The organism is Pseudoalteromonas sp. MMG005, assembly GCF_018101015.1.
Classification (GTDB): domain Bacteria; phylum Pseudomonadota; class Gammaproteobacteria; order Enterobacterales; family Alteromonadaceae; genus Pseudoalteromonas; species Pseudoalteromonas aurantia.
This window is the reverse complement of record NZ_JAGJEK010000001.1, coordinates 288,358-346,028: the sequence shown is the minus strand read 5'-3', so window position 1 is coordinate 346,028 and position 57,671 is coordinate 288,358. Positions and strand designations below refer to the sequence as shown.

The window sequence follows — 57,671 nt, the reverse complement described above, 5'->3', positions numbered from 1 at the left end:
AAGAAAGTCGGCGCTCAGAAGCGCAACAAAAGATGTTGCAAGTGGCTGCATTATTAGAGCGTATATACTCTAGAAACGGTGGGTACCCTGATTCATCACAATTTAACATTACTTTGACGACGCAAGGTTACAACTTTAAATACCTTAACCAGGATAAACCGCAAGATGGAGGGAATTTTCGTAGCCGCGCATTTACTCTTTCTGCAGTCGCAATTGCGGGAGGACCGCAAATTACAGATAGGTGTGGCACTTTGACACTTAATCATCAAGGGGTGAAAGGAGCAGTATCAGATGACTGCTGGTAACAAGAGAGAAAACAATGGGTTCACATTGATTGAACTCATTATTGCTCTTGGGATCATTGCAATTTTATCGGTGTTGGCTGTGCCATCTTTCACGAAGCAAGTAAAACAAGATAGGTTGATTAACAGTGTTAATCAACTAAGTGCAGTCTATAAGTTTGCGCGAAGTGAAGCGGTTAAGAGCGTCGAAACAATTACTTTATCTAGAAGTGATAATAGCTGGTTGGTACAGGCGACACGAGATGGAAAAGCGGTCACATTAAAGCGCTTTGATCCACTGCATGCAACCATCGAAATCGATTTAGTCGATCGTATTGTGCGCTCTACAGGGGAACTTAATTTGGCGAGTAATATCTTAGTATCAGACAAAGATGACTCAACGGCTGATTTTCGTTTGTGTATTTTACAAAGTGGACAAAGCTGGGTTGGTAAGGCTGTTAATAATTGCGCATGAGAAAAAATGGTTTTTCACTTTTAGAAGTTATGGTGTCCATGCTTGTTGCTGGGCTTGCTTTGTTGGGACTGGCTGCAACACAGCTTAAATCTTTGCAATTTGCAAATAATAGTTTTGATTACACCATGTCTTTAGTGCAAGGGCAAAATGCCATTGAACGTTTATGGGTTAGGGCATGTCGATTACAGCTAGGCACTTTGCTATTAAGCGATGAAAATTTACAAACTTGGTTGGGCCCAGATCCTTCATTGACCTATCATTACTCAATCACTTTGCCTGATACATATGCCAATGAAATGCAAGTTACAGTAAGTTGGCAAGATAAACGTACTGACAATGAGTTTAAAGAAAATAATAATATACAAGATCAGATCACACTCAATGCAAGTTATATCACCCTTGATCCAGGGTGTACTCCTTTGTGATGAAAGTACATGGCTATACCTTACTTGAATTAATGGTCGCGATGGCTGCGGGTATGTTTTTATTAGCAGGGGTAAGTATGTCATACTCTGCTATTAAGAGTACCATCGTAGTGACCCAAGAGCTTTCGCATGCACAGGAGGTCGTCCGTTATACCAGTCAAGTGTTTACGAGAAGCATAAAGCAAACAAATATTCTCCCTCGCATTGAAAATAATGGTTCCGAGCTGCACATAGATCAAGATGCGCAAATCCTCTCATGCCAAGGCACTATTCCAGCTAGCGCGTATACTGAGCTATATACCTTGAATGAGGGTTATCTTGTGTGCTCGGTAACGTTAACTGGCAACCCTGCTTCAGTACCGGTTAACTTGTTACGAGGTGTACAAGCACTCAATTTTACGAGCTCAGATAGCGGGTTATTAATCAAAGTGACTGTAACACCAGATAATGTACCAACACAGTTTGCCAATGGCATTGATATTGATATCGCGGTGACGCGCATGATAATGGCGGATTTTTAGTGAGCTTCATAAATCATAAGCAGCACGGGTTTACACTCATCAAAGTGATGTTACTGAGTACTATGGCGAGTGTGGTGGTGTTTGGCGCTTTACAAGAAGCAATTGTTCAAGAGCGTCTCACTGGTAACTTTCAAAAAGATTTAAATGCACGGTTACTTGCAGAGAAAGGCGTTTTCGATAGTGCGACAGCGATTAAAGAGGCTATAAAAAAAGACTCTAGTCTGACAATGGAAGATTTGTTAACTCAGTTTGGCACCCAAACTGGAGTCGGTGGGCTCAAAGGGGGTGATGCACAATATAATGCACTCATTACTAACCCTGAAGACAGCATCGTTGAAATTAGCAGTCATGGCTTTCGCTATCATGAAGACGCAAACAGTTATTTAGTTGCACAGTTTGATTATATCCCCGCAGAAAATGAATCTCCATTTGCTAATGCAGTGACTGGGTGTAAAGGCGTTAATCTATCTGGTAGTGGGTCGGTAGATAGTTATGATTCATCACAAGGCACTTATGAGCAGACAAAAACAAATAATGGTGACGTTAATACGGTTATAGGGGATTCTGATGTTGTTATTAATGGTCACTCTCCCATTAAAGGAGATGTTAAAGCCTCAGGGATTGTATATTTAAAAGGTTCTTCACCTGTTATAGGGAATGTTCAGTCTAATACTGGCGTTGATATCTCATCTGGTGGGGGTCTACGAGTTGAGGGGAATGTACTTTCCCGTGGCTTTGTGACGCATCGAGGTGGCAGTATATCTGGATATGTTCGAGCACATGGTGATGTTACTATGAACTGGGGAAGTGATATTCTAAACTCGATAACGCCGACAGAACTTGATATTCGCTATGGCGGCACAGGCACCTTCCAAACGGGCAGCGCTTTTGAGCAAAATGGTGTCCATTACTCCGATGAAATTTATCAATTTGACCCAACTCAAGAAACCGTTGTCGAACCGGTTAAAGTATACGACCCAACGTCACCAGATTATGACCCTGACAATCCAGATAAAGAATGTGATCCGCTTGCCCTACCTTTAAATATGCCCAATGTTATGGGTGATACCAGTACGTATTTAGATTTTTCAGTGGGACCACAGGAAGAGTATACATTTACACCACAGCGTGGATATTTTACTAAAAGTGCAACTGATAAAGGGTTTTGGAGTTCAAAAGTACATGATATTTACATTTTTGACGTGACGAGACAAAGTCATGGTTATTCTGATGTAGATAATGAATATGTTTTTGGAATGAAAAACTTTAGCCTTGGAAGTAATGGTAAAATTGTTGTCGACGCGGGCAATAATGGAGGTGATGTAATTTGGTTAGTCGATGGTGATTTTACATTATCGGGGAATACCAGTATCACTATTACAAAAGATACAACCTTAACGGTATTTGTTACGGGTAAGGCAAAGTTTGGCGCCAGTGCAAAGGTCATTACTGAACAGGAAGGCGTGGCGAAGACAGGGCATATGGTGTTTAGTATGTACTCTTCATTTGTCGGAGCTGATGGAATTATCGTCAATGGTGCCGCAGATATGTATGCGTCTATTTATGCACCTCTTACTTCGATTAAGTTATCTGGTAGTGGTCAGTTGTATGGCTCGGTACGAGGTGCAGTGATCAACTCATCAGGAGGCAGTGGCGTGCATTTTGATGAAGCATTAAAGCACGTTAAAATTGGCGCAGGTCAAACAGGAGGAGAAGGAAAACTCGAGTTTAAAGGTTGGTTTTATCGACATCCGGCAGCATTACCAAATCAGTAGCTAAAACCTTAAAGTTAGAAGGCTTTAACCGTTTTATATTTCTATTTATTCAGTTTTTCTCAAAAAAATTCATTTCATTTAAACCTTTTCTAATCCATTTGGCCTCTTACTTTATAACTTGAAAGTTATATTGGTTTATATCAAGCTAGGCTTAATATAAAAAAGGAACACGAGAATGTTAATTGATGCCCATCAGGCATTTGCGAAAACATCGGATGAAAGTGCCTGCGAGGAGTTAATAGGCCGAGTGCAGCAAGGTGATCAAGCTGCATTTGCTCAGCTGTATGCCCAACACAACCGACGAGTATATGCATTGTGTCTGCGGTTATTAGCCGATCGACATTACGCCGAAGATGTAACGCAAGAAGTATTTGTGCAGCTTTGGTATAAAATATCGCAATTTAAAGGTCAGTCAAAATTTACAACTTGGTTGCACAGTGTAACCAGCAACATTGCTATTAGCTATTTGAGAAAACACAAACACTGGCTACAAAAAGTAGTGAGTATTGAAAAATCAGGTATGGATGAAACTAGTATCGCATTGTGTAAGGGGCTCAATGGGCTTGATAAGTTAGTGCTAAGGCTGCCAGAGCGAGCAAGGCTGGTATTTGTTTTACATGCAGTTGAAGGATATCGACATGAAGAGATTTCAACCATGTTAGGAATGGCGATAGGCTCTAGTAAATCACAATATCATCGGGCGAGAAAATTACTACAGGAGTGGTATGAGAATGAGTAAACCAGAATTTGATCATTTTGTTGAACGCTCCCTCGCACAACCAAGTGAGATTCAGCCTGAAAAAGATTTATGGCCAGGCATAGAGCATGCAATTGGTAAACCTGTTACAGATCAAAAGCCTCATAATATCTGGCCAAAAGTATCTGGCGTAGCGGCGTGTTTTATTGCGGCATTGGTTACTTGGCAGGCTGTTATGGTCCAACCAAAACATGATGCAATGGCATCAATGACGCACTTCTTTGATCAGCAAAAGCAAACTTTGCTTGTTCAATATGAACAACAACCAGCATTGGTAACCGGTTGGCAAACGCAGTTACAAGAGTTAGAAAATGCGGAATTGGCGATTAAACAAGCCTTGGAGAATGACCCGCAAAATGCCGCATTATTAAAAATGTTGGCCCAAGTATATCAGCAGCAATTAGATTTAATAAACAAGGTGCATACACCGCGTTGGCAACAAATTTAGGAGAATAATATGAAATATACATTAGTAAGTTTAGCAATGTTGCCGTTATCGGTATTTGCTGGAGATAAAATTAATGAGCAAATTAATATACCCAATGGCGGCAAGGTACTGATTGAAAATCAACGAGGTGACGTGACAATTAATGCATGGGACCAAGATGTATTTAAAGTAACGGGCACACTTGATGATAAGGCACTTGGGTTTTCACTTGAAACACAGGGTACGGTCACTGAGTTTATTGTCAAAATGCCAAAACTGAACCGAGGTTGGAACCATGGGAGTGGACAAGGTTCTAACTTAAAGATTTATATGCCAAAAAACAGTGAGTTGAGCTTTGAAGGCGTGAATGTTGATGTGTCTGCATCCAATTTGATCGCCGGTGCACAAATAAAGACTGTTAACGGCAGTGTCAAAGCGGATAAATTAACTGGCAAAGTTTCTTTGGAAACCGTCAATGGAGATGTCGATGCGACAGAGCTATCTGGAAATATTCGCTACGAAACAGTTAACGGAGAAATTGAAGATAGAAACTCGCAAGGCAAACTACGCTTTAATGCGGTTAATGGTGACATCGAAAGTACCACTAGCGCGACAGAGATTCGCTTAGAAAATGTGAATGGGGAAGTTGATTTAAATATCAAAGAGTTGAATGAATTACGTTTGAATACCGTCAATGGAGAAATAGATATTCGTGTTGCAAAAATGGGCGATAATGCCAGCATTAATATGGACACTGTGAGTGGAGATGTTCGGTTGTTTTTCCCACAAGATGTTTCTGCACGTTTCGACATAGATGCGCATTCAGGTGGGCATATCGTCAATGGATTAAGTTCTGACAAAGTTAAGAGAGCCAAATATGGCCCCTCTAGAGAACTCGAGTTTTCAATTAATGGTGGTCGTGCTGACGTAGAAGTTGATACTGTTAGCGGGCGAATTGAACTTAAGAAAAACTGATCAATGGTGCCGCTATGCGATGGATAGCGGCACATCACTTAAATCTTAATCACATCTGGTGATTATTCCTTTGCAGTTATCACGCTAAGAGATAAAATAGCCCTCTTATTTGTAAAAGATGTAGTGCTATGGCCAAACCAGATCTCCAAGTCGATTCGTTAAAAGTTCCTCCTCACTCTATTGAAGCTGAGCAGTCTGTGCTTGGGGGATTAATGCTCGACAATCAAGCATTTGATAGAGTTGCTGAACATGTGGTGGCACAAGACTTTTATACACGCACACACAAGCTGATTTTTGAAGCGATGGAAAAGCTGGTTGAATTAAGTGAGCCCATTGACTTAATTACGATTTCTGAGAATTTAGAGAAAAATAATCAGCTTGCTATGGTTGGCGGGTTTGCTTACTTGGCTGAGATTGCAAAAAATACCCCCAGCGCTGCAAATATCGATGCGTATGCCAATATTGTTCGTGAGCGTGCGGTAGTTAGAGAGATGATTGGTGTTGCAAATGAAATTGCTGAGGCGGGCTTTAATCCGGAAGGACGAGATAGTCACGAACTATTAGATCTGGCTGAAAGCAAAGTATTTAAAATAGCCGAGCAGAGAACAAAAAGCAGTGAAGGTCCACAAAGCCTACATAATATACTTGAAAAAACCGTTGATAAAATTGAAGAGCTTTACCAATCTCCGCAAGATGGTATTACAGGGGTGAGTTCCGGCTATACCGATTTAGATAAAATGACAACCGGCCTGCAGCCATCAGATTTAATTATAGTTGCAGCTCGTCCATCTATGGGTAAAACGACATTTGCCATGAACTTGGCTGAACATGCAGCAATGACACAAGATAAACCTGTGTTGATTTATTCACTCGAGATGCCCTCAGAACAGATCATGATGAGGATGCTGGCTTCGTTAGGACGAATTAATCAAACGAAAGTACGTACAGGTCAGCTTGATGATGATGATTGGGCAAGATTATCGTCTACCATGGGGTTACTTATGGAGAAAGGCAAAATGTATGTGGATGATGCGTCAGGTTTGACACCGACAGACGTACGTTCTCGAGCACGACGTATCGCCCGTGACCACGGTGGTATTAGTATGATTATGGTTGACTATTTGCAGTTGATGCGAGTGCCTTCTCTATCAGATAACCGTACTCTAGAAATTGCTGAAATCTCTCGCTCCTTAAAGGCGTTAGCCAAAGAGCTACAATGTCCGGTGGTGGCGTTATCACAGCTGAACCGTACACTAGAGCAACGGGCAGATAAACGACCGATTAACTCAGATTTACGTGAATCAGGGTCCATAGAGCAGGATGCGGATTTAATCATGTTCATTTATCGCGATGAAGTTTATAACGAGGACAGTATGGATAAAGGGGTGGCTGAAATCATTATTGGTAAGCAGCGTAATGGGCCTATTGGTAAGGTTAGGTTAACATTCCAAGGGCAATACTCTCGGTTCGATAACTACACAGGTCCTGCTGTTGATGATGAGTATTAAGTAGGCCCGACGCTATTGAGTGAGATGTAATGAGATTAGCGACTGCTGAAATAGATTTATCTGCGTTATCATATAATTTAAAGAGAACTAAAGCACTGGCGCCAAATAGTAAAGTTATGGCGGTACTGAAAGCCAATGCTTATGGTCATGGCTTAGTGACTATTGCACAGCACCTACATGAGGCAGACGCGTTTGCTGTAGCGAGAATTGATGAGGCATTGGCATTGCGCGCTGGCGGGGTTACCAAACCCATCGTGTTGCTAGAAGGGTTTTTCAACCAAAGTGATGTATCCATTTTATTGGCTAATAACTTTCAAACTATCATCCATGATGAGAACCAGCTAGTTATGCTAGAGCAAGCGCAGTTAGACTCCCCAATTGCAACGTGGCTAAAAGTAGACACAGGAATGCACCGTTTAGGGATTGCACCTGCGCAACTCAACGCATTTTATCAGCGTTTGAAAAAAACTGAAAATGCCAAACCAGCTGTTTATTTGATGACCCACTTCCCATGTGCTGATGATGTTAAAAATGATCGTACTGCGCAACAGATCCGTGAGTTTAAGCAGCTGACGCTAAATTATAATGAACCCTTGTGTTTGGCAAATTCGGCGGGAATATTAGGTTGGCGTGATAGCCACTGTGACTGGATAAGGCCCGGATTAATGATTTATGGCGTATCTCCGATGTTGCACTGCATTGGTAGAGATCATGGCTTGAAGGCGGTGATGCGCCTCACTACTAAAGTCATTGCAATTCGGAGTATCTTATCTGGAGAATACGTCGGTTATGGTGGTCGTTGGCAAAGCGAGAAAAATACCCAGCTTGCAATTGTGGCTATGGGGTATGGTGATGGCTATCCAAGGCATGCGAAGCACGGCACACCCGTTGTAATAAAGGGCGAACGATACGGCATAGTAGGCAGTGTTTCAATGGATATGATAACGGTCGATATTGGCGGTAATGATGGCATGATCCAAGTGGGTGATGAAGTTGAGATGTGGGGAAGGGCCCTACCAGTTGAAGAAGTTGCAGCATGTGCCGATACTATCCCTTATGAACTGCTATGCAATATCACACCAAGAGTCAGTTACGAATATATTAAATAAGCTATGAGCCCCTTGTTACGACAGGTTTTACAGTATTAGTCTATGTCATCTTGCAACGTCGTAATGCTCTGACGACTTGATACATAATCTCTCTGTTCAGCTAGGAAAATACACAACTGGTTATAATAACATAGTATTAATAAGTCATAAATATGGCTAACTTAAGCCATTACATTTAGGCAGGTTTTTATCATGTGGATTCAAAAAGAAATCACCCTACAATCGAAGTCACGCGGCTTCCACTTAATTACAGATGAGCTAATCCAGAAAATCCCAGAACTGCGAAAAATTAACGTAGGAATACTGCACCTATTCATAAGACACACATCAGCATCGCTGACGATAAATGAAAATGCAGACCCGACAGTTCGTACTGATTTAGAATCGCACTTTAATGTAATAGTCCCAGAGAACGCACAATATTATCAGCATACTTATGAAGGAAGCGATGATATGCCAGCACATATAAAGTCTACTATCATCGGAACAAGTCAGTCCATACCTGTATCAAATGGAAGTCTCAATTTAGGAACTTGGCAAGGGATTTATCTTTGCGAACATCGTAATCAAGGCGGAAAGCGGACGATAGTTGTCACTTTGAATGGCGAATATTAGGTTTAGTACTGATAGTTCAATTAATAAACCTCAGCTCTGGATAAGCGAACTTGCCCAATAAAGCTATTTTTCTCACTCTCGGCGTTGCTTTCATTTGTAATAGCCCGCTATTACTGTATAAAAGCGCCTTGATATTGAACAAAATACCATCATTGAATTGTACGTAAGTTTGTTTACAAAATATTTCCTATTCCAAAACCCTTATCCAAACCTGAGGTTAACTAGGTCGTTGAATCATAGGTTTACTGGAAGTAGGTATTGATGGTTTGCATTGTAGAAGGTTGGGAAACCACCTAACTCAATAGGTTTATTTAATGAAGGCTTAGGGTGTATATGTGAAACACTAATTGAAGATGAAATGGAAACGTACGCAATACAAACTCCCCTCATTAAAAAACAAGCTCTTTAATGAGGGGAGTTCCGTTTTCTAGAATTACGTACATGTGTAGGATGCTTTTCCTACGCTAACCCGTCATAGTAACAAATTCTTCGCTACCCGTTGGGTGTATGGCAACAACCGCATCGAAGTCTGCTTTCGTTGCGCCCATTTTCATGGCTACCGCGAAACCTTGGATCATTTCGTCTACCGCAAAACCAATACCGTGTAAGCCAACCACTTTTTGTTCAGGGCCGACACATACTAATTTCATTTTGCATGGCTGGCGGTGGGCTGTTACAGCTGTGTACATAGCAGCAAAAGAGGAGCTATATACGGTGACTTGCTCTTCACCATATTGGGCAATTGCATCTGGTTCAGTTAAGCCAATAGTGCCAATAGGCGGATGGCTGAATACCACAGTAGGAACTAGGCTGTAATCCATTTTAGCGTCTGGAAGCTCAGGGTTAAACAAACGCTCGGCCAGCATACGACCTGCTTTAACTGCAACTGGGGTGAGTTCAATCCCCCCTTCCATAATGTCGCCTAAGGCATAAATGCCAGAAACAGATGTGTTTTGATACTCATCGACTTTGATAAAACCACGTTGGTTGGTGTCAACATCGGTTGCTTGTAGATTAATCAAATCAGTAACAGGCTCTCGGCCGATGGCCCAAATAAGTTGCTCAACATTGTGACTTTCACCATTTTCTAAATGTAAAGTGACTGAGCCATCTGCTTCTTTGGTAATTTCTTTAGGTGTTGAATTGGTGTGGAGTGTTGGACCTTCTTTCTCCATCACTTCGGTCAGTGTCTCAACAATGAGCGGATCAAAACTACGTAGCGGCGCATGCTTACGTACAAATAAATGGGTGTCGGTTCCTAAACTGTGCAGTACACCGGCAAGCTCAACGGCAATATAACCAGCGCCAATCACCGCGACACTGCGCGGCTGTGTGTTGAGTTCAAAGAAACCATTAGAATCAATGCCGTGCTCGGCACCAGGGATATCTGGTACTGAAGGGCGACCACCTACAGCAATGCAAATATGGTCAGCGGTATATTGCTCGCCATCCACTTCTACCGTTTTATTATCGATAAATTTGGCAAAACCATTGATCACGGTCACGCCATTTTTTGCCAAGTAACCATTGTAACCTTGGTGAATACGGCCAATATAGGCTTGGCGACTTTCCACTAATTTCGCCCAGTCGAAATTTTTCAGTTCTACATCAAAGCCATAATCTGGTGCATAGAGCTTGATGGCTTCAGCCACCTGTGCACCATGCCACATTACTTTTTTAGGCACACAGCCAACATTGACGCAGGTTCCACCCATATGTTTGGCTTCAATGATGGCTACTTTTGCGCCACGCATTGCAGCACGGTTAGCAGAAGCGATACCACCACTTCCTCCGCCAATAGCAATATAATCAAAATGTTGAGCCATAATTTACCCTTAAAATTAAATAATATGTTCTACGCTTAAAGTAGTAAGACCATCAAGCTGATGAAAAAATAACAGTGTAATACCAAATTGCACAAATATCTGACATTTCTATGTAATGGCAGTGATTTAAACGCAATGATTGAATTGCACCTTGCTGTGATTGATATGTGTAGAGGGGCTGTGGGCGCGCGCTACAATTCATTATTACTTCTTGAAATAGCGATGTTTGCCCCAATTTCAACATCTATATGAAAAAATAATAGAGAGATGACATGAGCAATCCATTAATTGGGCTAGAAGGCCTACCTCCATTTTCGCAGATCCAGCCAGAACATGTAGTACCAGCCCTAAAAGAAGCGATTGCTCACTGTCGTCAAACGATAGATGATGTATTGAAAAATTCAGACTTCAATTGGGATAACTTGGTAATTCCAATGGAAGAAGCGGATGATAAATTATCACGTATGTGGTCACCGGTTTCTCACATGCATTCAGTGGTTAACTCCGATGCATTGCGCCAAGCGTATGACGAGTGTTTACCATTGATATCAGAGTATTCAACGTATTGTGGCCAACATCAAGGGCTATATAATGCGTACAAAGCTGTGAAAGATTCTGCTGATTTTGCCACTTTAACCATTGCACAACAAACGACGATAGATAATCAGTTACGCGACTTTGCACTATCGGGCATAGCCTTGAATGAAGCGCAGCAAGCACGTTATGGCGAAATTAGCGCGCGTTTATCAGAGCTTGGGGCTAAGTTTGGTAATAACGTGATGGATGCGACACAAGCATGGCAGAAACACATTACAGACGAAGCCCTATTATCAGGTTTACCTGAGTCAGCTTTGGCACTGGCTGCGCACACAGCGCAGAGTAAAGAGTTAGAAGGCTGGGTATTTACCTTAGATTTTCCTTCCTATTTACCGGTTATGACCTATGCCGATAACCGTGAGTTACGCGAAGAAGCCTATCGCGCATTTTCAACGCGCGCATCAGATCAAGGGCCACATGCCAATGAATTTGATAACTCTGAGATTATGGCTGAAACCTTAGCATTACGTCATGAAATAGCACAATTGCTTGGTTTTGACAGCTATGCAGATAAATCATTAGCGACAAAAATGGCAGACACGCCAGAGCAAGTATTTGAATTTTTAAATGACTTAGCCGGAAAATCACAATCTCAGGCCAAAGGTGAATTAACCGAATTGCTTGCGTTTGCTAAACAATCTCATGGTGTCAGCGAATTGCAAGCGTGGGATTATGGTTACTATGGCGAAAAACTGAAGCAAGAGAAATATGCAATTTCTGATGAGCAATTACGCCCATATTTTCCTGCTAACAGGGTTTTAGGAGGGTTATTTGAAACGGTAAATCGCTTATTTGGTATTAAAGTCACTGAAATTACTGACTTTGATACGTACCACTCAGATGTGCGCTTTTTTGCGATACATGACCAATCAGGTCAGTTGCGTGGTCATTTTTATTTGGATTTGTATGCTCGTGAGCACAAGCGTGGTGGTGCATGGATGGATGATTGCATGGGTCGAAAAGTGCGGGCCAATGGCGAACTGCAAACGCCTGTTGCATATTTAGTGTGTAATTTTAACAAAGCGGTGGGCGACAAGCCAGCGTTGTTTACACACAATGAAGTCACCACTTTATTTCATGAGTTTGGTCATGGTATTCATCATATGTTGACCAAAGTTGATGCTGCGCCTGTGGCAGGCATTAATGGCGTTGCATGGGATGCAGTGGAATTGCCCAGCCAATTCTTAGAGAACTGGTGCTACGATGAAGAAGCGCTGAGCTTTATTTCGGGGCATTATGAAACCAACGATGCTTTGCCTAAAGTACTCCTAGATAAGTTATTGGCGGCTAAAAATTATCAGTCTGCGATGCAAATGTTGCGTCAAATTGAGTTTAGTTTATTTGATTTTCATATTCATGCCGATTACCAACGTGATGAATCATGCCAAATTCAGCAAGTGCTCAATACCGTAAGGGCTAAGGTAGCCGTGGTTAAAGCGCCTGAATTTAATCGTTTCCAGCATGGCTTTAGTCATATTTTCGCCGGTGGTTACAGTGCGGGTTACTACTCTTACAAGTGGGCAGAAGTGCTATCAGCGGATGCATTTTCTAAATTTGAAGAAGACGGCATATTTAACAAACAAACCGGTCAGGCTTTTATGGAAAATATATTAGAGAAAGGTGGTTCGGAGTCACCGATGACATTGTTTACCCGTTTTCGTGGCAGAGCACCGCAAGTAGATGCATTGCTACGTCATTGTGGAATAGAGGTTGTTGGCGCATAACCGAGCGCCAATTTAACATGCGTTATAAAATAAAAGCACCTACGGGTGCTTTTATTTTATCTGAAACTAGCTCGCAAATTTACCAACTCGGTCTATGCTTTTTAAAGATATGATTTGATAGGGAAAGCACAATGACCAAATTGGTGTTGGCCATAGATGATGACAAGTTAGTACACCATATTATAGAAGAGGCGATATCGCACTTTTGTAAGTTAATACATGCTAAAAATGGTGATGAAGGTTTACGGCTGGCATTGAAATACCATCCTGATATCATTTTACTAGATGTAGAAATGCCGGGTATGTCGGGCTTTGAAGTCTGTGAAAAAATCAAAAAGTCTAAAAAACTGGCTGATATTCCAGTGATGTTCTTGTCATCAAAAGCCGATGTGGCTGAGCGCATGCGCGGTTATAACTCTGGCGCCTCTGATTATATTGTTAAACCATTCAACCGAGATGAATTAATTGCACGCATTAAAGTGCTTGATGCGTATCGTCAGCAGTCGCGTAAGTTAACTCAGGATATACGCCGAGCAGAAATGACCGCCGAGATAGCCATGACCGACTCTGGCGATATGGGCCGAATTATGCGCTATGTAGGTCAGTCGTATCATGCCCATGATTTGACGACTTTATCAGAATACTTTTTTGAATTTTTTGTGCCGCTTCAGTTAGATGTCGCGGTGGCGTTTTGGTATCACAATAGTGAAGTCTTTTTGTCAGGCAATGGGGCATTACAACCCATTGAGCAAGAGTTATTAAGTAAGCACCGTGATGGCAGTCGGTTTGTTGATTTTGGCCGTCGTACTATCATCAATTACCCAAAGGTGTCGTTGCTAATCAAAAATATGCCTGTTGATGATAATGCTATGTATGGTCGCTATAAAGATTTACTCCCGCATATTTTAGAGGCGACAAACGCCAAAATTAAAGATATGGAAGTCAGTGAAGATGCATTGAGTAAAGTGGATCAAATCGGTAGGGTCTTTGAAGAGCTATCTGATCAGCTAGGTGGAATCGGCGGACATCACTCAAATAAAGTAGCGGAGCTTGGTGAGCTAGTAAAGCAGGCTCAAGCGTTAGACGCTCAAGCCTTAACGATTGAACAAGTGAGCGAATTAGAAAAGCTACATCAGCACTTTTCATTTGTTGATGATGAGTTATCTATTATTAAGTTTAAATTGTCTGAAATTACAGAAGTGCGGCATCAGCTTATTGAAAGTTTAAATAAAATAGCCAAGCCCTGGGGCGAGGAAGAGGTTGCTGCGCAAACTGACATTGAACTGTTTTAGTCAATATCAGGTAATGAAAGGAGTTTTTAGGTATTGCGCTACAATTTAAAGTGAGTTTTCTATGTCGTGTAGATTACCGATTAGATATACTGTGTATGCTATGAACTTAGGAGCTTGCAGTTGGTTATTCACACCCCTTTTCCAGAGAATCGTCCGTATTTACAACAAATCGAACAACAGTTTGCATTGCCAGCATGGATGGAAAGTCATCAGCAGGGCAAAGAATTTAAACTGATTTATGATCAGCTCGGTTTACAGCTTTTTAAAAATGATGAGCCCAAGTTGGGTGCAATATATGTTGACTTTGTAACGGGTGCCAGTGCGCATCGAAGAAAGTTCGGTGGCGGAAAAGGTCAAGCGATTGCTAAAGCGGTTGGGTTAAACAAAGGAGCTACCCCACACGTATTAGACGCCACAGCAGGGTTAGGTCGAGATGCTTTCGTGTTGGCATCCTTGGGCTGCCAAGTAACGTTACATGAGCGTCACCCTGTGGTTGCTGCTTTACTATACGATGGTTTACAGCGAGCTTATCAAGATAATGATATTGGCAGTTGGATGCAAAGTAATATGGCTATGGCTTTTGGTTCGAGTCATGACTTGTTAGCCTCAACAGCATGCCAACCTGATGTGGTTTATTTAGACCCGATGTTTCCCCATCGAGAAAAATCTGCGTTAGTTAAAAAAGAAATGCGAGTGTTTCAAACATTGGTTGGAGACGATCATGATGCCGATGGATTACTAGATTTTGCCTATGAGCTGGCAAGTAAGCGCGTGGTTGTGAAGCGTCCGGACTATGCGCCTTTTTTGAACGATAAAAAGCCAAGCATGCAGATCACCACTAAGAAAAATCGTTTTGATGTTTATGTAAAGTCGGCTATGAAATAGCTTGTACCAAAAAAACATCGAAAAAAGGTACGCCAAAAGTATGCTTTTATTCACGCAAGCTCATAAAACAAGCAAGTTACATTAAACTGTCATAAAAGGTTAATAGTCTACCCGCGCTTTTCATTATTAGGGTGTGACCATGCGTGTATCTTCATTTACTCGATTATTAGCAATACTATTGGCTTTAGCGAGTGTATTTTTAGCGGGCGTACTGTTTTGGGCATCGCATATTTTGAGTACCTTAGATGCCCAAAATACTGCATATACCCAATTGAAAAATACCATCTTAATTGACTTAGAAGGCAGCATTGAAGATTACCTAAAAGCGGGAGATAGCCAATATTTAGGTCGCTCTTCTGAAATTATTACCACGATAAAGTCAGGCAGTTTAACAGCGTTACCCAATAGTTTAAGTGAACTGATGACACAACAGTTAAACCTATTAGACACTGATATAAATGGCAAGTATCGAGCGTTAGGTAAGTTGTCGGGTAATGAAATGGCATTGTTAGATAATGCGCTAAGGCAAATGTCGGGTTCGGCTTCTTCCTTAATTAGCTATACTTTAAAAGCCGATGCCAATGGTCTCAGTACGCAATACTATCAATTGGCGTCAGATTACTATGCGCAGGTGAGTAATTTAGGGATTTATACGTATCAGTTAGCAGCGCGGTTTGATAAAAGCACAGAAGCGAGTTTACAAAAAACCATAGCCAGTTTGAATGCCACTGCACGCAGGTTAGAAGGACTTGATAATTTAGGTGTGATGTCGGAAGTGGATGAGGATGAGTTGTTTTTTGGCGCAGAGGCCGAAGATTTAGCCGAAGAGATAAAAGCGGAGTTAGTCAGTTGGCCAAAACGCTATGACCGCGATTTACAAAGTACCCTGAGTCATGTGAAACAACGCCAACAAGGCATTGAAGCGCTGCGTGATGATATTAAACGGGTTGCTGGCATTATGCTTAGCGCAGAGCAACAATTAAAAGATGAACAAGAGCAACTCAAAGGGCAAGTACTGTTGATATTTGGCATTGCCATTGGTTTATTGGTGCTGCTGGCTGTGGGTGTTTATGTAATGCAGTTTAAACAAGTCCTCGCACCATTACGTCACTTGCGAGATGCATTTGCAGACTTAATTGAAAGTAACGAATTAAAAAACATTCACAGTAAAAATAATAATACTGAGCTTGGTGAAATCGCCATGTATTTCAATCAATTGATTGACAGACAGCGTGATGAAGCACAAGCGCGTTCGCATATGCTGGAAGTTATTAATGACTTTATGCAGCAAATGAGCAATAACCTTGCACAGATTAGTACACAATCAGACACTACCTATGATCAGGTTGAGCAAACCGAAGCCATGCTAGAGACAATAAAAACATTAGGTATTGAAGCGGATGAAATTAACACGCAAGTGTCTGATAACGCCAGTGACACGCATAAGGCAATGACCCAGAGTGTGCAATTTGCTGAAGCAATGTTAAGTGCCAGCTCTGATACTCAAGACCGTGTTGAGCAAGGCTTAGCCAGTTTAACCGAGTTACTGAACGGGGTGTCAGATGTGGGTAAAGTGATTGAAATGATCCGCACCATAGCTGAACAAACAAACTTGTTGGCACTCAATGCTGCCATTGAATCAGCTCGAGCTGGGGAGCACGGTCGTGGCTTTGCTGTGGTGGCTGATGAAGTGAGAAAGTTAGCACAGCAAACGCAAGATTCACTGTCGGACATTAATAAACAGCTTAGCGATTTGGGAGACAACTCTGAAAAGGTGTCGACGCAAATCTCAGCATTGGCAGAAGATGCACAGTTGCAAACTACCCATGCTCAGGAATTAAAACGTAACTCTGAAGGGGTTGCTGTGAGTGCACAAAGTGCCAATCAAGTGGCTGATCACGCAATGGAGTTAGCACAACAACAAAATGGCTTATTAGAAAACTTCAGTGTTGCTATGTTACAAATGAAAAAACAAGTGAATGGCTCTGGCCAACAGGTGAGCGATATTCAGGCTCAGTTACAAGAGCAGATGCAGCGTATTAGAGCGAGCTTAGGGCTAGCATAATTCATTCTCACATCCGTAATGTGGTTAAATAAAAAGGCCGAAGCATTACTGCGTCGGCCTGCCCCAGGGAATGGGAATTATTACTTAATGTGTTAGAAAACCGGAGTCTCTAGTTTAAATCACTTATACTCTGCATTCAGTGTTACACCTGAGAAGGTAGAGTAAGCCTTGATGCTGATGTGGTAAGTTCCAGCCGCTGGAGAGGTAAACGGGCATGATTCACTGTTACCATTGTTCCATGAACGACAATCGTAGCTGCTACCAGTAGGACGTGCGCCTTTTTTAACATACAAATCAGCGTCGCCAGTACCACCAGATGTTGTTACTTTAAAGCTGCTCATACCTGCTGGTACGTCAAGCGTATAATGTAACCATTGATTTTTCGCTGCACCTAGATTCGTTTCAGTACCGCCACCTGGCTGTGTAGTGCCGCCTGACGTTACATCACCTTTTAAGCTCACACCAGAGTATGCAGAGTAGGCACTTAGCAATACATGATATGTGCCTGCTGCAGGGTTAGTGAGTTCACATATTTCACTAGTAGATGACTGCTCAGATTTACACGCGTTGTCAGTTTTTGTTGGGTTACTGCCCGCTTTTACATATAAATCAACATCACCAGAACCACCAGATGTTGTGAAGCTTACTTTAGTTGCGCCAGCTGGTACTTCAAGCGTATAGAAAGTTTGGTTGTCTTTCGCAGCGCCGAGACCTGTTTTTGCAACACCGTCAGTTAGTACATTATCGTTATTACCATTACCAGCTGCTTCAGCAACGGCTGCTGCGGCATCTACAATACCAGTACCACAGTTATTACATGTTGCTGGGAAGCTACGTGTCGTGTTTCTTAAAATTGTTTCAATTTCATCAGGCGTTGCGTTTGGTTTTACTTGCTTGATGAGAGCCGCTACACCAGCAACATGCGGCGCAGCCATTGAAGTACCTTGAGAGTAATGGTAGCTGTCTGATACTGGGCCTGTGCTGCCTGAGTTATGTGTTGATAAAACGCCTTCTGAATCGTTAGCAAAACTTTGTGCGCCACCTGGTGCGGCTACATCAATAGATGTACCAAAGTTTGAGTAATAAGCACGACCACCGTTACGACCTACAGATGCAACGTTTACAACGCCATTACAGTTACCAGGATTGTAGTTATTTGCATTGTCGTTGTCGTTACCTGCTGCAATAACAACCACAGTACCGTTATTACGCGCTTGGTTGATGGCGTTTTGTGTTGTTGCGCTACATGCGCCACCGCCACCTAAACTCATATTGATAACATCTGCCGCATTGGCATTCGCTGGTACACCCGCAACTGAGCCACCAGATGCCCAAATGATGCCATCCGCAATATCAGACGTTAAACCACCACATTTACCAAGTACACGAACAGGAACAACATTTGCGTCATAAGCGACACCGGCAACACCTTCACCATTATTCGTCACTGCAGCAACAGTACCTGCTACGTGTGTACCGTGCCAGCTAGAATTGCTGTCAGCTTTTGGTGATGGTTGACCTTGTGCGTCAGTACCACATTCACCACGTTTTACAGCATCACCTGGGTCGCGAGCATCGTTGTCACGTAGACCGCCATCATTTGCGACGAGCAAGTTAGAGATCATGTCATAACCAGGTAAAATGTTTGCATTTAAGTCTGCATGCGGGCGGTAACCTGTATCAAGTACAGCGACAGTTACACCTTCACCTGTTGCACTATCCCATGCTGTTGGCAAGTTCAAACCACCATTTGCTTCAAAATAGTGCCACTGATCTGAATAACGTGGATCGTTCGGCGTTGCGAATGGTTTTAGCATTTGGTCAATTTCAATGTATTCAACATTGCCTGATGCTGCGATTTCTTGCATTAACGCATTTGCTTCAATGGCTGTAAGCTTTTTGTTAACACGCATAACATGGTGATTGGCCAATGCCATAGGTCTAACATACTGAGTAGCCACTGCTGATTTTGTACTTTTGAACGACTGTACAAAACTTTCTGCGCGTTGTTGAACATTCGCGTCAGACATATCTTCCATAGACATTGTCATCATTTGGCTGTTGTTTTCTTTATACTTAATGATGAACTGTGTGCCTAGAGTCGCTTGGTCTTGCATTTTTACTGCTGTTTGCGCAAAGTTAATATTGTTATTTATCTCTGTTGCTAAAGCTGTTTGAGCAGAAAAAGCCGCTGTCATAGCGATTGAAAGTGCACCTAATTTTAGATTTCTTGTTGTCATAAATTTCCCCTAACTTGTTTTTGTTTATGCTTCTTATTTGCAAGAAGGTTAATGAAGGTAAAATTAAAGTTATTTTTTTTAAAGTGTTGTTTTGTTATGTGCACTATTGTTTTTGTTATAAGCGGCCATCTAAAACGCTCAAAAAACACTCTAGTATTATGTTTTTATTACATTTTATTGAAATTAATTATTCCGTAAATTTGCTGATACAGGTCTGTAAACGAATGTAAACAAAGTGAATAAAATTCACATTTTAGTGAGAATATGCTTTTTTGACTGGAGTTTAAGCAAGTATTTTTGCTCAGAGTTCAGTTTTGTTACAATGCGTGCATAAATTTATTTTGACGAGTAAAAGTGTGCTGCAATTTGATGTTGTTGTGATAGGTGCTGGGGCTGCTGGACTAATGTGCGCCGCGCAGGCAGGTTACCGTGGTAGAAAAGTCGCCGTGGTTGATATGGGTAAAAAACCAGGGCGTAAAATATTGATAAGTGGCGGTGGGCGTTGCAATTTTACCAATGAAGGGGCGTCGTCAAGTCAATATTTATGTGGCAACCCTCACTTTGTGAAATCGTGTTTAAGCCGGTATACACAGCATGACTTTATTGAATTGGTTGACCGTCATGGCTTGGCCTATCACCATAAAACCCTAGGCCAGTTATTTTGTGACAACAGTGCACAAGACATTGTTGATATTTTAATGACGGAATGCGAATGGGCTGGGGTAGAACATTTTTTACGCAGTGAAGTATTAAGTGTAAAGGCACAGCCAGAAGGTGGCTATGTGGTGATAACCTCAGAGCAACACTTCAAGTGTGATTCGCTCGTCGTCGCTGCGGGTGGGTTAACCATGCCGAAGCTTGGTGCAACACCTATAGGATATAAAATTGCTGAGCAGTTTGGGTTAAATGTGTTACCAACGATGGCCGCATTGGTGCCATTTACGTTGCATGATCATGATAAAGCGCGATTTGAAGGGCTGTCAGGCGTAAGTATTGCGTGTGATGTGAGCAGTGAAGATGGTACGGTATTTAAAGAGAATATCTTATTTACCCATCGAGGCTTATCAGGCCCCGCGATTTTACAGATCTCATCATTTTGGCGAGCTGGGCAAGCGGTCACGATTAACTTGTTGCCAGACCTTAACTTGTCAGACACCATACACCAATGGCGCGCAGAGCAGGGGAGTAAATCGCTTAAAAACACCTTAAGCACCCTATTGCCAAAGCGTTTTATTGAAATTTTAATTACCGAACAAGCCATCCCAGACAAAGCGCTTAATCAATTAAGCCATACTGAAATTGATGCAGTGGCCAATTATATTCACAGCTGGACAATCAAACCCAATGGCACTGAGGGCTACCGCACCGCAGAAGTAACCTTAGGCGGCGTTGACACCGATGAGTTATCGTCAAAAACCTTCGAAGCTAAAAAAGCCAAAAACTTATACTTTATTGGCGAAGTGACCGATGTCACAGGTTGGTTGGGCGGCTACAACTTCCAATACGCATGGAGCTGTGGCTTTGCCGCAGGGCAAGTGTGTTAGTGTTAGTTCTCAAGAACATAAACAAAGACAATTGGAATTAAACAAAGACAAACATATCGTTTAATAGAGACAAATTGCGGCAGATTGCTTATATGCTGCCGCATAGAAGTGTGGGAAGTCCACCATGCTTTTTGGTTCTGTGAATTATACACATTTGAATGAGTGTGAAGGTAGTTCGGCTACGAATGATTACCCTGAGGTTATCGCTATTCATACGGCTAGCTCAGACTCAAATATTTATTTAGGGTTCACCCTCGCTAATTATCCAGAAGACAGAAAGCCCGCTGTTTCACAGTGTATATTAGAATTGATATAAACATGTTACCTAAAGAGTATATAGCAAGTTTAGAAAACGCTTCAAATGATGATATCAGGTTAAAACCTATGCCACCCACCTCGGCAGAAAGGTCTCACTTAAATTTAGGCTCAGACGCTCGCCCTAATTCAGGTATTTTAACACCTACAACAGGGCTCTATACAGGAGAGTAGCGTGAACGAATAAATTTACCTACGGGATTACAGGACTGTTATGGTTAGTGTATCTCGTTTTATTTTAGAGCTTGTATGCTTCATGAAATTAGGTCGCGTGTAATTTTTACTTCTTAAATGATATGAATCATTATTTGTGCTGCTGTCTGAAATATACAAAGGTGTTTACTCCAACAAAACAACTTCCTGGTTAATGGCGATAAATTGGCTCAATAATAGTTTATTGTCTTTAAGATCTGTGACCTTCCATGCAGTATCTTTGAGCTGCATGACGGTTTTTAAGCGTTGTCCAGTGAGATTGTATTGATTGAGGGTTGTCGTTGTTGGGTTCACACTATAAAGCTGTTGATCATGTAAAAACATGGCTTTGCCATTCAGTGCTGTTAAATGCTGGCTGGGTGCATGGGTCTCATTGAATACACGTGAGAAAACTTGTCCGTCTAAGGTGCTATAAATTAACTGTTCTTGGTTGACCCACGCATTCTCTACGTGGTTAATATTGAGTGCCGTTAGGGTGTTTGTGGAGAGGTTAAGGTCATAAAGCCCGTTTTGCACTGGGTCATGTAATAACACCAGAATGTGATTGTCGGTGTACCAAGTTAACGCAGAATATAACAGTTTGTCAGTGTTTACTGTCGATATATTGCCTTTTAAGTCAGAGATCATGAGTTGATCGTTAGACACCCAAGCCATACGTTTCCCTTCGGGTGACCAGCTGTAATTGTGAATACGGTGCCGAGCAGTATGAGAACTGACTTGAGTGGCCTGGCTATTTTGCCAAAGCCAAAGTTGATCATGACCATTTCTATCTGAAATAAACGCGATGTTGTCGCCATGAGGTTGATATGTGGCATTGCGTTCTTGCGCTGACGTGCGTGCCAAGCTAGTAAAAGGTAATGATTGGCTATTTAACCGCGATTCATGCTGTTGAGTGTTTGTGGTGGTGCTGTTTAGTTGTGCGATGTCTATGTCTTTATTACCCACGACGGCTATCAGTGAATGGCCATTAGGGTGTTGCTCTACAGAAACAAAGTTACTAAGAGGCGTTTTTTGTGCAGTTAAGTGTCCGTTTATTTCTAAGGTGTATAAGTGCCCATTTAGGATGGTGAGTAAGGCGTTTCCTTGTGCGTCAAAATTTGCCAATACGTTTGTATATTTACTGACGTTGTTGGGGAGTTTTATGGGATTTTTACTCAGTAGTTTGGCGTTTTTATCGAGCAAGGTTAGGTAGGTATTCAGCTGTGGAGTACGGCTGATAATCGCATAACGCTGATGTCGTGTGTCATAGTCAAAATGATATATCACATCTTGTTTATGCTCATACATAACCTGTATAGATTTGTTCAAGTCATTATATCGCATCAGGCTATATTTGCCCGCGCGCGAGTGTAAAAAAACATAGTTATGATTTGACAGTGCCAGCGGTTTTTTAAGGTTATTTGCTTGACACAAAAAGCGCTGCTGTGGCGCAACAGGTGCAGATAGAGCCTGCGCAAAATCAAGAGTGGCAATGCTCCAGCATGCGTTGTTCGCATTATTGGTCTCTGTTTTTGATGGGGTATTATTACAGTCAGTTTTGGCTGAAAATACCAGCTCTCGACCATCAGGTGTGAAACTGGTTGCGCCATAATAACCGGCATGTTTGGTAAGCTGCGTTTCTTCCCCAGTGGTATGGTGTTTGGCCCATAAGTGGCTTTTACATGCACCGGCATATCGGTTAAATATCAGGTAACTGGCATCGGGATTAAATATGGCATGGCTTTCGTGAGCGTCTGTGTGTGTTAATACTGAGACGGTTTGAAATGCTGACGCCGTTTCTTTTGGCCAATAACTCATCGTTAATAGTGTGACAACCAAGACAAGCACGAGGCTAAACAAGGGATAAAGCACAGGTTTCTTCAATGAAGTAACCTGTGCGCTTTCATTGTTTTGAGCAGCAGGTTTATTAGGCGCGTGCCACGTTACATCCGCGATGAGTCGATAGCCTATTTTCGGATGAGTCGCGATAATCTTTTGTTCTTTGGCATTGTCTCCAAGCTCTTTGCGCAATATTGCAATACAGCGCTGTAACGCATTAGGCACGACTTCAGTGCCAGCCCAAACGTGCGCCATGATCTCTTGATGGGTGACCACTTCGTTTTGTCGTTGTGCCAATAGTAACAACACTTTGAGTACTTTGGGTTCAATATGTGTTTGGCACTGATGATTTACGATTGTTGAACGCGTCAGGTTTATTTCAAATCCTGCAATATGAAAAGTGCTTACCTCAGACATAATGGCTACATTTAACGACCTTGAATAGTAAGAATATAATGGATTATTGAGCATTCTGTCGAGTAATTAATTTCAATAATTCATTGAATAATATACATATATTTAGCATCAGTAATTCCTAATGATTTCATCAGGTGCATTCGATTGTGTGTACCTAGGAAAATAGCATTTAATCGACTCAAATCATAATAATTCAATTTGAGGTGGTATGAATGAAAGGGAATAGCGAGCATAGAAAAAAAACGGCGTGTATTGCGGTGATTTTGCTCTGGTTACAGTGTTTAACTGGGGCAATGGCGGGGGAAATTGAGCGCAAGATTATTGATAAAGCAGTTTCTGCGTATGGGGGAGAGAAGTTACTGAATTTAAAACACATAACCTATCGAGATAACATAAAGCACTTTTTTCAAATGCAAAGCGGGTATTCGTCACAAGGCGCAATGACCCAGCATTTGAGCAACGAGCAGATTGACGTTTATATAGACTTTCAGAATGAACAAAAGGTATTGGATCAGCACACGACTCGGTTAATTGGCAATCATGATGCTGAGAATAAAACGCGCACTCATCGACTATTTATACAAGGAAAAGGGTATACAGCCGATCATTGTTTAAAAAACTACACTGAGAGTCATAGAGTGAATTTTAGCAATGCGGATTTAGGCTTTAGTCGACTGTTAGATCCGCTGATAGTGAGGCAATTAGTACGTCACAGAATGCATGCGCGTTTAGTGGATAAAGCCTATATTCAAGGCCGCGCACAGCATGTGTTAAAAGTGAATGACAGTAAGCAAGCGGCATATACAGTGTTCATTGATCAGCAAACTGGGTATGTGAGTCGATTATTAAAAAAACATGGCCAGCAGTTACGTAGCTATGACTTCTTTGAACATCAGCGTAAAAATGGCATCGTTTGGGCAAAAAACATGTTTGTGAGCACAGCAAATCAGGTTGTTTACTATACGGACTCAAGGGGGTTGGATTTTGACCCACCTCAGGCACGTATGTTTGCTTTGCCAAAGGCTTATTCGCGTGCATCGACTGATACATTTTATGATGTATCTCAGATGACCATAAGAGAGCTCGCCAGCGGGGTGTATTTTGTCGGTAAAGGTTGGGGTTATACATTATTTGCGGATGTTGGCGAGTATCTTATCTCCGCAGGTGCTTGGGGTGAGGCGAATAATTCACTCACGTGGCAACAAAGTCTTGCGTTGTTCAGAGCAACTACTGGGAATAAGAAACCCGTAAAACAACACTTGGTGACCCATCACCATACTGACCATATGTCGAGTTTAAAAGATATCGTGGCTCAAGGTGCGGATTTGTTGGCACACCCAACGTCGATTGACGGGATTAAAAAACACCTCCCTGATTTACCCTCTGATCGTATTGTGAAGGTAGAAAACCAGACGATATTGGCCGGTGGAAAAGTAAGGTTGCTTGATGTGCCAAATAGTCATGCAGATCACAATTTAGTGATGTATTTACCTGCGCAGCAAATACTGTTTAGTGAAGATATGTTTGGCAGTAGTTATAATAGCGCGTTTCATTCCCCTAATAATTGGCCAAGCTTAGATACTTACTCACGTTTAAAAACACTTGTTAGTCAAATAAGCAAATTAGGCTTGCCGGTTAAGCACTATGTTTCTTCACACCATGGCCGCATATTGGGGCAATCAGATATAGCCGAAGCATTAGCCATGCAATGTGGCTAGTGTACTTGGTAGATTGAACGAGATACAGTGGCGACTTAGTGTTCATACCCACTATAAATACGGTTACTGTATTTTCAGGGAAGGTCGTATTTCACGACCTTTTTATGCTAACTTTTTTTTTCAAACCATTGCTCTAAATAATTAATACAGGTGACCAGTTTGGCGGGTACGAAATGCCGAGCTGGGTAGAGTGCGTATAAGGTTAATTTGGGCTTAGTTGCGTCAGTTAATATTTCCACTACGTCACCTTTATCTATGGCACTTTGGCAAACAAAGTCAGGAATAAAACCGATGCCCAACCCTTTTTGAATTGAGGCCATCATAAATTGCGTGTTGTTTACGCGTAATCGTCCTTTAACAGCAATTCCATCTTCTATGGGCCAAATATTTTTGTGCTGGAAGTAGCTATAAACAAAACAATTGTGATCTTTTAAATCTTGAGAGGTTGAGATTGCAGCGTGTTGGGCTAAATAATGGGGGGCAGCACAGATTTTGTAGGTAAATTGAGTAAGTGCTTTGCCGACATAGTTTACATCAATGGGTGTACTGGATGCTCTAAAGCCTAAATCAAAACCTTGTTCAACTAAGTCGATATTTTCATCTCCTAAATGAATGTCTAGTTCGATATCAGGGTGAGCGTGCATAAAGTCAGCAAATAGCATCGATAAATCAGTAAGGCCCAATGCCATCGGGGCATTAATTTTGAGTTTGCCACGGATATTTTGTTGAAGATCAGTGACAAAATTATCGGCATCATCGACTTTAGCTAAGATCTCACGCGCACGTTGCAAATACCCTTCTCCTGCGTGAGTCAGCTGTACATTTCGGGTTGAGCGATGAAGCAGGCGCGTACCTAGCTCAGATTCTAATCTCGAAATTTCTTTACTAATCATGGATTTTGATGCGTTTACTTGCTCAGCAACACGTGTAAAGCTGCCTAAATCTGCGAGCTTAACGAATAGCTGCATGGCGCGTAGTTTATCCATGGTACATCCTCCATATTTTTATGTGCTTTGATATGTGCTAACTGTTCTCTATTTGAAAACAGTATATGCACATTGTTGTTATATATGGAAACAAATTGAATGGCTAATATGTTGCTGTCCTGTGACATGAGTGCGTGGTGCAGGATGGGTCGTCAGGAAAGATTGACTGGCGGTGATATTAACAAATTAAGCAGTGTTATTTTTAAGGAGAAGTAATGTATACCCTTTATTACTCACAAGGTGCATGTTCTGTTGCGACTCATGTTGTATTACGTGAACTAGGCCAAGCTGTAAAACTTATCGAAGTAAGTCAGCTCGACAATTTCACCGATGTAAATCCGGTTGCGACGGTACCAGTCTTAATAGATGGGGATCGCTCGTTAACTGAAGGGGCAGCGATCATGTTACACATATTAAGCAAACATCAGAATATGTTGTTTCCACAGGGAAATAAGCAGCTGGCTATTCAAGATATCATGTTTGCCAACGCGACGATGCATCCAGCATATGGTCGATTATTTTTTTTGGCGCAGAATATCGATGATGAAAAAGTAAAGCAGCAAACATTAAATCGTGCTGCGAAGTGTATTAGCCAGTTATGGCAGATTGTAGAGCATCGTTTAGCGGAGCAGGATTTTTTAGGCGGCGAGCATCCCTCAGCTGCCGATATTATGCTCGCGGTATACGCACGATGGGGAGATTACTTTCCTATTGAAATTACCATAGGAGAAAAAACCGCAACAATGCTATCACGGGTACAAGCGATGCCGAGCTTTATACTTGCCGATGAAGCGGAAGCAGCCACGTTAAAAAACTAGTTTCGTACTAATGGAGAGGAAGTGATGCAAGTTGCTGATGATCAGAATAAGGACTTTGCTGCGGTGGAACATGTACTGCAATGCTATTTTGAAGGGTTGTATCAAGGTGATGCTGAAAAGCTTAAAGTGATATTTCATCCTGATGTGTGGCTAAAAGCACCAGGAGTAAGGCGCTCCTTGATACAGTGGTTAAACGATGTTGATAAACGACCAGTACCAGCTCACATCAATCAACCCTATGCATTTCAAATATTGGCTATAGATGTTGTGAAAGACCAAGCAATGGCTAAGGTTCATTGCCCGATATTTGAATTTGATTATATTGACTTCTTAGGATTACTTAAAGAAGACGGGAAATGGCAAGTAGTCAGCAAAATGTATACGGACCTTAAGGGGCAATGACTCCAAAGAAATACATAAACTCATGTACAAGGAACAAAAATATGCCGTATATCAATGTGAAAATAACAGATGAACACGTTAGTAATGACCAGAAAAAAACCATTATTAAAGGGTGCACACAGCTAATGGTTGATGTGTTAAATAAAGATCCCGCTACCACGTTTGTGGTGATTGAAGAAGTGAGTACTGATAACTGGGGAATCGGGTTCGAGCAAGTGACTCAATTGAGAAAGTGTTCCACAGTAGTTGGTAGTTAAAACGAAAGGGAACGCTTTAACTCAACCTGTCATAGTGATTTAATTAGATAAGTTCAATTTATGAGCTTATCTAACTTCTAACGCTTCGTTAGCCATTTTAATAAGGTTTCCGTGGTTTACCTTTAAAACATTTAGGGAAAGAACAGGGACCTATCGGCACTTGATTAAAATAGGTTATATCACCTGCTTTTTTACATGTGTACATGATGTCGTCTCGGGTTCTAATTGGAGACAGTTTTGAGTGTTTAACTTGAAATATTCATTATGTCATTGTGTACATCGATGTATTCTTATGGAATAAATCCAGTTCAAATCTATTACTTTTACTGAGGAATTTATTCTTTTTTGTAATATATTAATTACATTTTAGTATCATTATATAAACCCAATTAAGCGCTTAATACTCCTAAAAAGTGAATTAAAAATGGAGATGTGGTGTAAATTTTAATTTGTTATTTATCAACGGTTAAGGTGTTTTTTAGTCTCGGCTGTGGTGTTAATTATAAGATTTTTGGCTAAGTGGTGTGAGGTGTTGGGCGCTGTGTATTCTTATCTTGACTTTATCTTAATATGCTCCAAACTGTTTCTATAATTTATCGCAATTACAAGGGAGTAGTATCTAGCCATTTATGTTGCTATTTACTCAAGACAGTGAATTAGACGTTGGTATTTACTTAAAAGAACAGCGCGCGAAATTTAGAGAGCTAAGAAACCTACTGAATGTTGCCCAGTCCAGCTTACGTAAATTATTAGAAACGCCGACTTCTGCACAAGATCAAGACCTACAACGGCAAAACGCACAAGCGTGGTATCAGCTACAGCAAGTATGTGGCGAGACGTTAAAAAATGACTCTCGAGATATCGAAGTATTCGTTTGGTGGCTTGCTGCTTTACCTTATAAAAAGGCCGATCTATCCTTATTAGATGAAGGGTTAAGTGACTTTTTGTATGCGCTTAACACCTTAAAAGAATCGATTCATCCACGACTGCCAGACAAAAAAGTCGCAGGCCTAGATGAGGAGCAAGCAAGACAGAAGCAGTGCGAAAATCAGACTCGACCATTAGAACAATTAACGGGAGATGGTCCAAATACGGGGCTATTAAATGCGCCGTTAATGAACTTTCCATTAATTGAGAATTATACATTCAGTGATTACTTATCTGATCATAAAGCCGGCAAGTTAGAAAAACAAAAAGCAGAATTTGCAGGCGTAATTCAATCTCATAAAGCCCAATTAATGGCACAGTTTGCAACCATCATATCGATTGATAGTAAAATTGGTGAAATTGACTTATTTATTAACGGTTACCGCAATAAAAATGGCTTGGCTTTACTGGGTTTTCGGTTTGTAAAAGACAATTTAAAGCAAATCAAGGTGATGTATCAGTACTTTTTTCCAGATGTGGATAAAAAGGAAGAAGTTGCACCGGCAATAGTTGAACCCGTTCAGACGAGTGACAGCAACGATATGATAAAACCTGATGTGATTAAAGAAAGCACACAGACTGAGCGTTCGGTCGTTCTTCCTCAAGCACAAAGTGATAAAAGCACTTATACTCGAGAAGATGCGTTGGCTGATTTAAATCAAATTGCGGTGTTTTTTAAACAAACCGAACCACATAGTCCAATTCCATACCTGTTAGCTCGAGCAATTCGTTGGGGCAACATGTCATTCTCGGAGTTGATGGGGGAGCTTATCACCAAAGACTCACCAGTACTTGCTGAAATTAGCAAGTTAACCGGTGTTGAGAATGACTTGGGAGAGTTGCTCAATGAGCAAGTTGTGGTGGCGCCTGTGCCGAAAAGTAAACCGGTAGAACCAATTGTAACAGAAGAAATTAGTACGCCTGCTGAGCCAGAAAAAGTTGAGCAGGTTTCAGAGCAACAGCCAAAGGCCAGTTCTTCCAGCTCTGGGCCGTTATGGTAGTTAATACATATTAATGCCTACCTCAGAGTAGGATAATTAAAATAGCAAAGGAGAAAGAGAGATGGCATCAATCTTCATGAGAATCGACGGTAATGACACTATTAAAGGTGCTGCAACGGTTGTTGACTTGAATAGTAAAAAAGGTTGGTTTGCAGTAGATAGCCTGTCTTGGGGCGCTATGCGTGGTGTGTCAGTAGATATCGGTAATGCAAATAACCAAGATAGCGGTATGGTAGCACTTGGTGAGATCAGTATCTCTAAAACATATGATGGTGCAACGCCTTACTTACTGACTTATTTATTTCAGCCAGGCGCTGATGGTAAGACCATTGAGTTAGTTATGACGAAACCATCACGTGATGGTAAAGGGATCATTCCTTACTATGTTATTTCGTTAGAAGAAGCCCGTATGGCAAACTTCAGTATTTCTGGTAGTGACGGTGGCCAACCTTCAGAGTCATTTTCTTTAACTTATACTAAAATTGAACAAATCTTCTTCGTTGAAGATGAAGGTGGTAAGTTAGAAAAAGCAGCATCCGTTAAATATGATGCAACAACTAACCAGTTAACGTCTGCGGCAGATCTTAAGTAAGGTATAGCACATGGCACTTAATTCACAGCACAAGCGCGTTAGTAAAAACCGCGTAAGTATTACTTACGATGTTGAAACTAATGGCGCTACCGAGAAAAAAGAACTTCCTTTTGTCTCAGCGGTTTTGGGTAATTTCTCTGGTGACAAAGAAGATCCAAAAGAAGTTGAAGATCGTGAGTTTGTTCAAGTTGATCAAGATAACTTTGATGAAGTACTAGGGCGCATCAAGCCAAGCGTATCGCTTAAGGTAGATAATGTTATTGAAAGCGATGACAGCCAATTTGAAGTGAATCTTGAGTTTGAATCAATGAAAGATTTTGAACCAGATGCACTTGTACAGCGTATCGAGCCACTTAAAAAATTGCTTGAAACACGCAATCAATTAAATGAACTACTCAGTAAAGCTGATCGTTCGCGTGACTTTGAAAAGCTACTTAAAGATATCTTGCAAAGCTCGGACTCAATCAATGCATTATCTGATGAGCTTGGCGTTAAAGGAGAAGAGTAATGTCTGAAGAGTTACAGCAAGGTGCTGGTGGCGAAGGTGAAAGCCTGTCGTTTTTAGACCAAGCAATTAATGCCACAAGCCAAACTGCACCAGATAGAACAAAAGAGCTTTTGACGTCATTAACTGAAGAAGCTATGTCGGGCACCGTCACGTGGGATAAAAACCTAACAGACACGATTGCAAATGCCGTTGCCGCAATTGATGCAAAAATGTCTGAGCAGTTATCTCAAATCATGCAACAAGATACTTTCCAAGAGCTTGAAGGTTCTTGGTTGGGATTACAGAAGCTGATCCGCAATAGTGCGCTTGGTACAGCCCAAAAAGTAAAACTGCTTAATATCTCAAAAGATGAGTTACTAGAGCAATTTGAAGACGCGCCTGCGGTTGACCGTAGCCCAATTTTTAACTCTATGTACCAGCATGAATATGGTACCGCCGGTGGTGAACCATACGGGTTAATTTTAGGTGATTACGAGTTTTCGCAAAGCGATGAAGATGTGGCCCTACTGCGTTATATGGGTGAGGTGGCTGCTGCGAGTCATGCACCATTTATTGCTGCTGCCGCGCCTGAAATGTTTGAGTTAAATAGTTTCTCAACGTTCAGTGAAGGTAAACCGATTGCGCCTGCATTTGATTCACCAAGCTACGCATCATGGAATTCATTCAGAGAAAGCGATGATGCACGTTATGTTGCATTAACCTTGCCTCGTACTATGGCGCGCTTACCGTATGGTGGCAAAGGCAAAAAAATTAAGTCATTTAATTTTGAAGAGCTAGCCACAGACAATGCTGGAAATCCAAAGCCAGCAAGTAATGATGAGCTAGTTTGGTCTAATGCCGCATTCGACATGGCTTTGAATATGAACAACGCGTTTGAAGCATTCGGGTGGTGTACAGCCATTCGAGGTATGGAAAACGGTGGTAAAGTTGAAGCGTTGCCAAACTTAACGTACTTCACTGATTCTGGTGATATTACTCAGCAATGCCCGACGGAAGTAAACTTAACGGATGAGCGTGAAAAAGAGTTAAGTGATCTTGGTTTCTTACCATTGGTTCATTACAAAAATTCTGATTATGCGGTATTCCTCGGTGGCCAAACAACACAAAAGCCGAAAGAGTATACTGATCCAGATGCGACGGCAAATGCTGCTATCTCAGCACGTTTACCATACATCATGGCCAGCAGTCGTATAGCGCATTACTTAAAAGTGATGGGTCGTGACAATATAGGCTCAAATATGGAGTCTGCAGATATCCAGAAGCAAATGAGTGAGTGGATTGCAACATACACTAACTCTGGCGCAATGGGTAATGATGAGCGAGCTAAAACGCCTCTTGCTGAAGCACAGATCTCTGTGATTGAGCAGCCGGGTCGTCCAGGCGCTTATTCAGCAATTGCACACTTAAGACCTTGGTTACAAATGGAAGAGTTAACAACTTCTGTGCGTATGGTAGCCAGTTTACCAGGCTAAAGGTGAGTTATATCAGCGTCAATTCAACGATTGAAACGCTGCAAAAACGGGGTACCTAGGTACCTCGTTTTGTTCATACAGAAAATTCAATGACTGAAATACGTTGCAAGGATTTATTACGTGAAGTTGCACACTGAACTAAGTCAGCCAAATATACCGCCTTTAGCGCAGGTAAAGCACCTTATTAGCGAGATTGATCGCGTGATTAGTGAGCAATTGTCACTCGTCATGGCCGAGCAAAAATTTGTCGATCTTGAAGCGCGCTGGCGTAATGTATATGAGTTAGTCAGTTTACCCGTCAACTACAAATTAATTAAAGTCAAAATCATGAATATCTCTTGGCGAGAGATTTCACATGACTTAAATATTGCGACATCACTTAGACATACACGACTTTATAATATAGTTGCTAATCAAGAGTTTAATACAATGGGTGGGGAGCCGTATGGCTTGCTGGTGATTGATCATAATGTCAGTCTAGAGCTTGATTACGCCGATGAATTTGATGAATTGTATACCCTTGAGCTATTAGCTGAGTTGGGTGAGAAGAGTTTATGTCCCATTATTTTGGATGCGGATGACAGTTTTCTAGGTGCATCAGGTGAGATGTTTTTGTGTGATGTGCCAAAGTTAAACCGAGTGCTGGCAGACAATGATTTTGCGAGTTGGCACCGACTGCGAGAAAGTAGTAATAGCCATTTTTTAGGACTGACTTTTAATAAATCAGCGATTAGAAAGGCATATCGTTTTCACCCTTGTGGTTTCATCTTTGATGAAGACATTGCGGGAGACTTTGTATGGGGCAATGCCGCAACAACATTTTTAAAGAATGTGCTAATAGAGTTTAATCGTGTTCGTTGGTTTGGTTTTTTAAAATCTCGCAAACTAGATGCGTCAGGTGGTAGTGCAATTAATTGCTATGCAGATAAAGCGCAATTTGACACTCAATTTAAAACGCGAATTTCAGCGTCGACAGCCGCGTATTTATCTCAGCAAGGGTTGATCCCCATTTTTTATAACCCGCTAAACGGCAAATACTTTTTCCAATCGAATAGCTCTGTTAAAACTGAAATGCAGGGAGAAAATCGTTTTCTAATTCAAACTACATTAATGATCAGCCGTATTGCACATTATTTAAAAGTACAGCTTCGAGAAATGATAGGCTCAGCTTTAGAGCCCCATGATTGTGAAAACAGGTTGAGTCATTGGTTAGAGCAGTATTGTTCCAATTCGGTCGTTTCAGACGAAATGACACTGGCGGGTATGCCATTGAAGTCAGCCAAAGTACGCGTGACTGAAGAAAGCAGCGATACCACTCGATACACCTGCCATATTGATTTAGTTCCACAATATCAATATGACCGAGTGGCAAGCATGGTGAGTTTATCTACGGCGGTAGAAAAATGAGCTTTTTCAGTGCGTTTTACATGGACAAAGATTCAACATCGAACAATACAACCGATGAGTTGGTGCAATCAATTCATCATAATATTGGGCTTATTTTAAAAACGGAAGCTGCGTTTTTACCTGACGACAAAGATAACTTGACGAGTGAATCGAATATTTGTTTTGGATTGGAAGACATAGCCTTGTTTAGTCGACTTAACTCTGGTGAGCAAATAGCGATAAGAATAAAAAACAAAATTAGTCAGTTTGAACCTCGTTTACATGGGGTTAAAGCGATTTATATTGAGAATGAACAACAAGATTTATTATCGAATACCATGAAATTTGAGATCTCGGCGATGCTCACTGTCAATGGTAAAGAAGAGATATTGCAATTCGATACAGACATTAATTTAAGTCAAATGACCGTACTGATAGAGAACGAAAGCCAATATGATTAATCGTATGTTGAAACATTTTGAAGATGAACTTGCCAGCATACGCAATGGTTTGGAAGGCTTTCGTACACGCTTTCGTCGTGAAGCAGAGCATATTAATCTCAACGATAAAGGGCGGGAAGACCCAAATGTAACTCGGCTAATAGACAGCTTTGCGTGGGTTGCCGCAAAGAATGCGATGGAAATAGATTCTTTGCGGACTAAGCATATTGAAGAGTTTAGTGACATAGTGTCTCCAAACTTATTTAAAACATTGCCGACAGTCGTTAAAGCACAGTTTCAGCCCAGTGCAGATGACTTTAATAAGCCTGTTTTATTAGACAAACATGTTGAAGTTGAACTTGATGTGCTTAAAGCGGGGCAAGAAAGCGTTAATATTAAATTGTCTAACTCTTTGCCTATTACGTTTAGTCCATTACTAGTGAGCGGCTTTGCACTTGAGCAAACGCCATTTGAGCATGCGATGCCCACACAGCTTGATACTAAACATGCGCTATATTGTCTGCGTGTAGCACTTGAACCTGTAAGCGATGAAGTTGATGTCAGTCAGGCGCTGATGCAGCCGATTCAATTGCATTTTAGTAATGAGTCTATTGGCCGAAATGTCGCTGATATTATTAATCAAGCAGTTATCAAAGTGGCACTGTGCGTTGAGCAAGGTGAACAAGCGCATGATGTCGGTGCGGGGAACTTTAAGTCACTTTTATCTGATGAAGACTCCCTTATTTCCCCGATTAAGAGCAATGAGATCCCTGTTTATTTTAAATTAAAAGAGTATTTTGCGATTCCAGATAAACGGCACTTTTTTATTTTACGTAATGACAAAGAAATCGCAGTATCATCAGGACAGACCGTGTTTTTGGATTTGTATTTGAATGAGCTCGGAGCGGCCTTACTTGATGAAAAAAACTTGTCTGTAAAAATAAACAAAACACTGTTCAGTAATTTGTTTCATCAAACATCAGAGCCGGTTCGGGTGAATTATCAAGAGTTGTCGTATCCCATTTTTGCAGATGCAAGCCAAAGTAATATTCATATCTACTCTATCGATCGCGTTTATCAGGTGTCTTCCAGTGGGCAAAATGAAATCCAACCGGTGATAGGGACACAAACGGTTGATTTTCAAGAGCAGTTATATTGGTCAAAAATGACCAAGCTGGCTGCCGTTGGTGCAACCCAGTCGATAGATGCTATTGATGAAGTGCAACATTTAGTGCTACCCATTAATAATGCGACCAAAGCTTACCCAAATGGATTTACTGCGTATGCGGAAATTACCTGTTTCGATGCAGAGCTTGCCAGTAAAGTTCATGTGGGTAATCGTATTGTTGTTAATACAGAAGAAGCTTTAGCTGGGGAGTTTAATGTGGGTGGGGTGACCATTCAGCCCATTGGTACGGTGACAGATGAACGTAACTATTGGAATATGTTGCGGCTGTTATCATTTAATTTGTCGCAGTTATTGGAAGCGGATGATGCGAAAGAAACATTGAAAGGTTTCTTGCGCTTATTTGTTAATTCAAATGCGACTCACCAAGAGCTCAATGCCATTTATCATGTGCAGGCTGATAAGATTAACGCGCCGTTTCAGGTGCAAGGCAGGATGATATTTGTGCCGGGGCTAAGTTTAACGATTAAACTGGATAACTCTGAATTGACAGCCGACTTTTCATTATTTAGCGAATTATTGAATGATTTTTTCATGGCGCAGACGCCATTTGATCGTTGTTGCCAATTGCATGTTGAATACACCAGCTTTAATTGGCCAACGAAAGTGTTTGATGCGCAGCTCGGAGTGCGAACATGCAGCTAAGTAAGCGAGTATTCACTAAGGTGAGTTCAGCTTTGCATTTTACGCGGCTGGCGAGGCTTTTTGGCGCCAAGAAAGTCAGTTTTAAACAAGAGCTATTTTCTGATCATTATACAGATAGACATATTAAATATGATGAATTAGCGGATCGCCACTATGTTGTTAGCGCGCATGAGGCGACCTTATTCGGCCCAAATGGTGGCTTGCCGAATTTCATTTTAGATTGGTTGAAAGAAGCCTACCTTAGATTAAATCGGGCGTATTTGCGTTTTCTTGCTATTTTTGACAATACCTTTGTGCATCAATCACTGCAGTTAAAGTCATATTCTTCAGTGGTATTGCGGGCTGAAAAAGCACAAACTGCCTATGAAGCATTAACCTTAAAAAGGTCTTATTTTTATTCACTTACGGCACAGTACGATGAGTTGGCGATGTTGCCGGCTACATTGGTGGTACGTAGTGAACATTACTGTTTAAATAATTTGGTGTTATTACTTAAGCATTATTTTCCAAATGATGTATCGGTGTCATTAACTGCATTGGAAGAAAAACAGATCCCCGACCAAGCCCGTAGTCGAGTTGGGCGGTGTAAGTTAGGCCAAGGTGCGGTATTAGGGCGGAAGTTCCCGCAGTTAGGTCGAAAAGTTATAGTGAGTGTGAAATTTGAATCAGCAATCTGTTTTGCCAAATTAGAGCGTCAAGACAGTGAACTAATGGGCAGGTTGCGCGCGATAAAAACGCTATGTAATTACTATGTTAATCATGAGGTTGTTGTTGATGTAGAAGCGGAATATACCGGTTCACAAGTCGAAAGCTTATATCTGACTAAACAGCAATCACAAGCCATTGTGTTGGGCGTAAATTCTAATTTGGCAACACGTGGTGGTATTTTTAAACGAATTGTAAGGGCTCGTTAGAGTAGAGGGAATCGTATGTCACAAGTATCTATTTCAAAGTTAATTTCATATTTAGATGGCAATTTAAAAAATGCGCTTGAATATGCGGCTGCAGATGCAATGAAGTCGCAAGTTGGCGCGATTGAAGTTGAGCATTGGTTGATGTCGCTTTTACAAGGGCGAGACCCTAAATTACAACAGTTTCTAGAATCACAAAAGGTCGATATTGCTGGGTTTTTACAAGAGCTAGAACAGAAAATTAATAAATTAGAGAAAGTACATTCAGGGCAACCAACAATTAGCCCAGAATTAATTGAAACCGTTAAATCAGCATGGTTAGTTGCATCTGTAGAGTTTTCTCATAACAGCGTTGCAGGCTTACATTTATTATTAAGTATTTTACAGCCAGACCCGTTGGCATTTAATAATAAAGACTTCAAAGCGTTGAAAAATGTGTCACTGGAAAGTTTAAAAGAACATATAAAGACATTGGCCGTGACGACGAAGGGCAAAAGCGCTGGCAGTGCTCCGGCTGCGGTGGTCACTGGCGCGTTAGATAAATTTACGGTTAACTTAACGGAAGCGGCGAAAAATGGTGAATTGGATATTATTTCTGGCCGGTCAGAGGAAGTGCGTCAAGCGATCGATATTTTGTGTCGAAAACGTCAAAATAATCCGATTTTTGTGGGGGAGCCAGGCGTTGGTAAGACAGCTGTTGTGGAGGGACTTGCACAGAAAATAGCGAATAATGAAGTGCCAGCGGTACTGGCGGGTGTACAAATTCATACCCTTGATCTTGGTTTATTACAGGCTGGGGCAAGTGTTAAAGGAGAATTTGAAAATCGACTTAAGGATGTGATAAACGAAGTGAAAACCTCTGAAGTGCCTATTGTCGTGTTTATTGATGAAGCGCATACACTTATTGGAGCGGGTGGTGCTGAAGGACAGAATGATGCAGCAAATTTATTAAAGCCAGCCCTTGCACGAGGTGAATTTCGAACTTTAGCGGCCACAACGTGGGAAGAATACAAAAAGTATTTTGAAAAAGATCCCGCATTAACTCGTCGTTTTCAAGTCGTGAAAATAGATGAACCTAATGAAGAAGATGCATTACAAATGCTGCGTGGTGTCGCCGAGTCTCTAAAATCACACCATAATGTATTTATTACAGAAGCGGCCCTAGAAGCAGCGGTCAATTTATCTATCCGTTATTTACCCAGTCGAAAGTTACCAGACAAAGCCATTAGTATTTTAGACACATCTTGTGCGCGTATTGCATTGACGCAAAGTGCTAAGCCGGCACAAATTGAATCTGTTGAACAGCGCATTCGCTATTTAGAAAATGAGATTGTTTCGTTGAACAAAGAAGATGATATGCTCTCGAATCAGCAACAGGCGATTGTTGAAAAAGAACACTCTAAAATAGGGTTTGAGCAACAGTTAGTGGATTTAACAACGCAATGGGATAAGGAGAAAGTACTTGCGAAGCAACTAGCTGAAATTCAAAAGGGTGAGGCGCAGGGGGATTTTGCGGAGCTACTGGCGCAGTTAAAGTCTTTGCAAGGCGAAGATCCGATGATCCATGCGATTGTTGATGAACAAACGATCGCCGAAGTAATAGGGGCCTGGACCGGGATCCCAGTTGGTAATTTGCTAAAAGATGAAGTCGCCAAGTTACTATCATTAGAAGATTCCTTGCATCAGCGGATAATAGGCCAATCACATGCCATGAATGAACTGGCAAAGAGTATTCGGGTGTCACGAGCAGGGTTAACAGATAAGCGCAAACCAGTTGGCGTCTTTTTGATGTGCGGACCAAGCGGGGTTGGTAAATCAGAAACCGCTTTGACTTTGGCCGATCAGCTATTTGGTGGTGAGCAGGACATGACCATCATTAATATGACGGAATTTAAAGAAGCCCATAAAGTATCTATGTTGTTAGGTTCACCTGCGGGTTATGTTGGTTATGGAAAAGGCGGTGTGCTAACGGAAGCCATTCGTCGCAACCCATACTGCGTTTTGTTGCTTGATGAAATGGAAAAAGCGCACCCAAGCGTACATGATATTTTTTATCAAATTTTTGATAAAGGCTGTATTCAAGACAGTGAAGGGCGCAACATTGATTTTCGTAATACCCTGATCATCATGACGTCAAATGCCGCAGATAGTGCGATTGTTGATTACTGCAATGACCAAGCAGATCGCCCTGATATGATTTCATTGGTTGATAATGTTCGACCAGCATTACAAGAATTCTTTAAACCTGCATTTTTAGGACGTTGCAATATCATTCCTTATTACCCACTTAATGAACAAGAATTAGCGCAGATCACTGAAATATCGTTACAGCGGGTTGCGAATAAGCTTAAGGAAACATATGAGGCGACACTTCAGTATGATCAACAGTTTGTGGATTATGTTGTCACTAAAGGGAATGAACCTACGATAGGTGGTAGAGCGATTGAACAAATTATTAATCGTCATTTAATGCCTTTGTTGGCTGAGCGTTGTATTGAAAAAATAAGCCAAGGTGAAGTTATTTCGACGGTCGATATTTGTGGCCACGCTGATACAAGCGGTTTTGATTTATCGATAAGTTAACGTGTTCATGCTGAAATACATAGTACAATTAGCATTGATTGTAGGCATGGCAGCTATGAGCGAGCGCGCAGTGGCGAAAGATCTACTGCGTTTGGCAACGCATGATGCTTATCCATATCATTACATTGAGAATGGCAGCGTAAAAGGGACTGTGATCCGACAAATTAAATGTGCGTTTAACCGATTGGAAACACCATATAGAGCCGAATTTAGTGATTGGGTTGATGTTGAATTGCGTTTGAGAACCGGTAATCTGGATGGTATTTTTGCGGTAGCGCAAAGTGAAGCCCGTAGTGAGTTCGGTCAGGTATCAGTTGCTGTTGCAGCAAAGCATCTTTACTGGTACTTCGCGGGTAACAAAATTGATATTGAGACCACGAATCCATTATATCAGCGATATAAAGTTGCAGCGGAATTTGGTTCTGATGAATGGCTTGATTTGAAACGCAAAAGTTATAATGTGAGAATGAAGCCTCGTAATGCACGTGCGTTAGTGCAGTTACTATTAAGTCATGAGGTCGATGCTATTTTGTTAGATGAGCATGAGTTTGAACATGAAATAGCAAAATTACGTTTGCAAGATACGGTTTTTTCACGCACAGAACATGGAACAATTGATCTGGGGGTGCTTTTTTCAAAGGCATTTTTAAATGACAGGCCAACTTTTTTAGATGCATTTAATACCGCAGTATCGAATTGTATTGTGCCTAATAGTGGAAGTCAGTAAATGAATACGGCGATTTTACAAGTAACAGAGTGCCCTGACGATATCCGTCTTCTGTCACGTATGGCAACGATATCTGAGCAAGGAGTGGTATTGGGCAGCTCAATTGAATGCGATCTTATTTTGCCGGCTATCGATGCCAGTGAGGATGAGAGTGAGCAGTTGATTAAGGTCTTAGTGGACAAGGACTCAGCGCAGTACAAACTCATCGCTTTAATTGAAGGGGTGAAAATGAACGGCCGTGCTCAGCTTGCTAATTCATCGGCGCTATTATCTGATGGTGATGTGATTACATTCAATGGATATACATTGCTATTTTCGAATGACAATGAAATAACGCATGACCAAGGTGAAGTCACGCAAAATGATGCACAAGCACATTTATTTGAAAGCGTTGATGACATTGAGTTTGATGCGAGCAATATTTTTGCCGATTTAGAAAATGAATTAGACCAAGCTTTCACACGTGATAAAAGTGTCAACGACGATTTCTCGGAACTGCCACGCTCAGAAAGCATAGACTTGCCAGTAAGCAAAGACAGTAGTCAGCGTGTTATTGAACAGAAGTTAGATCAACTTATTGCCGTAACGCAAAACCCATGGCAACAGCAAAAACAATTGCTCATGATGATGGATGATGTGGTTGATGAGTTTGTGAAAGAGTTTGACCCACAATTAATTGACGAAATGGTTGGACCGCCTTCAATGTTGAGTTCAAAACATTGGAATGCTTATAAAAGTTATTATCAAAGAAAAATTAAAGAAGGGCATTTTAAACGTCAGTTTAAAGCGTTATTAATTGAATGCATGCAAAAATAATATTAATACTCTCATGCTTGTTACTTGTAAGTTGTTCAAGTGGCGACGCGCTGCAACGGTATTCATTGCCGATTAAGTTGCGCTTAGAAACCAATGAACAACTTAATTGGGCGAATAATACGGCAAATCCAGTTGCGGTACGTATTTACCAACTCGCCAAGAAAGAACGCTTTTTACAAAGTAATTTTATTACGTTGTTTAATGGCGACACACAAGTGTTGTCCGAACAATTGATTGAGAAGAAGCGTTTGTATCCCGTGATGCCAAACACCAGTGAAGATATTACGGTGAAGTTATTACCTGGGGTTAGATATTTGGCTGTGCTGGTTGAGTTTACCCAGTATCAAGCTGGGGCAACTAAGGCAGTGATTGAATTACCTGAAGATGTATCTGAAGAAACGGTAGTCTGGCTTGGGATCAATGGTACGGGTGTCAAGTTTAATGAAATCCCAGAGAAAAGCCTGTTAGACAACTTATTTAGTTGGGGAGCTTAATTTGAGCAACAAGATTGTATGGCGTGAAGGGGCATTTTTATACCCTCAGCATTTTCAACAAATGGAAGCCCACCTCGAAGGGATCACACAACGCTATAGTGCACTCACAACCAGTGAGTTTGCACCCCATTGTGGATTAACACAGCTCAGTATTAATGAATCACTGTTACAGCTTGGGCAGTTTTCTATACGTGCATGTGAAGGTATATTACCTGATGGTCAATATTTCAAAATAGCCAAAGAAATCGCAATGAGTATCCCACCAGGGAGCGTTGATCAAATGGTATACCTTGTGGTCCCTGCGCTATTAGGTGGCAATAACAGCTTTGAAAATAATTCGACCACCTCACGTTATAAAACAGCTTTCACAAAAATCTATGATTTCACTTCTAATGAACAAGAAGAAATTGAAGTTGAAACGGCTTCGCTTAACGCAACGTTAAAGCTGGAACAAGATAACTTGGATGGCTTTGTAAAGTTAGCGGTTGGCAAAGTACTAGAAGTAGATGGTAATGGTGCGGTGATTATTGACCGCTCATTTATTCCTGATAGTTTGAGTATTGGTGCTGCTGATATTTTACTTGAACGGGTTAAAGAATTAGAAACGTTGGCGAACGCCAAAGCAAACCAATTGTTACTGCGCTTAAATACGGCTGTAGAAACGCAAAGCAATGCTGCTTTATTTAAGGAGCAGCAATTACTCAGCACTATTTATCATTGGCTGCCTTGGCTTGAAGCGACTCAAAAGACTCAGCATTATAAATTAGGACGTTTCTTCTTTGAGTTAAAGCAATTTGAGGCGGCACTATTGAGTGTGGAGTATGAGCAGCGCTTACCTTGGACGCCTTTAACATTTGAAAACCTTTTCAAACAGTTTCACGGTGTGTTGTCGTGCATAAAAGACAAACTGTCTATTACTCAGCAACAGAACGTGGTTGAGTACTTTTGGGATAAATCGTTATTTGATAGTCGTAGAATGTTACTGGCAAAAGTGAAACAGGCCGATGTATTGCAATCTCAGCGTATTGTTATTGCGGTGATTGCATCGCAAGGGTATATCTCTAAAGAGGTGTTTAAAACAGGATTTAAGCTGGCAGGGAATAAGAGCATTGTTAACTGTATAAAAAATGCAACTCAGGGCGTCATGGTTAAAGCGTTACCCTTCCCACCGGCAGAGTTGAAAGAACAAGCAGATGCCACGTATTTTGAGGTTGATGTGGAAGATGCACTATGGCTGCAAATTATCGAAAATAAAGAAATGTTAGCGTTACATATTGATGCGCGCATTCATGTTGATGACGTTAAACTATTTATGATCAATTAATATGAATACAGCCAGTTATACCGTCAATCAATTCTCTCTCGTTGATGAGAGAAATGCCGCACTTAAAGACTTGTTGAGCGAATTTTCGTGGCAAGGTGAAGAGCTAATGCGCTTGAGCCTACCTTTGATGCCAATGATTGATGCGATCAAGTCACTTGATGATCCCGTGTCACTTGATAATTATCGAGCGCACTTAGTACTAGAGTTAAAAAATATAAAACAACGTGGACACGAGTTGGAGGTTTCGCCTGCATTACTTGATAAGCTGTGCTTTATTTGGGCGGCCTACTTTGATGAACGTGTCAGTTATGAAAGTACACTCGATACCACGCAATGGCAAAATAAAACGTTGGTAAGCCAGTTGTTTGGAGTTCGCAATAGCGGCGAGACATTCTTTAATCTTATTAAGCAATTGATGGGCTTTCCTAAAAAGCATTTAGCACTTCTGAAAGTGTGTTACGTTATTTTACAACTGGGGTTTAAAGGGAAGTATCACAACCACCATGGTGCTCAGTTAAAACAAATTATCGCAGAGATAAATTACGCATTATCTGAACTCGGTGCGTTTAAGATTTATGCTGAAGAACAACCGCGTAAAGTCAGGGTGTTTCGTAGGCGGTTTGGTTTGTTTAAAGGGATTAAGCCACTTTATTTTTGGCTAACCATGCTGCTGATATTGTTAACAAGTTTATTTAGTTACAATCATTATTTAGGTGAAATGTACCAACAGCAAAATTTAGAGTATCAAGTAATGGCTGATGATACTTATCAACATCTGAAAAAGTTACAGCCACCGAAGATGTTTATGGAGAATACCCAGTTTTTTGAACAGGCGAAATATGAGCAATCAGCAATAGGCGCTGTGGCAACAGTAAATAACGAAGTCACCACTTCAGCTCTTGGGCCATCAAAAGCACTTAAAAGTGACCCTCTTGAGCTTGCAACGGCGGAGTTCAATGAAGCGCCCATAGACACAGCATCCGCTGCACAAATAGTTAGATATTTAGTGCAGATTGGGGCGTTTAAGAACCGCCAGCGTGCAGAGAATTTACAAAAAACATGCGCAAACTCACAGTATCCTTTACAGATCATTGAGCAGCAGGAACGCCAACTTGTTGGTGTTATTACACGCGGTTTCGCACAGGCAAAAACAGTAAGTGATTACTTTACTGAGTTTTGCAAAATCATTCCTTATATTAAGAAATATCAATGAGTCGAGTCATGTTACGAATAGTTCTCGCAGGTGTGTTAGTTGTTATTGGTATTGTGCTAGCGGGGCTCAATGGTTGGTTTAACTATGGCAGTATGATGTATTGGGTGAGTGCACTTATTATACTGTTAGGTATAACAAGTTATTTTTTCCCCGCTTTGCGTGCGTTTGTGGGGAGACGATATACCCGTAGTAGTCGATTCAAACAATATTCACAGCTATATAGGCGTATCGAAAAGAAAATAAAACTCAGTCCTAATATTTATGATACCGCATGGTACCTTGCAGCATCAGAGGAGAGTATTACAGATACATTCGCGCAGTTTAATCGTGTAACGCTTGCTAACATGCCGTCGAATATTGCGGTTTATCATGTGCAGGGGGCATTAATTTGGCATGTTAAATCGAGCCATAAAGCGGAACGCGCACATTTTTTATCTTGGTTGACGCATATACGGGCGAAGCAGCCACTTAATGGCATGCTCTTACTGAATGACGCATTTAGCTTAATTCAGCGTGCTCAAAAGGCAAAGCAGGCACATATCGCAGATGTGAAAGCACAGTTAGAATCACTTTATTTATTAACCGGGTATAAAATTCCTTTACACTTGTTTTTGTGTGGTGTGAATAAGTTAGATGGTATTGCCGAATCTTTACATGAGCAACGTGATTTAAGTGAGTTATCATTCTTCTTAAAGGGTAATAACCAAAACCTAAGCGGCGAATTATCACAGGCGTACGATGAGCTGTTTAAACGTTTATTTACCAGTAATGTGCACCAAGTTTCACTGCAATTAGATGAAGACTTTAAACGCAAGCAGCTGCTTGGACCTATGCAACTTCAATACTTAAAATTAGCTGTCTCAGGCTTTGTTGACGAGTTATTAGACTTTAATGGTTTAGCGGTGCCGTTTCAGCTTGAAAGTTTCCATTTGGTTGAATCAGAGACTGCGACTCAACGTGTCAATTTGGCGACGGCTCATGCGCTTATTGAGATTAATCAAACATTACTGCCAGTCGTGCAAGAGTCAAATTTAAAGCCTAAGGCGCAATTAACAAAAACATTTGCAGCCTACGTATTGCCTTCATCTCACGGGGCGCCCGCAAATCATTGGCAAATGTGGAAACATGGTATTAAACAAGCTGCGATGATTTTTGTGGGCACAGCCATACTAACTTTGGCCAGTTGGGTTGGCTGGCAAGCTTATTTATATAACGAGGTACTTCACAGTGAATTTAGACAAGTACATCGTGATTATAAAGATAATCTTGATAAATCCGCATTTAATATAGATGAGCCCTCTAGCATTATTGAGCCTCTCACTTTGTTGAGAACGGCGTATGTAAAATTCAATCAGGCACAAAGCTCCCAACCGTGGTATGTATTAGGCATTTTTACTTCGATAGAACGTGCCGAACATTATCAAACCTTGTATAAAAGTCAGCTGTTATTAGCGATTGAACCGAGTTTGAAAAAATACTTGGAAGAGGAGTTATTTGTTTATCTTGAACTAGAAGATTACCTCAAAGTGATTAATGTAAAAGATGTTTATTTATCTTTTTCGAAACGAGAAAATAAACAAATTGTACTGAATTACGTTGCTATGTCACTGCTAGAAAGTGGCGTAATGGATGAAGTACAAACAGGTGACTTTATAGCGTTACTCAATGATTTTTATGACTTAGGTTATCAAGGTGTTGATACGAATGATGAGTTATTGGCGATTGTGGATAGCCAATTGGCACTGCAAGATACCAATCAATTGATGTACAAGTATGTTAAACAACTTCCTGAGTTTACTCGGCTTATCGATATACGTAAGGCCCTGTTAGGAGATGAGTTAAAAAATACCATTTTATTTGAGATTCAGGGTGAGCAATCGAGCTTTTTGGTACCTGCGTTATATACCCCGGAGGCTATGCAGAAATTGTCATTTGTGCCTGAATCCGTGTTTATGCAGCAGTTAGTAGAAAAAAATCATGGATTATTTCAAGTGCCACCGAGTGAAAGGGAGCTGACACGCATCGGGAATTATTTGAAGTATAGTTATATTAATGATTACACGCGCTTTTGGCGGCAGTATTATCAACGTATTGAATTGAAAAAGTCACTCACATTGGAAGATGTGATGACGGCATTAACTGCAAACGAAAAGTCACCTTTAATGCTGCTATATAGCACGTTACGAAATTATTTACTGATCCCCAAAGTGGACGTACCTAAGGAAAACTCAGTCGTTGATGTGACACAGCAAGCACCTGCAAGAGTGGCTGTGAAGGTGGCAAAAGCGGGCAAGTTAGCACAGATAGCAAGCGCAAAACTAGACAAGCACAAGCAATTAGAAATTGCACAGTCGCGAGAGCATAATGAGATAAGCGAAAAAATTCAGCAGTCATTTTCTCAATACCAGCTTTTAATTGGCGAACAAGCGACCATGCGAGATGAATACCAAGTGTTTTTACAGCAATTGATTGCGTTGAAAAAATGGATGAGTCAAGCGGATGATGATGTCATTCCTGGGTTAACGTACTTTAATCAAATTCAACAAAACAGCAACTTCGATGCATTTTCTGGGCTGTGGTTAAAGCCTTATTCAGAGCGTTTGATGCAAGGTTTAGCTAACTTAACTGTGGCGCAAACAACCCAGCATGTTAGAACGAAAGTGCAAACGTATTTGCAAAGCCGCTGGCAAAACTCGGTGTTACAACCTTATGACGACTCGATAGCCCCATACTATCCTTTTGCAGCAAATGGGGAAGATTTAAGCTTAAATGCATTAGCACTGTTTTTTGCATCTGACAGCAGTGTCAGTAAGTTTGAGTCTGAGGTTTTATCGCGTTTTTTGGCTGTGGATGAACAATATCAGATGGCTATTTTTAACCGTAAGGCAGTGATTTCGCTCAATGATAACGTTGTGACCTTTTTTAAATTATTTAAACGGATGCAGCGCCAGCTATATGGTCAAGGTGAACAATTGCAAGCGAAAGTGACTTTACAACCACTCTCACTTTCGCCAAAGTTGAATTCGTTTACGTTTAATTCTGGCGATACAAACATGCTATATACCCATGGTCCATTGGTTGCAACTTCTAGCATGTGGCCAAAAGATTTTTCAACAGAGCGTATTCAGGTAACTTTGCTTGATTTAAATAACCAGCCGCAAATAAAAGAGTATCGCGGGGTTTGGGGGTTATTACGTTTAGTGAGTGAAAATCAAGTTGCATCAAATAAAGACACGTTGATGTTTGCATATCAAAAAGAAGCTGGGGCCACCGTCACTATCCGTGGTGTCGACAGCATACAAAGCTTACTTAACCCACTATTTTACTCACAATTGACGGTGCCGCTGCATTTTTCGCAGCCACTGAAATAAGACGCTGGAGCACACTTATGGAAACCTATATTGCGGGTGAAACCAGCTACTTGATTGCGACGACAGCACAAGGTAAAGAATATCGACTCAACCGTTGCAACGTGTCTGACACCTTATGCAAAGGGGTATCAATTGATATCGATTTGGTAAGTGATGGTGATGATGTCTCGAGTGCTTTGGGCGAAACAATGTCGGTGAGTTGGTATCAAGATGTTGCTGGAAGGCCTAATAAATTACTAGATTACCACGCATATGTTGTTGAGGTTGAGGAGCAAGAAGCAAATGCTGAGAATATTCGTGCATTTAACCTCAAACTAGAGTCATGGCTATGGTTATTAAGATTTAGCCGTACCTATCGTATTTATCAAGCGCAATCCCTCAAAGATATTTTGTCTGATATTTTCGACAATGCAGGCTTCAAAGGTTTATATAAATTTGGCTCGATGCCGACGGGGAAAAAAGAATATTGTACTCAATATGATGAAACAGATCTCGAATTCGTGACGCGATTGATGGCCGAAGCTGGGGTGATTTTTTTCTTTTCGCAAAGCGATGCAAAGCACACCTTAGAGGTGCAACTGGCGTCTTCGCCTCTAGATGACAATAAATTGGCAAAATTTGATCATGCATTAGTTAAATCAGCTAAAAACTTATTAATACAAAGTTTTGAACCTCAGCAGCGTTTAGCGAAAAAATCACTGTCGTTATCAGGTTATAACTATGACAAAGCGAAATCTGAAAGTGCGGTGGCTCAGCAGTCTAATAGTGGTATTACCACGGTAACGAATAAAAGCTTTGAACACTATGCGCTCAATAGTGACGCCGGAGATTTTACCGATGTGAGTGCTTTAGCCACTGTACTTAATAATGCCCAAGAAGCACAAGCCAGTAATATAAAAATAATCACAGATGCCAATGTCGTGATAGTTGGGAACACTCTGTCGGTTGAGAATCATATAAATACTCAGCAGCAAGGGCAATATAATACTTTGGCAGTGGAGCACCATATTGATGTCACTCAAACACAGGTTGATACCAGCTATGTATGCCATGTTATATGTAGAAACAGTAAGTTGGCGCTGACTCCTGAATTCCCTATTAAACCTGTCGTACGCGGAATAACCAGTGCGTTGGTGGTAACTGATGCAGGTTCCTTTGACAGTAAAGGGGAAATTAATCAGGATAAAGATGGCCGTATTAAAGTGCACTTTATGTGGGATGTGAGTGATAGCAAATCGACAAGTTGTTATCTCAGAGTGATGCAGCAAACAGCAGGCGCTAAAGCGGGTATGCAGTTTATCCCTCGGATAGGTGACGAAGTCTTAGTTGATTTTATCAATGGCGATATAGATCAGCCCATTGTAGTAGGGAGCGTGTATAACGGCGGCACGCAACCACCTTACCCACAAAAAGATGCAACGCAATCCTGTATTAAAACAGGGTTAGCAGAAGATACGGGCCATGAAATTTGCTTCGATGATAAAAAAGGTGAGGAAAAGCTCTCTATTAGCTCAGGAAAAGATTTTGATCTAACGGTGACAAATAATGCTACGACGTTAATTAATGCCGAAGATGCACTAACAGTGAAAAAGTCACAAACCACTACGATAGAAGAATCACAAACAGTGACTGTGACAAAAAACTATGGGTTAAAGGCGGATAAAATTTCCTTGGAAGGGGACTCACAAATTGAGCTTAAAGTGGGCAGTAATAAAATAACCATTAGCAGCTCAGGTATTAAAATCGAAGGAAGTAACATTGAGCTTAAGTCGAGCCAAGATACTAAAATATCAGCCTTGAATTTAACGACTGCAAGTAGCGCATCGACCAAAATGAGTGCAAATGCAAATATTGATATCAAAGCAACGGCACAAGCTAACTTGGAAGGTACGGCGGGCGCGAATGTTAAGTCAACCGCAATCGCAAAACTTGAAGGTACCGCTGGAGCGCAAGTAACTTCAACGGCAATGGCCAAATTGAGTGGTGCAGCAATGACTGAAATCACAGGTGCATTGGTTAAGATTAATTAAAGGTGGGATGATTTTGGAGATTATCGACGTACATATAGTCAATGAGTTAAAGCAATGTTCTATCGCTCAGATTTTATCAAAGTATCAAGCATCTAAAGAAGCACTCGCGGTATTAGATCTGGATTGGTCCCCAGAGCATGCTGTTGCCGTATTGTGTGAAAAAGACCTAGAGAGAGATGCAATTCAGTTGATTGCACATGGTTTACCCGTGATGGTGGCAATTCGTTGGGGCGTACGGGTACTCAAACAAAAGGGGGAATTAACGCGCGATCATGAGAAATTACTCACGTGTGTCGAAAGTTGGCTACAATCTCCAAATGAAACTTTGCGTATAAGATCGCAGCAATTAGCAGAGCGAATAGGGTTAGATGTTGATATAGGCTGGCTTGGCTATGCGGTATTTTGGTCTGGTACTGGCTCAATTGTGGCACCAGAGCTGCCAGTTGTTATGCCTCCAGATAATATGGTAGGTCATGCTATTAACGCTGCCATTTTATTGTCTATGATTGATAGAGCGTAATTTTTTAGAGGTACTTATGCCATTTGCAACGACACACATTTTAAATACATGGAAGTCTGATACGAATATACGGTTAGCGGCCCGTGGAAAATTACTTAGAAAAGTAGATTCGAAAGTGGCAGCCTATTCGAGTACGCCGACACCTGAGTTTTTTAAAGAGCTTAAAAGTGCTTACTTTTTATGGCAAATCAGTAAAGAAGACAAGTATTTAAATTTAGATGGCTGGCGCTCAAGCCAACGAAATCAATCAGATAAGAACTTTCCAGTAGAACGATTACATAACTTTTTATTCCCTGTCGAAGAGGATCAGCAAGTTGATGACTTTTCTTTACTATTGGCGAAAGAAGCAAAGCGTGACTGCGTACGTATATTATATGGCAGTAAAGCCAAATTTCTTTACAAAGATGATTTAAAGGAAATGGTCAAACAGGCCAAAAAAGATATTACAGAATCACGACGTGAAAAAACAGAAAATGACCGGCAAACACGTGCTAATTATAATGAAGAGCAACAAAGTGAGTCATCGGAAGTTAATCAAATAGCCAACTCTATTGCTGCGCAAATGAGAACGGGTAATGTGATGGCAACAAAGGTAAAGCGAGGGTATGAATGGATCAAAGACATTGCTCAAACTATCTTTGAATTTTTAAAAGGTATTGCAGAAGACTTTGTGAAGTTTTTGAGTGATTGTTGGGCGAGTATTCGTAGTTTATTGATTAGTTTGGTTGCGGAAATTTGTATTGCTTTAGTACCCGGTATTAACTCGATTGTGTCGGCTGGCAAGTCAGTAAAAGAATACACAGACGCAGTGAAGTTAGCGGCAAAAGGCTGCTATCAAAGATACAAAGACAGTAAAACCATGACGCTTGCTAGTAAAACGTATCAGCTTAGAACGGCATTGATGACGTTCGCAAATAATCAGTTCTTGCTAGCAATGAGAGACGCAGCTGTACAATTAGTGAAAGCATTGGAAAATAGTTTTTCAGTTATGTCAGGGATCATGGTGCCTGGTAATGTAAGCAAGGTTTTAACGTTAACTGCATTTTATATTCAGAAAATAGCCGTGTTAGCAAAAGAGTATTATTTTACGCGCAAGCTCAATCGGCATTTATCAAAAATAAATAAATATAACCCTTATGTATCCGATGAGCTATTAAAGGACCCACTCATTGCAGCATATCTCATTGTTAACGCGACTGATTCCACTTTATTTGCCACCGTTCGTGACAATGATGATATGGCCGTGTGGTTAGATTATTGTTCTGAACACGTCTCTGAGTTTGAGTCATTGAAAAAGCGGGCTCAAGAGTATATAGAGTCTCGAAAAATTCGTTTAAAAGGACTGAAGACTAAATCGGATGAAGTTGGACCCGCGCCATTTTTGCTCACAGTGCAAAACTTTGATAAATCAACCTTAAGCAAAGTTGAGTTGAGTAAGCCCAATTCATTACTCGATGACATTCGACAATTTGATAAGTCTTCGTTAAAAAAAGTGGATACGGAAGTTAAACGGGGTAAAGGGTTATTGGATGAAATTGAGCTTCACAACAATAGTGGGTTGCGCAAAACCAAAACTATTGAAAAACAGGGTATTGGGGTCCTAGATCAAATTACTCGGTTTAATAAAAAAGAGCTAGAGCAGGTTGAGACAGAGGTTAAATCTGGCACCAGTGTACTTGATCAAGTTGAATTGTTTAACCGCAAGAAGCTTGGAAAAACCACAACGGTTGTGAAGCGTGGTATGAGTACGCTAGATCAAATAGAGTTATTTAATAAAAAGACTTTGGCGCAGCAAAATACAGCGGAATTTGATTACTTGGCGCAAATTAAAAAATTAGAAATGGCATTGCAGGGGGTCGATTTTAAAATGATCAATCGCACCCTGATTGGCAATAAATCATTACGAGAATCATTGAATGCCTTGGAAAATCAGCCGGTTTCAGTTGCTCAGTGGAAAAAGCTTACTTGGGTTAAATTTGGCCGCCGTCATGAGATAACAAAATCAATAGATGCAGGTGTTGGTATTTATTTCAAATTCTTCACGCAACGAGCACAAGGCATGCTAAGGCCTAAAAACTGCCAGGCAATCGATGGGTGTTTAAAGCAAATTTCGCAAAGGTTAGAAATTCTACAGCGTGATGTACTGTACCCAGTGCAAGCATGGTTAATGCAGTTGGATGCAACTCACCGAACCAGCCCGAGGAGGCCGGCAATGACTCGACTCAATGCCGCGGCTCAGTCTGAGCGCAATGCTTTACAAACATTGGCCATGGAACTTGAGAAATTGAACAGCAGTTATACTGTGATTGCAGGACAAAAGCATTAAGCATGTATAAATGCGATGTAATATTAAGGTCATGGTGTTTTTTACAGGCATTACTATAGTTAGTTTTCGAAAAACGTAGATGACCTTTGAGTGTGTTAAATTAAATGAAAGTAAAAACGAACAATGACGATTAGCCCCCAAGAAAGTATCAAAGCGGCGAAAAGTATTGGTAGTCAGTTAGCAACGCCAGTTTTAGCTGTTTGCCTTATATTTAGTGTGCTGAGCGCGCTGTACTGTACTTTTATTATTTATCAAAAACATAGTCGGTTTCAGAGTGAGATCCGGGCACAAGTGCAGCAACAGACTTTTTCCGCAGCCCAACAAGTGGGAGATAAGTTAGCAGCGACTATGAGTGCAGTAGATAATTTCGCACAAAGTATAACAGCTTTGGAAGATAAGCAGTTGGTGCCACAAATGGTCGAGCAAGAGTTCAATGACAATTTGGATTTATTCTCTCTCAATGTTACGTTTCACCCCTATAAGTTTGAACGCTACACTCGCTATTTTAGCCCTTATTTTGAACGCTTAACGGGCGTCGACCGTCAATTTAATTTGGTGGATTATGATAAACCGGACATTGAGTTTAGTTGGTACCATCGTCCATTAAAAGAAGGTCCTATTTGGACGGAGCCTTATTACGAACCGCAGAATAGCGTGTTAATGAGTACTTACTCAGTTCCTTTCTTTGCATCAGTCGAGGCGCAGCGCAATGGTGATGCACCCATTGGGGTGGTGCCTTCCGACGTGTCTTTAGATTATTTAACAACGTCATTAAAGAAGTTAAAGTTTGGCTTAGGTGGCTACGGCACTATTTTTTCGACTCAGCAAAATTTGATTTCTCATCCGGTATTTTCGTTTGTACGTGAAGGGGAAAATGCTGCGAGTTTATCTGAACATTCAGAGTTTAAATTTTTAAAAAAAGTACAAGGTTGTTTTGCCAAAGATTTGACGTATTTATTTTTTAATGGCGAAACCATGGATAATGATGAACATTACGCCGCGTGTACCAAGATCCCCCATACTGATTGGGTTTTGATCACACGTATGTCGGCGGATATGTTCGAAATGGATAAAGATGCTAGGCGGCAAATGAATATTGTTGCGGTCAGTTGTTATGCCGCGGCATTGATGTTTGCTATCTTTCTATTGACTCGCCAGCGTAAAATTAATTGGACGCAGAATAATATTTCAGTGTCACTCATATTGGTTTTTAGCACCGTGACTGTGCTGGAGTTTGCACGGAGCTTTAACTCGATAGAAGAAGACAGTACGGTGGTGATTACATCAACCGCACAACGAGAAGCACTTGAGACCAGTTATCGTAATCGCATGTTGCAAATGCGCATTGCTGAGCCTAACTATGTGGCGACAGGTATTTATGTCGAATCTATTGAGTTTGTAAATGCCAATAATGTTCACTTAACGGGGTTAGTATGGCAAAAATTGACGGCGAAGCAACGCGATGTGATCCCGGCCAGCGTGAACTTCAATGAAGCAATAGAATCAACGATAACAGAGCAATACCGCAAAGAGTTAAATGATGGTGGTTTGGTTGTTGGTTGGTACTTTTCAGTGATTACGCGTCAGCAATTTGATTACTCTAAATATCCATTTGACCATAAAAATATCGTATTGAGGCTTAAAGGAGCGGATTTGGGCAGCAGTATTGTATTGGTACCAGACTTAGAAGCTTATGAAAAGTTAGGAAAAAGAGATAATCCTGCCATGGCTAAAGATATTGTGATGGAAGAATGGCGCCTCAAGCAAAGTTACTTTAAGTATACGTTTCAAAACTACAATACGAACTTTGGAATGGATAGCTTTGTCAATCAAGATATTAGCCCTGAACTTAATTACAGTATTAACATTGAACGCGAATTCTTAGGCCCATTTGTTACGACGCTATTACCAGTCATGGTGATGGTGTGCTTATTGTATGCATGTATTGTGAGTATGGCATATACCCCATATGGCGACTTGAGGAACAATATTACAGCAGTTGTATTTACCATATTGCTAGCGCATTACAGCATCCGTGAACACTTACAAATAGATGAAGTGGTGTACTTTGAAATATTCTATTTTCTGCTGTATTTCTTAGCGTCAATCTTCATGTTTATCGCGCACAAATACTATAAAGCGCAAGCGACACGCGGTAATGCCAAACTTTACAAAAAAATTGCTGGTATATGGTTTTGGCCAGTGCTGACAACACTGATTTTTATGACAACAATTTCGACATATTATTAAGGAGAACCTGTGAAGAGTGGCAGTGAAAATGCAGAGTTATTGGCGGGTGTACCTGAGGCACACTCTGCAGTGTTTGCAAAGGTTGCAGAAGAAACAAACTGTGTTGTTTCAACCCGTGCAGTGGGGATCTATGCCACACAGTTGATTAATGAAGGTTATGCGACCAAGGGCTATCATGTAAAAGCGAAATCATGTGATTGGGGTCCGATGTCAGGTTTTGTACTAGCCGATCCTGCGCTTGGGAAGAAAGGCACAGGAGGCAGCGCAATTGGGTGGCAAGAAAATAAAGTTGCAGAGGCGATAAATAAGTATGGTGCGATGGCGATTCCATTGTATATATCTGAAGTGCGTCGCAGTGGGTTGCCAGCATTGATGATCCGAGCGAAAAAACACTACAAAGAAGAGAAAGTCAGTGATGATATGTATAACATTACGGCTGCGGCAAAAGACGGGCAGCATCATAAATTTGTTTTGATTAAGGTCGCCACATTACAACAAGGCTCAAAAGCGTATAGCCCAGGGAACGGGGATTGGGCGGTATGTTATGCACCAGATAACGCCTTAGCTCAAGCGTGCACGGGTGCCAGAAAGCAGGTTATTACGCTCGAGTCAGGGCAAACTTACACTCAGTTGTGTGGGCTAACAAACCCTTTGGGATATGGTGCTAAAGCGCCTTCTAATTTTAAAGGTGTTCAGACTGGAGATTATGACTTATGGGGGGTTTTCCCTAAAGAGCGCTTTTTCTCTGAAGAAGAGCAGCAAGTTGTAAGGGCTGCAACCAACGGTAAAAAAGATAACTTCTTACAACGCGATGTAGATGGCAGTGATAGATTTATTCGTACTTATGATGAATACGGCCGCCAGGAAGGTGCACACACGGGCAATTTGTCCCTACTATTGGAAGAAATTGCAGTACGGGTAAATGCTGGATGCATGAAAGCCGGCAGTGGTGGTTGGGTGGTGCATCACAGCGACGAGGCTGGCCGCCCTATGGTAGATGAAATTGATTATGAAGCGGTTGTGTATTTTCCTGATGGGCGCATTTGGATCATGGAAAGTGAGCAAGATGTGAGGACGCTACGTGCTCAGTTGGTGCAAATGCAATATGTTCCGTTATTTAATCCTATCTGGAACTTCAAGTTGGGTTACCAATGGATGAAAATTTTGGTCGAGTGGCTTGATAGGCACGGTTCAATGAAGGGTTTTCCATTGAAAGAGTATCAAAATCTGACTTTGGGGTTGTAAATAGAAGAAATGGCTGTTTTAACAGCCATTGCTACGCACAAAAATCAGCCAATCAGTACGTTAGGCATCCCTAATATGATATTGCCTCCATGGCTTGTCATGTCGCCCATTCTTACAGCTGGTCGGCCACTGATCAGAACGGTGACACTGCCTTTTACGATACTATCGGGAGGTCCAACACAGACCGCTAAGTCACCGACTACAGCAGCAGGCATGCTACCAATTAATACATTTGGTACACTTGGTCCAGAAATCGGGCCTCCAACGTGAGGCACTATACCGGTGACCATAGGGCAAACATGCATATCCGTGATTCTCGCAGCGGGTAATCCTGGCATCTTTATTCGCTTGTATTGTTTATGTTATACAGAATGAGTGTACGTAATTTAGCGTGAACTGCAATCTATTGACCTATATTTTGTCACACATCAGGCGGAGCTGAATGTCGTTTTTTGCAGATGCCGTAGTGCCATACTAGCGTATAACACTGCGTCCATTAAGTTTGCGGGGAAAATACCGAAGTCTGTCTATATAAATATCTTTTTAGTATTCGCTACCATCAATAAATTACAGTAAAATAGTTAGACTAACTTCCATCACTCGGCAGACTGTAAAAACAACTGTCCTGACATTGAGATCATCATGAAAAAAACTTTTGCTTTGACACACCCTAAGTTGAAACCTGCGCGTTTAGTTGACGCAATCAAATATGAAGTGAAGAAATACCTTCGTCGAGAGCGCAATAAGACATTGCCAGCAGGGGTTGATTATTGGGACTTCGATTGTCGATTTGGTCACACTGAGTCGCAAGCAGATGTTATCAAAGTACATGAAATTAATAAGTGTATCGATGAAGCAGCACGTTTAGAACAGCCGTCATTTTATTTAGAAGTGCTCGTAAAGGAAGGTTTTAAAACATCTTCTGATGATATTGATTATGATGAATAATTACTAACATATTATTTGATGATAAAAAACCAGTGCTTTGTCACTGGTTTTTTTTATGTGTACAACAGAGCCATATATCGCTTTATAGGGACATACTGGCGCGTTGCAATAAAAACGTCATACAACCTTGGTAGCTTGTTCGATTATCACTCAATAACTTGGTCTGAATTCAGTGGACAATGCGCCAAATAGAACGTTGCTTGATTTACAAGCGTTAGAAGATATATTGCAGCAGGGCGCTGTGCGTACTTTATTTCAGCCAATATATGATATTTCTAAGCAGAATATTCTTGGCTTTGAAGCCTTGAGTCGTGGGATTTCTGGAACGAGTTTAGAGTTTCCAGAGCGTCTATTCTGTATAGCCAGTGAACAAGGAAAACTGTCGGAATTAGAACTGTTGTGTCGTGAAAAGGCTATCGCACGGTTTGTTGAGCAGGATTTACCAGGCAAGCTGTTTATCAATGTTAGCCCTAATACGCTATTAGATCCAAGCCACCCCAAAGGTGAGACGTTACACTTAGTTGAAAAATATGGCTTGTCTGCAAATCGAGTCGTCATTGAAGTAACAGAGCAAGATAAAGTAGACGATGGATTTTTGTTACTCAAAACCATCGAGCATTATCGTCAATTAGGCTTTAGTATTGCCATTGATGATTTAGGGGCGGGTTACTCGGGATTAAAGCAGTGGTCAGAATTACGTCCAGATTTTGTTAAAGTTGATCGATACTTTATCGATTATTGTGATCAAAGTATTGTTAAGAAAGAGTTTTT

48 protein-coding genes (2 of these 48 only partly in view) are annotated in these 57,671 nt (G+C 41.1%); 43 read left to right on the top strand and 5 right to left on the bottom strand.

The genetic code is table 11. The features are described 5' to 3' along the window. From J8M01_RS01630 to J8M01_RS01580, 11 genes are all read left to right on the top strand, one after another. Positions 1-305 carry the 3' portion of a type IV pilin protein gene (locus tag J8M01_RS01630; RefSeq protein WP_312037099.1) on the top strand. The gene continues 109 nt to the left of window position 1, outside the view, so 305 of the gene's 414 nt are visible here — the last part of the coding sequence; the start codon falls outside the window, past its left edge; the stop codon is at positions 303-305. Further along, the gene (locus tag J8M01_RS01625; protein ID WP_210995750.1) at positions 292-756 is read left to right on the top strand and encodes a GspH/FimT family pseudopilin; all 465 of its coding nucleotides are present in this window, start codon (positions 292-294) and stop codon (positions 754-756) included. The genes J8M01_RS01630 and J8M01_RS01625 overlap by 14 nt, the downstream gene beginning before the upstream one ends. Beyond that, positions 753-1,181, top strand: coding sequence for a prepilin-type N-terminal cleavage/methylation domain-containing protein (locus J8M01_RS01620; RefSeq protein ID WP_247670930.1), 429 nt, complete (start codon positions 753-755; stop codon positions 1,179-1,181). The genes J8M01_RS01625 and J8M01_RS01620 overlap by 4 nt, the downstream gene beginning before the upstream one ends. Next, complete coding sequence (locus J8M01_RS01615; protein WP_210995804.1) at positions 1,181-1,702, top strand: prepilin-type N-terminal cleavage/methylation domain-containing protein; 522 nt, start codon at positions 1,181-1,183, stop codon at positions 1,700-1,702. The genes J8M01_RS01620 and J8M01_RS01615 overlap by 1 nt, the downstream gene beginning before the upstream one ends. Then, positions 1,702-3,477: a polymer-forming cytoskeletal protein gene (locus J8M01_RS01610; protein WP_348772705.1), complete on the top strand. Its 1,776-nt coding sequence runs from the start codon at positions 1,702-1,704 to the stop codon at positions 3,475-3,477. The genes J8M01_RS01615 and J8M01_RS01610 overlap by 1 nt, the downstream gene beginning before the upstream one ends. 175 nt (positions 3,478-3,652) lie before the next feature. After that, a complete protein-coding gene (locus tag J8M01_RS01605) occupies positions 3,653-4,216 on the top strand; it encodes an RNA polymerase sigma factor (RefSeq protein WP_210995749.1) in 564 nt (187 codons plus the stop codon). Further along, positions 4,209-4,682, top strand: a complete 474-nt coding sequence (locus J8M01_RS01600; protein ID WP_211056784.1) for a hypothetical protein — start codon at positions 4,209-4,211, stop codon at positions 4,680-4,682. Before J8M01_RS01605 ends, J8M01_RS01600 begins: the two co-directional genes overlap by 8 nt. A gap of 9 nt (positions 4,683-4,691) precedes the next feature. Further along, positions 4,692-5,636, top strand: a complete 945-nt coding sequence (locus J8M01_RS01595) for a DUF4097 family beta strand repeat-containing protein (protein WP_210995747.1) — start codon at positions 4,692-4,694, stop codon at positions 5,634-5,636. A gap of 128 nt (positions 5,637-5,764) precedes the next feature. Further along, positions 5,765-7,144 carry a replicative DNA helicase gene (dnaB, locus tag J8M01_RS01590; protein WP_010365611.1) on the top strand — a complete coding sequence of 460 codons (1,380 nt, stop codon included), beginning with the start codon at positions 5,765-5,767 and terminating at the stop codon, positions 7,142-7,144. A 29-nt stretch (positions 7,145-7,173) separates the two neighbouring features. After that, on the top strand, positions 7,174-8,253 hold the full coding sequence (alr, locus tag J8M01_RS01585; protein WP_211056783.1) for an alanine racemase: 1,080 nt from the start codon (positions 7,174-7,176) through the stop codon (positions 8,251-8,253). A 192-nt stretch (positions 8,254-8,445) separates the two neighbouring features. Next, positions 8,446-8,868 (top strand): secondary thiamine-phosphate synthase enzyme YjbQ, encoded by a 423-nt coding sequence (locus J8M01_RS01580; RefSeq protein WP_192508886.1) that lies wholly within the window; start codon positions 8,446-8,448, stop codon positions 8,866-8,868. Positions 8,869-9,332: 464 nt separating this feature from the next. Here J8M01_RS01580 and gorA read toward each other — a convergent pair whose 3' ends face one another. Then, positions 9,333-10,694, bottom strand: a complete 1,362-nt coding sequence (gene gorA / locus J8M01_RS01575) for a glutathione-disulfide reductase (protein ID WP_211056782.1) — start codon at positions 10,692-10,694, stop codon at positions 9,333-9,335. A gap of 272 nt (positions 10,695-10,966) precedes the next feature. Between gorA and prlC the strand changes: the two genes are divergently transcribed. The 4 genes from prlC (at position 10,967) to J8M01_RS01555 (ending at position 17,257) form a co-directional block, all read left to right on the top strand. Then, on the top strand, positions 10,967-13,015 hold the full coding sequence (prlC, locus tag J8M01_RS01570; RefSeq protein ID WP_211056781.1) for an oligopeptidase A: 2,049 nt from the start codon (positions 10,967-10,969) through the stop codon (positions 13,013-13,015). A gap of 131 nt (positions 13,016-13,146) precedes the next feature. Continuing rightward, positions 13,147-14,307, top strand: a complete 1,161-nt coding sequence (locus J8M01_RS01565) for a response regulator (RefSeq protein ID WP_192508883.1) — start codon at positions 13,147-13,149, stop codon at positions 14,305-14,307. 120 nt (positions 14,308-14,427) lie between these two features. Then, positions 14,428-15,192, top strand: a complete 765-nt coding sequence (locus tag J8M01_RS01560) for a class I SAM-dependent methyltransferase (RefSeq protein WP_210995743.1) — start codon at positions 14,428-14,430, stop codon at positions 15,190-15,192. A gap of 139 nt (positions 15,193-15,331) precedes the next feature. Beyond that, complete coding sequence (locus J8M01_RS01555; RefSeq protein ID WP_211056780.1) at positions 15,332-17,257, top strand: methyl-accepting chemotaxis protein; 1,926 nt, start codon at positions 15,332-15,334, stop codon at positions 17,255-17,257. Between the two features lie 119 nt (positions 17,258-17,376). Here J8M01_RS01555 and J8M01_RS01550 read toward each other — a convergent pair whose 3' ends face one another. Beyond that, positions 17,377-19,497, bottom strand: coding sequence for a S8 family peptidase (locus J8M01_RS01550; protein WP_211056779.1), 2,121 nt, complete (start codon positions 19,495-19,497; stop codon positions 17,377-17,379). Positions 19,498-19,853: 356 nt separating this feature from the next. Here J8M01_RS01550 and J8M01_RS01545 point away from each other — a divergent pair, with 356 nt between their 5' ends. Next, positions 19,854-21,041 carry an NAD(P)/FAD-dependent oxidoreductase gene (locus J8M01_RS01545; protein ID WP_211056826.1) on the top strand — a complete coding sequence of 396 codons (1,188 nt, stop codon included), beginning with the start codon at positions 19,854-19,856 and terminating at the stop codon, positions 21,039-21,041. 124 nt (positions 21,042-21,165) lie between these two features. Next, on the top strand, positions 21,166-21,357 hold the full coding sequence (locus J8M01_RS01540; protein ID WP_211056778.1) for a hypothetical protein: 192 nt from the start codon (positions 21,166-21,168) through the stop codon (positions 21,355-21,357). A 338-nt stretch (positions 21,358-21,695) separates the two neighbouring features. Here the strand turns inward: J8M01_RS01540 and J8M01_RS01535 are convergent, their stop codons facing one another. Further along, positions 21,696-23,804, bottom strand: a complete 2,109-nt coding sequence (locus J8M01_RS01535) for a winged helix-turn-helix domain-containing protein (RefSeq protein ID WP_211056777.1) — start codon at positions 23,802-23,804, stop codon at positions 21,696-21,698. 212 nt (positions 23,805-24,016) lie between these two features. On the opposite strand from J8M01_RS01535, the gene J8M01_RS01530 reads away from it, so the two are divergent. Beyond that, on the top strand, positions 24,017-25,522 hold the full coding sequence (locus J8M01_RS01530) for a hypothetical protein (RefSeq protein ID WP_211056776.1): 1,506 nt from the start codon (positions 24,017-24,019) through the stop codon (positions 25,520-25,522). Between the two features lie 107 nt (positions 25,523-25,629). Here J8M01_RS01530 and J8M01_RS01525 read toward each other — a convergent pair whose 3' ends face one another. Beyond that, the gene (locus J8M01_RS01525) at positions 25,630-26,508 is read right to left on the bottom strand and encodes a LysR family transcriptional regulator (protein ID WP_211056775.1); all 879 of its coding nucleotides are present in this window, start codon (positions 26,506-26,508) and stop codon (positions 25,630-25,632) included. 215 nt (positions 26,509-26,723) lie between these two features. Between J8M01_RS01525 and J8M01_RS01520 the strand changes: the two genes are divergently transcribed. From J8M01_RS01520 to J8M01_RS01410, 23 genes are all read left to right on the top strand, one after another. Continuing rightward, a complete protein-coding gene (locus J8M01_RS01520) occupies positions 26,724-27,326 on the top strand; it encodes a glutathione S-transferase family protein (protein WP_211056774.1) in 603 nt (200 codons plus the stop codon). 24 nt (positions 27,327-27,350) lie between these two features. Next, entirely contained in the window at positions 27,351-27,728 is a 378-nt protein-coding gene (locus J8M01_RS01515; RefSeq protein WP_211056825.1) for a nuclear transport factor 2 family protein, read from the top strand. A gap of 41 nt (positions 27,729-27,769) precedes the next feature. Further along, entirely contained in the window at positions 27,770-27,985 is a 216-nt protein-coding gene (locus tag J8M01_RS01510) for a 4-oxalocrotonate tautomerase family protein (protein WP_211047454.1), read from the top strand. Between the two features lie 629 nt (positions 27,986-28,614). Beyond that, the gene (locus tag J8M01_RS01505; RefSeq protein ID WP_211056773.1) at positions 28,615-29,913 is read left to right on the top strand and encodes a type VI secretion system ImpA family N-terminal domain-containing protein; all 1,299 of its coding nucleotides are present in this window, start codon (positions 28,615-28,617) and stop codon (positions 29,911-29,913) included. 61 nt (positions 29,914-29,974) lie between these two features. After that, on the top strand, positions 29,975-30,505 hold the full coding sequence (locus J8M01_RS01500; RefSeq protein WP_010362738.1) for a type VI secretion system tube protein Hcp: 531 nt from the start codon (positions 29,975-29,977) through the stop codon (positions 30,503-30,505). Positions 30,506-30,515: 10 nt separating this feature from the next. After that, positions 30,516-31,013, top strand: coding sequence for a type VI secretion system contractile sheath small subunit (tssB, locus tag J8M01_RS01495; protein WP_192508858.1), 498 nt, complete (start codon positions 30,516-30,518; stop codon positions 31,011-31,013). Beyond that, complete coding sequence (gene tssC, locus J8M01_RS01490; RefSeq protein ID WP_192508857.1) at positions 31,013-32,485, top strand: type VI secretion system contractile sheath large subunit; 1,473 nt, start codon at positions 31,013-31,015, stop codon at positions 32,483-32,485. Before tssB ends, tssC begins: the two co-directional genes overlap by 1 nt. A gap of 120 nt (positions 32,486-32,605) precedes the next feature. After that, positions 32,606-33,892, top strand: coding sequence for a type VI secretion system contractile sheath large subunit (locus J8M01_RS01485; protein WP_210995733.1), 1,287 nt, complete (start codon positions 32,606-32,608; stop codon positions 33,890-33,892). Positions 33,893-33,912: 20 nt separating this feature from the next. Next, positions 33,913-34,332: a type VI secretion system baseplate subunit TssE gene (tssE, locus tag J8M01_RS01480; protein ID WP_247670929.1), complete on the top strand. Its 420-nt coding sequence runs from the start codon at positions 33,913-33,915 to the stop codon at positions 34,330-34,332. After that, positions 34,325-36,142 carry a type VI secretion system baseplate subunit TssF gene (locus J8M01_RS01475; RefSeq protein ID WP_211056772.1) on the top strand — a complete coding sequence of 606 codons (1,818 nt, stop codon included), beginning with the start codon at positions 34,325-34,327 and terminating at the stop codon, positions 36,140-36,142. Before tssE ends, J8M01_RS01475 begins: the two co-directional genes overlap by 8 nt. Continuing rightward, positions 36,133-37,056 carry a type VI secretion system baseplate subunit TssG gene (locus tag J8M01_RS01470; protein ID WP_211056771.1) on the top strand — a complete coding sequence of 308 codons (924 nt, stop codon included), beginning with the start codon at positions 36,133-36,135 and terminating at the stop codon, positions 37,054-37,056. The genes J8M01_RS01475 and J8M01_RS01470 overlap by 10 nt, the downstream gene beginning before the upstream one ends. 15 nt (positions 37,057-37,071) lie before the next feature. After that, positions 37,072-39,636: a type VI secretion system ATPase TssH gene (gene tssH / locus J8M01_RS01465; protein ID WP_192508852.1), complete on the top strand. Its 2,565-nt coding sequence runs from the start codon at positions 37,072-37,074 to the stop codon at positions 39,634-39,636. A gap of 46 nt (positions 39,637-39,682) precedes the next feature. Further along, complete coding sequence (locus J8M01_RS01460; RefSeq protein ID WP_247670928.1) at positions 39,683-40,363, top strand: transporter substrate-binding domain-containing protein; 681 nt, start codon at positions 39,683-39,685, stop codon at positions 40,361-40,363. Then, positions 40,364-41,179: a hypothetical protein gene (locus J8M01_RS01455; protein ID WP_210995729.1), complete on the top strand. Its 816-nt coding sequence runs from the start codon at positions 40,364-40,366 to the stop codon at positions 41,177-41,179. It begins immediately after the preceding gene. Further along, complete coding sequence (gene tssJ, locus J8M01_RS01450) at positions 41,164-41,673, top strand: type VI secretion system lipoprotein TssJ (RefSeq protein ID WP_192508849.1); 510 nt, start codon at positions 41,164-41,166, stop codon at positions 41,671-41,673. The genes J8M01_RS01455 and tssJ overlap by 16 nt, the downstream gene beginning before the upstream one ends. Position 41,674: 1 nt before the next feature. Continuing rightward, on the top strand, positions 41,675-42,997 hold the full coding sequence (gene tssK, locus J8M01_RS01445) for a type VI secretion system baseplate subunit TssK (RefSeq protein WP_192508848.1): 1,323 nt from the start codon (positions 41,675-41,677) through the stop codon (positions 42,995-42,997). A gap of 1 nt (position 42,998) precedes the next feature. Next, the gene (locus tag J8M01_RS01440) at positions 42,999-44,210 is read left to right on the top strand and encodes a DotU family type IV/VI secretion system protein (RefSeq protein WP_211056770.1); all 1,212 of its coding nucleotides are present in this window, start codon (positions 42,999-43,001) and stop codon (positions 44,208-44,210) included. An 8-nt stretch (positions 44,211-44,218) separates the two neighbouring features. Next, positions 44,219-47,581 carry a type VI secretion protein IcmF/TssM N-terminal domain-containing protein gene (locus tag J8M01_RS01435; protein WP_211056769.1) on the top strand — a complete coding sequence of 1,121 codons (3,363 nt, stop codon included), beginning with the start codon at positions 44,219-44,221 and terminating at the stop codon, positions 47,579-47,581. A 17-nt stretch (positions 47,582-47,598) separates the two neighbouring features. Next, complete coding sequence (gene tssI, locus J8M01_RS01430) at positions 47,599-49,611, top strand: type VI secretion system tip protein TssI/VgrG (RefSeq protein ID WP_211056768.1); 2,013 nt, start codon at positions 47,599-47,601, stop codon at positions 49,609-49,611. Then, positions 49,589-50,131 carry a hypothetical protein gene (locus J8M01_RS01425; RefSeq protein ID WP_348772704.1) on the top strand — a complete coding sequence of 181 codons (543 nt, stop codon included), beginning with the start codon at positions 49,589-49,591 and terminating at the stop codon, positions 50,129-50,131. Before tssI ends, J8M01_RS01425 begins: the two co-directional genes overlap by 23 nt. A 16-nt stretch (positions 50,132-50,147) precedes the next feature. Continuing rightward, positions 50,148-52,457: a hypothetical protein gene (locus J8M01_RS01420; RefSeq protein WP_211056767.1), complete on the top strand. Its 2,310-nt coding sequence runs from the start codon at positions 50,148-50,150 to the stop codon at positions 52,455-52,457. A 123-nt stretch (positions 52,458-52,580) separates the two neighbouring features. Beyond that, on the top strand, positions 52,581-54,707 hold the full coding sequence (locus tag J8M01_RS01415) for a Cache 3/Cache 2 fusion domain-containing protein (RefSeq protein ID WP_211056766.1): 2,127 nt from the start codon (positions 52,581-52,583) through the stop codon (positions 54,705-54,707). Between the two features lie 9 nt (positions 54,708-54,716). Continuing rightward, on the top strand, positions 54,717-55,952 hold the full coding sequence (locus J8M01_RS01410; RefSeq protein ID WP_210995721.1) for an anthrax toxin-like adenylyl cyclase domain-containing protein: 1,236 nt from the start codon (positions 54,717-54,719) through the stop codon (positions 55,950-55,952). Positions 55,953-55,996: 44 nt separating this feature from the next. Here J8M01_RS01410 and J8M01_RS01405 read toward each other — a convergent pair whose 3' ends face one another. Then, on the bottom strand, positions 55,997-56,290 hold the full coding sequence (locus J8M01_RS01405; protein ID WP_192508840.1) for a PAAR domain-containing protein: 294 nt from the start codon (positions 56,288-56,290) through the stop codon (positions 55,997-55,999). Between the two features lie 304 nt (positions 56,291-56,594). Between J8M01_RS01405 and J8M01_RS01400 the strand changes: the two genes are divergently transcribed. Continuing rightward, on the top strand, positions 56,595-56,900 hold the full coding sequence (locus J8M01_RS01400; protein WP_211056765.1) for a DUF6172 family protein: 306 nt from the start codon (positions 56,595-56,597) through the stop codon (positions 56,898-56,900). 172 nt (positions 56,901-57,072) lie between these two features. Beyond that, positions 57,073-57,671: the start of a bifunctional diguanylate cyclase/phosphodiesterase gene (locus J8M01_RS01395; protein WP_211056764.1), read on the top strand. 1,216 nt of this gene lie beyond the right edge of the window; 599 of the gene's 1,815 nt are visible here — the first part of the coding sequence; the start codon lies at positions 57,073-57,075; the stop codon falls past the right edge of the window.

Excerpts from the sequence above, each read along its gene's own strand:
- J8M01_RS01505 (WP_211056773.1), top strand. The coding sequence starts at position 28,615 with ATGTTGCTATTTACTCAAGACAGTGAATTAGACGTTGGTATTTACTTA.
- J8M01_RS01455 (WP_210995729.1), top strand. The coding sequence starts at position 40,364 with ATGAATACGGCGATTTTACAAGTAACAGAGTGCCCTGACGATATCCGT.
- prlC (WP_211056781.1), top strand. The coding sequence starts at position 10,967 with ATGAGCAATCCATTAATTGGGCTAGAAGGCCTACCTCCATTTTCGCAG.
- J8M01_RS01515 (WP_211056825.1), top strand. The coding sequence starts at position 27,351 with ATGCAAGTTGCTGATGATCAGAATAAGGACTTTGCTGCGGTGGAACAT.
- tssH (WP_192508852.1), top strand. The coding sequence starts at position 37,072 with ATGTCACAAGTATCTATTTCAAAGTTAATTTCATATTTAGATGGCAAT.
- tssC (WP_192508857.1), top strand. The coding sequence starts at position 31,013 with ATGTCTGAAGAGTTACAGCAAGGTGCTGGTGGCGAAGGTGAAAGCCTG.
- J8M01_RS01440 (WP_211056770.1), top strand. The coding sequence starts at position 42,999 with ATGAATACAGCCAGTTATACCGTCAATCAATTCTCTCTCGTTGATGAG.
- gorA (WP_211056782.1), bottom strand. The coding sequence starts at position 10,694 with ATGGCTCAACATTTTGATTATATTGCTATTGGCGGAGGAAGTGGTGGT.
- J8M01_RS01620 (WP_247670930.1), top strand. The coding sequence starts at position 753 with ATGAGAAAAAATGGTTTTTCACTTTTAGAAGTTATGGTGTCCATGCTT.
- J8M01_RS01605 (WP_210995749.1), top strand. The coding sequence starts at position 3,653 with ATGTTAATTGATGCCCATCAGGCATTTGCGAAAACATCGGATGAAAGT.
- J8M01_RS01555 (WP_211056780.1), top strand. The coding sequence starts at position 15,332 with ATGCGTGTATCTTCATTTACTCGATTATTAGCAATACTATTGGCTTTA.
- J8M01_RS01435 (WP_211056769.1), top strand. The coding sequence starts at position 44,219 with ATGTTACGAATAGTTCTCGCAGGTGTGTTAGTTGTTATTGGTATTGTG.
- J8M01_RS01460 (WP_247670928.1), top strand. The coding sequence starts at position 39,683 with ATGGCAGCTATGAGCGAGCGCGCAGTGGCGAAAGATCTACTGCGTTTG.
- J8M01_RS01475 (WP_211056772.1), top strand. The coding sequence starts at position 34,325 with ATGATTAATCGTATGTTGAAACATTTTGAAGATGAACTTGCCAGCATA.
- J8M01_RS01565 (WP_192508883.1), top strand. The coding sequence starts at position 13,147 with ATGACCAAATTGGTGTTGGCCATAGATGATGACAAGTTAGTACACCAT.
- J8M01_RS01500 (WP_010362738.1), top strand. The coding sequence starts at position 29,975 with ATGGCATCAATCTTCATGAGAATCGACGGTAATGACACTATTAAAGGT.
- tssJ (WP_192508849.1), top strand. The coding sequence starts at position 41,164 with ATGCATGCAAAAATAATATTAATACTCTCATGCTTGTTACTTGTAAGT.
- tssE (WP_247670929.1), top strand. The coding sequence starts at position 33,913 with ATGGACAAAGATTCAACATCGAACAATACAACCGATGAGTTGGTGCAA.
- J8M01_RS01470 (WP_211056771.1), top strand. The coding sequence starts at position 36,133 with ATGCAGCTAAGTAAGCGAGTATTCACTAAGGTGAGTTCAGCTTTGCAT.
- J8M01_RS01595 (WP_210995747.1), top strand. The coding sequence starts at position 4,692 with ATGAAATATACATTAGTAAGTTTAGCAATGTTGCCGTTATCGGTATTT.
- J8M01_RS01580 (WP_192508886.1), top strand. The coding sequence starts at position 8,446 with ATGTGGATTCAAAAAGAAATCACCCTACAATCGAAGTCACGCGGCTTC.
- tssB (WP_192508858.1), top strand. The coding sequence starts at position 30,516 with ATGGCACTTAATTCACAGCACAAGCGCGTTAGTAAAAACCGCGTAAGT.
- J8M01_RS01420 (WP_211056767.1), top strand. The coding sequence starts at position 50,148 with ATGCCATTTGCAACGACACACATTTTAAATACATGGAAGTCTGATACG.
- J8M01_RS01540 (WP_211056778.1), top strand. The coding sequence starts at position 21,166 with ATGCTTTTTGGTTCTGTGAATTATACACATTTGAATGAGTGTGAAGGT.
- J8M01_RS01600 (WP_211056784.1), top strand. The coding sequence starts at position 4,209 with ATGAGTAAACCAGAATTTGATCATTTTGTTGAACGCTCCCTCGCACAA.
- J8M01_RS01625 (WP_210995750.1), top strand. The coding sequence starts at position 292 with ATGACTGCTGGTAACAAGAGAGAAAACAATGGGTTCACATTGATTGAA.
- J8M01_RS01415 (WP_211056766.1), top strand. The coding sequence starts at position 52,581 with ATGACGATTAGCCCCCAAGAAAGTATCAAAGCGGCGAAAAGTATTGGT.
- J8M01_RS01405 (WP_192508840.1), bottom strand. The coding sequence starts at position 56,290 with ATGCCAGGATTACCCGCTGCGAGAATCACGGATATGCATGTTTGCCCT.
- tssI (WP_211056768.1), top strand. The coding sequence starts at position 47,599 with ATGGAAACCTATATTGCGGGTGAAACCAGCTACTTGATTGCGACGACA.
- J8M01_RS01530 (WP_211056776.1), top strand. The coding sequence starts at position 24,017 with ATGAAAGGGAATAGCGAGCATAGAAAAAAAACGGCGTGTATTGCGGTG.
- J8M01_RS01400 (WP_211056765.1), top strand. The coding sequence starts at position 56,595 with ATGAAAAAAACTTTTGCTTTGACACACCCTAAGTTGAAACCTGCGCGT.
- alr (WP_211056783.1), top strand. The coding sequence starts at position 7,174 with ATGAGATTAGCGACTGCTGAAATAGATTTATCTGCGTTATCATATAAT.
- J8M01_RS01535 (WP_211056777.1), bottom strand. The coding sequence starts at position 23,804 with ATGTCTGAGGTAAGCACTTTTCATATTGCAGGATTTGAAATAAACCTG.
- J8M01_RS01525 (WP_211056775.1), bottom strand. The coding sequence starts at position 26,508 with ATGGATAAACTACGCGCCATGCAGCTATTCGTTAAGCTCGCAGATTTA.
- J8M01_RS01615 (WP_210995804.1), top strand. The coding sequence starts at position 1,181 with ATGAAAGTACATGGCTATACCTTACTTGAATTAATGGTCGCGATGGCT.
- dnaB (WP_010365611.1), top strand. The coding sequence starts at position 5,765 with ATGGCCAAACCAGATCTCCAAGTCGATTCGTTAAAAGTTCCTCCTCAC.
- J8M01_RS01550 (WP_211056779.1), bottom strand. The coding sequence starts at position 19,497 with ATGACAACAAGAAATCTAAAATTAGGTGCACTTTCAATCGCTATGACA.
- J8M01_RS01520 (WP_211056774.1), top strand. The coding sequence starts at position 26,724 with ATGTATACCCTTTATTACTCACAAGGTGCATGTTCTGTTGCGACTCAT.
- J8M01_RS01510 (WP_211047454.1), top strand. The coding sequence starts at position 27,770 with ATGCCGTATATCAATGTGAAAATAACAGATGAACACGTTAGTAATGAC.